The sequence below is a fragment of the Clostridium pacaense genome (genome assembly GCF_020709765.2).
In the GTDB taxonomy this organism is placed as follows: domain Bacteria; phylum Bacillota; class Clostridia; order Lachnospirales; family Lachnospiraceae; genus Enterocloster; species Enterocloster hominis.
Genome location: NZ_JAJFEB020000021.1, coordinates 1 through 56,386 on the forward strand (window position 1 = coordinate 1; position 56,386 = coordinate 56,386).

Sequence of the window (56,386 nt, forward strand, 5' to 3'; positions counted from 1 at the left end):
CCTCGATAGCTCAGTCGGTAGAGCACGCGGCTGTTAACCGCGCTGTCGTAGGTTCAAGTCCTACTCGGGGAGTTTTTCTATATATATATTTATTTGCAAGGCCCCATGGTCAAGCGGTTAAGACATCGCCCTTTCACGGCGGTAACAGGGGTCCGAATCCCCTTGGGGTCATTTAATATAATATGGCGACGTAGCCAAGTGGTAAGGCACGGGTCTGCAACACCCTCACCACCGGTCCGAATCCGGTCGTCGCCTCTCTGAAAACCTCGAAAAACATTGATTTTTCGAGGTTTTTAAATTTGCATTGAGTCGGCGTTGAAACATTTAGACCCTTGCCTCCAGTCCTTTTTCTTATTCATTTTGCTGATAATATGATTTTTTGATGTATCGTTTAAAACCGTTTAAAAACGGATAAAAGTGTTTCATAAGGTGGAGATAAGGTGGACACTATTTAGCTTGCCAATAAGTCTACCAGATTAAGTTTCCCATCTTCATCCGTATGAAGATAAGTTTTCACCACAACATTATAATCGTCACCCAACAATTCTGCTACAGCTTTTATTTCTTGATGGCTCTTTGTCTGGCGAAGTAGGCGGGTGGCAAATGTATGCCGAAGCGCATGTGTCCCATAATGCGGTAGTCCCTCTTTTGTAAGGATTCGGTCAAGGGTGGTCTGAATATTTCGGGCAGTAGGAAGAAGCCCGTTTTTTGTTGTGATTATTAGATCCTTACGAACCTTATTGGAAGCATAATGGCTAAGCATTAACTGAAGGCAGTCATCAGCTTCTTTATTTAGGGGAACCGTTCTTATGCTCCGTGGATACTTTGGGGCAGTCAGAACACGCTTTGTTTTTGTTGCGGCATTTTTATCACGATTTTTCACGGTGCTGACTGTTTCTGAAATGTGATAAGCATGCCTGTCTCCCAAATCTCTTATACCGGCGGTAGATATTGCAAGCAATTCTCCTTCCCGGAAGCCTGTATTGAGTCCAAAAACTAATAATGGACCGTAACGATAAGCCAAGGAACCATCAGGCTTTCTCTCCAACGCAGTTTTGATGAAAATAGGCAGATACTCATCTGGAATAATCTCAATTTCTTTTGTCTTCACTTCCAAAACAGATTCATCCGGCAGTTCAACAATTGATAACGGATCAAAATTTTTTGGCAAGTCCTTCATCTCCAGACCAAAACCAATCATTGCCTGTAAAAAAAGATATGCTTTCCGTATTGTGGATAAACTGTATTTGCATGCAAGGCTGTCAATAAAAGCTTGAATCTGCAGACCATCCAGATTACACATTAATATTTTGGCAAGTTCACTCCCTTCTATCTGATTTTGAAATGTTCTTTCAAGACGATCTAGGCTTGTATTTTTAAATTTACCACGTTTGTTTTGCTGTTCTTTATAGTAAAGGAATTTTTCGCCATACTGTTTAACAGTAAGCTTTCTGGTACAGGCTTCACCAGTTTGGACAAGAAGCTTATATTTATCCATTCTGGCTTTGACCTCACTTTTGACATCACCAGTAAATTCTTTGCCTTGATATCTGGCAACCCATTTCCCTTTACTATTTTTAAAGATAGTTCCATCGCCTTTGCTGCGCCTTGTTTTGGTCTTTTGTTCATTTGGCATTTCCTGCTCTCCTTTCGGAATAAGAAATCACCTTATAGGAAAGCTGCCAACCATTGTGACTCCATTATAGTATATAGGTATATGGTTGACAACTTCAAAAATAAAGTTCCTTTCCAACATTTTTCTTCAAAAATTCTTGTATGGCTTTGGGAGAGGTAAAATAGTCCCTTCCTACTTTGGTAACAGGAAGCAGTTTGCTCTGTAACATTTCTCTGGTTTTTGTTTTTCCGATTCCAAGCATTTCGGAGATTTCTGCTATACTGTATTTCTTAAAATCATCATATTCAAAGGGGGCAATTTTGTTTTTTGCTATGGGAATCACCTCAATTCCTAAAAACATATTAATAGAATACTCGCATACCTTCCCACATCGCTTCCTACGCCCTTCCCGGCCGCGTAGAGGCTGTACAGTGTACATTCAATCCCAGGGTACCAAGTTCGGTACCCTGTCCTAAAAGGCCAGGATATCCACAGGTATCCGGGGAACCCATATTCATGTGGGTGTATGCTATTAAATTGCCAAGGAACGATTATATTGCCGTTTCAGACCCTGCTGAAGAAGCAATCTGAAAATCAAGTAAAGGGAAGTTGCAATAAACTTGAAAAAATTTGTAAAAACTATATTTAGATATTTGCGTTGACAATCCACAATATATTGTGATAGGATAAAACCGTAATTGATTTTTGTGCATTCCCTATGAGGAAATATGCGGGCGCATATGATGTGTGAAATGGAATTTCACACGGCACACGTTGTTTAAGTTGGAATGAAGTGTCAGGAAATACCATCAGTTCAGATGGCATTTTTTTGGCACTTTTTTTAGTTGCTGGAAGTGGATAAACTGCTTCCTCTGAAAAATTTTTGTGGATTCACCCACACGTTGTTAGGAAAGATAAGTCGAAATGGACATCTTTCCTTTTTTTATTGCCAGAAAACCCGTCAGGGTTCCCGCAGAGTGCGGCTGGATAGAAATACCGGTAATTCCGGAAAAAGAAAGGTGGAATGAATAATGGATGAAGCAAGAGTGTATGCAGACAGTTTTCAGACAGTGTTTGCAAAGCAGGAAGAATTTCTGGACTTCCTGAAAAGGATGGGAAGGAATTCTTTCTGGGACAGGAAAAAGTCAAAGGAACTGCGCCTGGTGGCATTTGATAAAGACAGCCAGGTAGCAGAGAACCTGCGGCAGCAATATGCTGAGGACGGGCTGGATCCGGAAATCCTGGATGATACCCTGGAAAATACCGGACTGCTTTTAAAAGTTAAAAAGCAGTATTACCCGGTAAGGGACTGTGCGGTTAAGACAATCCTTGACCGCGCGGGAATCTCAGGCCCGGCGCTCAGAAAGCTGGACAGAACAGTATATGCCAGGATTTTGAACGACTGCCTAAGAGTGGCGCGGGGAGATGCCTTACTGCGTTTTTCCCAGGGGAAAGTTTCGGCCGTGCTGGGCGGTGACAGCCATGACTATGCGATATTGGATATGGAGCAGATATTTATGTGTTCTGTTGAGTATCTGCAGAAGACGTTTAAGGGCTGCAGATACATTGGTGGTTTTTACGAACATTCCATGGCATCTGCTGTCTGGGAACTGGACGGAGAGGACGGATTTTTAAAGGCTTATAAAGACGAACTCCTTATGAATGGAGTAAACCCGCAGGACATGGATTTAAAGCCGGTAATCCGCGTTGCAACTTCAAATACGGGGGACAGCGGTGCCAATATTTATCCTATGCTGTTTACAGGACCAGGTAGTAAAACAATACCGCTAGGGAATCCGTTGCGGTTAAAGCATAAGGGCGGAGCAACCATCCAGAAATTTGAAGAACAGCTGGGAATGATCTATGGGAAATATCAGTTTGCCATTGGCAATCTGACAAAACTTCTGTCGGTAGAGATTAAGAATCCCGCTAACTGTATGATCGGGGTTATGAAAAAGATTAATATCCCTCAGAAATACGGGATGGAGGCGGTTGAGCTTTTTAAAGCCCAATATGGAGAAGATCCATGCAGCGCCCACAATCTGTACTATGGGATATCAGAGGTCCTTTTCATGCTGGAGGTCAATGGCGAGGAAGGACGTTTGGTGCAGGAAGCGGAATTCTACTATGAAAAGGGCGCATTTTATTCGGCCCGTTTTTATGAATATGAGTGTGGCGCTGCAAAAGCTCTGGCCGGTTTACTGGTCCAGGAGGAAACAACCCTGGTAAATATTGATTTCCTGATAGCAGAAGCCCAAAGAGAATTAGGAATCAATCTCTCTGGGAAACAGATGGAAGGGGTAAAGAAAGCCTTTGCCTCTATGGTCAGCATCATCACCGGAGGCCCGGGAACAGGCAAGACTACGGTAGAGCAGATCATTCTGTACATCCGGGAGAAACTGGGCCTGGAAATGGTGCTGTTAGTAGCTCCTACGGGGCGGGCAAGCAGACGTATGGCTGAATGTACCGGATTTACAGGTGCCAGCACGATGCACAGTGCCTTGGGCCTGACTAATGAGGAATTGGATAAAGAACGGGAAGAAATGCGGAGGCACAGCTGATTCTGTCAGATGAGTTCTCGATGGTGGATATGAGGCTGGGCTATGAATTTTTCAGCCATATCAAAAAAGGAACCCGTCTGATTCTGATTGGCGATATAAACCAGCTCCCGAGTGTCGGTCCTGGAAATGTATTCCGGGAACTTATCCAGTGCGGTGTCATTCCCGTCACGGTTCTCGACATGGTATTCAGGCAGAAAGAAAACAGTCGGATTGCGTTAAATGCATACCGGATGCTGAAAAATGATGTGGCGCTGGAATATGGTGCAGATTTTGTGTTTATTCCGGTAAAAAGCGCAGCGGAAGCAGCAGATACGATTGAAAAACTTTATCTTGATGCTGTAACACGGCTGGATACAGACCAGGTACAGGTACTGACTCCATACCGAAAAAAAGGCGATGCCAGTGTAAATGCCCTGAATGAACGGCTGTGGAACCTTGTTAATCCACCAGCTGTTGATAAACGGGAAATAAAGTCAGGCAGCCAAGTATTCCGGGTTGGTGACAAGATCATCCATAACAAGAATAAAAATGGAATCAGCAATGGAGATACCGGGTTCATCTCGGACATCTATCTGGATGAAGATGGTGTAGAGCTTGCCAGGCTTGATTTTTCAGATGGGCGCTCAGTGGAGTATACCAGTGATGAACTGGAAATGGTTGAACACGCTTATGCCATAACTGTACATAAAAGCCAGGGAAGTGAATATCCGGTTATCATCCTTCCGTGGATCCCCATGTTCTATAAGATGCTGCGGAGGAACATTCTATACACGGCAATCACCCGGGCAAAAGCTCAGGTTTTCCTTGTTGGGGATAAACGGGCCATTTACAGGGCAATCCATAACACGGAAAGTGATAAGCGTAATACCATGCTGGGTGAACGGATTATCCGGGAATACAACATGCTTTTGGAGGATAGGAATGAAAACAATCCGATAAAAGCAAATCAAATTGAAGATTACGAGCAGCTGGCAATTAACTTCTAAACTGCCACAACAGTCAGGGCGCAGGCCGCAGATATCCTCTGGGCCTGTTGCCTTGAAACGGCTGTGTGGTGTGGAAAGGAATCAATATGTTTATTCAGGAGGATGATTTAAAACTCAATAGCTGGCAGTTCAGCCAGAGAAAATATCTGCCTTGGGACATGAAAATGAGGCTTACGGCAGTCAGAATCCGGGAATGGTATGACAACTGGGGAGGACAGGTTTATTTAAGCTACTCCGGTGGCTTAGACAGCACGGTCCTATTGGATTTTATACGCAAAGAATTAGGCGACTCAGTGCCGGCCGTGTTTTGCAATACAGGCTTAGAATTCCCAGAGATTGTAAGGTTTGCCAGAGGCGCCAGGGGAGAGTTCGTAGAAATTGCCCCCCGGGATCGGAGCGGCAACAGAGTTACCTATCAACAGGTTATCTCGACCTATGGTTATCCGCTGATCAGCAAGGAAACAGGGGAAAAAGTTTATAAACTGCGTCATGGTAATCTGTCAGAACGTTACAAGAGGTACCTCTTGAACGGTGATGAAAGGGGTAAGTTCGGAAAGCTTGCAGACAAATGGAAGTTCCTGGTGTCAGCACCTTTTGAAACCTCAAGTAAATGCTGTGAGATTATGAAAAAGAGGCCTTTTCACCGTTTTGTTAGGAGACGGGAAGGGTCCCGTATATTGCCACAACACAGGATGAAGGATTCCGGAGGGCGAATCAATATGCCCATACCGGCTGCAATGTGTATGATGGCAGGACGATTAAGAGCCAGCCAATTGGTTTCTGGACAAGGCAGGATATTCTCCGGTATGTGGTTGAGAATGACCTGGAGATATGTTCGGTATATGGCGATATCCTTCAATGTTCCGATGGGACTTATTATACTACCGGCGAACAACGTACCGACTGTATGTACTGTGCCATGGGGGCGCATTTGGAGGAGGAGCCTAACCGGTTCCAGAGGATGTCCTGGACGCATCCCAGGTGTTATGATTTCTGTATGCGTAACACAAAGGTAATCCGGAGGGCAGGCGGGGAGGAATTATACCAGCCTGCTGTGTCGAAGATCTGGAACTGGGAGATTGAACGGGATATCCAAAAAAAGATAAAAGAGTGTGGAGCTGTAGAGTTTTACCAGGAATATCAGGTGATACACGGCCTTGGAATGGCTCAAGTGCTGGATTATGTGGGTATCCCCTGGACAACCTGGGAAGCACAGGGGCAGATGACTTTTGCGGATTTCCCGGAAGTGCTGCCCAAGACTGCATAAAAATTTTCAAGCAAACGGAATCACAGCGGTACTTAATGATTAGGACTGCTTTCCGTAAAAAGAAAGGAGAAATGAAAAATGAGTGAAATGACAATGAACCAGGACTGTATGTATCAGAATGTGAAAGAAATCCAGGAACTGAACCGGGTAGAAGGATTTGACCCCAGAAAATATATGCGCCAGCTGGCTGGAGATGGCCAGGCTGCAAAGTATTACCTGGATGTGGTTTACCGCAAACTCTGGTTCCGGCTGAAGTATCCCAATGGAAAGATTGTTAAGACCTTAAAGAAATTAACCGACCAGGTAGCCATTGTGGAAGCAAAAGTATACCTTGACCGGAATGATTCGGAAGAAAGCTTTATTTCCAATGCGCTGGCTCAGAAGTATATGACTACGGACGACCAGTTTGGCAATAAATATGTGGAACTGGCGGAAACGGCCGCTGTTGGACGGGCCTTGGCAGATGCCGGTTTTGGCCTGCAGTTTGCCGACCTGGAAGGGGAGACAGATCCGAATATTGTAGACGCTGGCCTGGAACACATGTCAGGAGCGGCAACAGAGGAAAGCCTTCCGGATGGTACCTATATGGAAGAGGCCGGAGAGACGTATACTGCAACCGAGGAGCAGATTCCCGGTCAGTACGACATAAATACCTACATCGACAGTGAGGCACCTCAGCAGACGCCTGCTGGAAATATGGCAGGTGCTGAAATGAATCATATGCCGCAGGCGATGCAGAAGAATGTACCGCAGGCGATGCAGAACAGTGTGCCGCAGGCGATGCAGAACAATATGCCGCCGGCCATGCAGCCGCCGCAGTCAGGAACAGGATCCAGCCCGGTGCAGAACCGACAGACAATGCCACCGGCTCAGGCGCCTGCCCAGGGAAACCAGCCTTCTATCCAGGATACCTTATCCCGGATTCAGAGAAATCTTCCGGTGGAGCAGATTTATAAGATGTTAAACCGGGATATGGCGGCAGCCCTGGTAATCAGCGCCGGCTATTATAAGGATAAGCTTACGCTGGGACAGCTTGCGATTGAAAAGCCGCAGTCTTTAAACTGGTATGTCAATGACTATAAAGGTCCGGATAACCTGCTTAGAGCGGCTGCGCGCTTCCTGCTGGATGCGGCAAAACGTGCAGCATAACAATGCCATTATGGGGGGAAACAGATGAGTGTATTAACAGAAAATATTGATAGCCAGCCATATACCGGGAAGAAAACGGTAAAAGGCCGGCTCAGGCTCTCAGAGAAGCCATCACTGGATTATTCTTTGGTGGAAACCCCAACGTGATTCCGATAGCGGGCGTAACCAGAGGCAAGATTTATGAAGTAGTCTCTGTCGAAGGTTTTGGCGACGGGGAGGATGTCACATTTATAGATGATAACGGAAATCTGCAGTGCCTTGGTGATTTTTTCTTTGAAGAAGTAAGCTGATATCATTTTTTTGCTGGCTGTCCGGTCTTATCCGGATAGCCAGTATTAAGGAGAGGAGGCAGCAGAGATGTATGACGACCTGCCCTTTACAATGCGAGATGTGGTTGAACTGCTTCACGTAAAACCAGCCTGTAAAAAAAGGATGGAACCTGGGATTGCGACTGCCTCTTTTGCGGCGCAAAAGAGAAGATGAACATCAATTTTGATAAAAACGTATTTGGATGTTTTGTCTGTGGGGAAGGCGGAGGCATACTTGACTTCTATGGACATTTATTCCATGTGGACCGTGGAACAGCCTGCAAAGAAATCAAGGCCGCGCTTGGAAAGGGTAAGACGGATAAGAAATATGCGCCTCCTAAAAAAGAGCCTGAACTGCCAACACCGCCTCCGGTTGAGCAATCGGAAAGGACTTCCACAGAGAATATTGATCAAACCTTCACTATGCTGCTTCAAATGCTGCCATTAACGGCAACACATGAGCAGAAGCTGCTGGAAAGAGGTTTTACAAAGGAGCAGATTATAAAGAACGGTTATAAAAGTACACCTGCTTTTGGCCTGAAAAAAATGGCGGAAAAATTAATAAAAGCCGGATGCACCGTGCAGGGGGTACCAGGTTTCTACCTGGATGAAGATGGAAAGTGGACGATGAACTTCCATACAAAAAATTCTGGATTTCTGGTACCGGTCCGCAATATTGATGGACTGATTACTGGTATGCAGATTCGCGCCGACCGGCCATATAAGGACAGAAAGTATATCTGGCTCTCCAGTTCCAATTATTACATGGGGGTGACTTCAGGTAGCCCGGTCCATTTTGTAGGAAACGAGGGCGAGGAGACAGTCTTTGTAACGGAAGGGCCATTAAAAGCAGATCTTTCCCATGCTTTGTCCGGGAGAACATTTGTCGCTGTGGCCGGTGTTAATCTGTATAATAATCTGCCGCCTGTTATCGGGCGGCTGAAAAAAAGCGGAACCAATCTGTTTTATGAGGCTTATGATATGGACAAACTCATAAAATTAACCTGTCTCAGGGACTGCCAGGAGAAATGTGAGGTGTGTGAACTAAAGGAAAGTGGATACAAGACCGCATTATGCCCGAAAAAGAGCATCAAGAGGAGGAACATTCAGAATGGCTGCAAGAATCTTTACCGCATCTGCCGGGAAATAAAAGCCGATTGCAAGTCGCTTACCTGGGATCAGGATGAAGAAGGAGAATGGAAAGGAAATATAAAAGGTGTAGATGATTATCTCTGCGCATTAAGGCAGGAATAACAGGCCTCCATCTTATGAATTTCACATTTTGCAGTTGTTGCTATTGTTTTGAGATAGGACTTATATTAAAATGCATCTATGGAACAGATTACAAATGATAGATAAACTAAAAAGGTGATCTTATGCGCAATAGAGATAATGACAAGAGGAGGGTTCCTATCTCTGGCAATAGCCAGGCTGTTTTTCCGTATGGTAAATATGGTTTCCCGTGTGAACTTTATAATGATGATATAGATGAGTTTGATAATTGCATGGTGGAATGGCACTGGCAGCTGGAATTAGAATTCTCTGTTATTCAAAAAGGCTCCGTTGATTTATTTGTTCAAAACAATATTATCACGGTCCATGAGAATGAAGGCTACATTATATTCCCCAATAAACTGCATAAGGTTCAAAAAGATGGGGAAAACAATGGGATATATAGGACGATGATTGTCAGCCCTCAGCTGATATACGGCGATAACAAATCAATTTTGTTTCATAAATACTATTTGTCCGTTATTGATACAGTGACAAATGGCTTTATTATTTTTAATAATGGTATGTCCCGCAGTAATAATATATTGAGGGAGCTGGATGCTGCAATCAAATTAATGGCGGAGCCTTCCCCCAAATATGAATTAGAGATATATAAGCATTTTATCAATATCTGGGAGGATATTTATGACAGCGTACAGGATACTCTCTGCTGTAATTCAATGATTTCCGAAAAGGATGAGGAACTTACCAAGAAGATTCTGCTGTTTATCCATACGAATTATTCAAATGAGATCTCTTTAAATGATATAGCCAGGAGCGGTAATATAAGCAAGTCCGAATGCAGCAGACTTTTTCAGCGTGCTCTTTCCTGCACTCCATTTGATTATCTTATAAATTATAGAATTTCAAAAAGCCAGGAATATCTGGGTAATGAAAAGTATTCGATTACGGATATTGCTGGATTAGTTGGTTTTAATAGTGTGAATTACTACACAACTGTATTCAGAAAGCACCTGGGATATACTCCGAGCCAATACAAAAAACTGTTAAAACAATCGTTTACAAAATCATAAATAGTCATAAGAAAACGCTGACATTTTTAGTCTGCCAGCGTTTTCTTTTTTATAGTTTAGGTTCGTCACAAAATTGAATGGTATCAGATACTTTACCTTCAGTCTCAAATATGATCACAGTGTTTGCGCCGCGTTTTAATAAGGGAGCCGGGACATACAGCGTTTTTTGAGGACCCACTTCCCAGAAACGGCCGATATTGAAATGATTCACAAGGACAATACCTTTTCCCCAGCCGCTAATATCAAGAAACGTATCTGCAGGATCATCAATTTCAAATTGGAACTCATAAAAGCCGGGCAGGCCCTCCCCCGCCGGAAGCGAGAAATCAACTTTCGTCAAGTCTTCCATGGGTAAAGTATAGATGGTCCACCCGTAATGGATACAGCCATTCAGCTGTACTGGCCCATCAATTCCCTTTCTCTGCTCCTCCATGATTGGTGTGAAATTCACACGCCCCATGTTTTCCACTAAAATATCCAGCTTACCGGCAGCACATGTAACAGGTTCCAATTCATGTTCGCAAAGGAGCTCTCTGTCATAAAGCGTCAGTACCGGCCTTTCATTCAGGAAAATATTCGCCCTGTCATTTGCTTTCCAGAGCCGTATTTTTTCCAGGCAGTTTAATTCAGTCAGGCTGCTTTCATAGAGGATATATCCATATCCCTGATTCAGCTTTTCCATACAGACAGGATATGGAGTTTCCACAGGGACAGCCAGATTCGTAAGGTTATGGAACAGGTCCGCTGTTCTGGTGACTTCAAACTTCCCATATGCTTTTCTTTCTATGGTGCTGCCGGGGCTAACCTTTGGAAGCACTGTGTACTTACCGATAACTTTTTGAAATGCGCGGTATTTATCTGTTATCTGGCCATCCTCTGTCAGCAGTGCATCATAGTCATAGGAGGTGACGTCCGGTTCCAATTTTCCATAATAATTAGCTCCATTCATGAAGCCAAAATTTGTACCGCCTTCAAACATGTATATGTTTACGTGTCCTTCTGAAAGGAGTTCATCCAGGTCTTTTACATGTTCCTCCAGGTCACCGACATGATGTTCCCCGCCCCAGTAATCGAACCAGCCTACCCAGAATTCCATGCACATCAAAGGTTTATTCCCAATCTTTTTTCTCATGATGTCAAATTGTGCTTTTCCTTTAGAACCGAAATTTCCGGTCTGAAGGGCGCCCTCAACTTTTCCATATTTAAAAGATTCATCCCAGGGTCCGTCAGAAGTGACAAGAGGAACTTCACAGCCGTATTCTACCATTAAGTTTTTCAGAAATTCCATATAGGCGCCATCATCCCCATAATAGCCGTATTCGTTCTCTACCTGCATGAAGATTACCGGGCCGCCTTTTGTGACCTGCAGCGGCGATATAATTTCAAACAGGACCTTGTAATACTCGCGTATATGCTCAATATAAGGTTCATACATGCACCGCAGCTTCATGCCGTCTTCCTTTAAAAGCCAGTAGGGAAGTCCCCCGAACTCCCATTCCGCACAGATATAGGGAGAAGGTCTGAGAATCACCATAAGCTCAAGCTCCTGTGCCATTCTTACATATTTGGCGATATCCAGGATTCCGCTGAAATCGAATGATCCTTTATGCTTTTCATGCAGGTTCCAAGGGATATAGGTTTCTACTGTGTTGCAGCCAAGGGCCTTCAGCTTCTCCAGACGGTCACGCCAATACTCCGGTAAAATACGGAAATAGTGCATGCCTCCTGAAATGATTTTAATCCGTTTTCCATCCAAATAAAAATCATCCGTGATTTCAAACTTATTCATAATCCAATCCTTCTTTCATTTAGATTTACTTCTATTATTTCAAACAGCACCTTTAGCGATATTTTTCTTGATTATAACAATCCGCACACAAAATTGCCTTTAAATTATTTTCCAGATATTAAACTATATTCTCAATATGGATGCAGTGTAATCGTAAACTTCAAAATCTGTTTTTGCGCAGATTTGTTGTCTTTTGCGCATTGCAAACGTATAGATAAGAAAAGTAAAGGAGATGTATGATTATGTATGAGGAAAGAACCATTGGAATTGATCATGGGAACCGAAATATGAAGACAGAGAACCTTATTTTTACTTCTGGCCTGCAGGTCAGTGAGAAGCAGCCGCCATTTGGTGATTACATGATATACCGGGATCATTACTATGCGTTAACGGAACAGCGGATTCCTTATCAGAAGGATAAGACGCTGGATGAACGCTTCTTTCATCTTACCCTGTTTTCCATTGTTAAGGAGCTGGATTGGGAGAAAGGGATTCTGCAGAACCAGATTGTGCGTGTCAATCTGCCGGTAGGGCTTCCGCCTAAGCATTATGGCAGCCTTTACCAGAAGTTTGAGCAGTATCTGTACCGGGACGAGATTCAGGAGGTCATTTACCATGGACAGAGCTACTCCATCTGCATCAGCGATGTCATGGCATTTCCCCAGGACTACGCTGCCGCCATGACAATTTACGGAAAGCTGAAGGAGTTCGTAAAGGTCGTTGTGATTGATTTAGGTGGGTTCACGCTGGATTATCTGCTGATGCGGAGCGGACAGCCTGATTTGGGCGTATGTGATTCCCTGGATAATGGCGTCATTAAGTTATATAACAGCGTTTCCTCCAGAATCAGTTCGGAATATGATATCCTCCTGGACGAAACAGATATGGACCAGCTGATTCAGGACAAGCCGACGGATTACCCGCAAGAGGTTATCCTGACCGTTCAGGAAATGGCCAGACTGTTCACAGAAGATTTCCTGGGAAGCCTCAGAGAACGTGGAATCGATTTGAGATCCGGCGGCGTAGTCTTTGTAGGTGGTGGGGCGATTCTTTTAGAGAAATATATCCGGGAATCCGGAAAAGTAGGAAACTGCATTTTCATTCCGGATCTGCAGGCCAATGCGAAAGGATACCGGATACTCTACCAGCTGCAGAAAGGCAGGTAGCCTGTATGGGAAAGAAAAATGAGTTTGTGTTCAACATTGGTTTTAATCCGGATTTACCGGAGCATGTCAAAGTGGCTGGCATATTAAACAGGCTTGGGCATACGAAAGCGAGCTATCTTGCAAAAGCGGTGCTATTTTATGAGGAGCATGGAGAAGCTGCATTTGGTGGAGCTGCCGCCATTGACTATGAACAGTTGAAGCAGATGGTAAGGCAGATATTGGCAGAGCAGCGGAATGAAGGCAGGGGAAACAGCATGCCGCAGCCGCGGCCAGATAACGATAAAAGAGTGAAAGATAAAGAGTCTCCGGTACCGGAAATTGGAGATGATGATATGGCAGGAATTCTGCAGGCTCTGAACGGTTTTAGAAAATAGTATGGATTGGCCGGCAACAAGCCACCAGCGGAAGCGATGATGAGACTCACAAATTAAAAAAACATATATTTTCAATATAAACGGCTAACCAGAAAAATTCCTGTCTGGTTAGCCGTTTTTAATCTTCTATATTTTGCAACGCTGCTTCCAGCATGGCAATTACAAGTTGTTGTGTACTTGGAGTTGCTTTCTCCCACAAAAGTTCCAGTTCCTTAATTTTACGGCTCTGCTTTGTGTCTACCTCATCCTGTAAAAGATAATCCGGAGAAGTTTCCAGTGTATTGCAAAGTTGAATAAACAGTGGAAGACTTGGAATCTTTGAACCGCCTTCTATCTGGCGAAGGTATGTTGCGTTGATACTGCATAGCTCAGCCAGCTGTTCTGCAGTAATACCATGGTCTTTTCTGGTTATATTGATACGTTTTCCTAATGTTTTCTTTTCCATATGCACCTTCCTAGTATTAGCTTGTAGCTTTAGTTCTATTCACTTTAAGACTACAATAGTTTGTGTACTTGAAATAGCTGCTTACAGAATATATAATATTAGCTGATGGCTAATAAAGAAGGAAAATACATATGAATACGATTTGGAATAGACTAAAAAACGTATGGTTGCTTTTTTGGGAGAATGATGAATACGATGTATCAAAGAAACACCTTAGTAAAGCCGATAAACGCTCAATCTGGTATGGAATTTTTATTATAACGGCCCTTACTATAGCTGCCTCTGCTCTGGTTTTAAACCTAACCTATGCAAAGGCTGCAAAAGAGAATGCGGAAGATGTGGAAGCATTCGAGAAAATGATAGCCGCATACATTGCTTCAGCTACGGAGGACGAATATGAAGAAGTGGCGCGAACCTTGCGGCGGGATTTAGTATTTGGTGATTTCAGCAAAAATAAAAAAGAGTATATTCAATACATTCCCAACACCGCTGATCCATGTAGGCTTTACCTGAATACATTTCCTTCCCAGGTGTATCTGCTTTGTAATAATACAGGTATGTTATATTCCCTGGATATCTTTGAAGACGGAAATAGACAGGACAGTAACGAAAACAGAGGGACTTCTGTAAATTTTGGTTATGATGAGGTGAGTGAAAGCAGTCTTATCATTACAAAGTCATTTGCCGATAAAAGCGGCGAGGCCCGTTTGGAACGGAAACGGGGAATTATCAGCATACAGCGGATGAAGGGGCTGTTTTGCAATGATTGCATTGAGAGCATTTTAGATGTTGTAGATTATGGACTTATGCCGGAATTTGTGATCATGGATGGAAAAAACAAAACATTTTATCCGATAGAAGAAGGAACACTGCAAATTGGGGATTACAGCTTGGAGATTCATTATAAAAATGATGAGTATCACATTTTTGTAAATTATGTGGAGGAGTAAACGGAACAGATCCAGCAGTATGCTAAAATAAAAATATAATGTCACGAAAGAGGCCTATGTGGTGTGTACTATTATAGAGGTGCAGGTGCTGATGGACAGAGAAGAATTGTTTTTGAAATATATGGATCAGATATACCGGATGGCTTTTTTTATGCTGTCGAATACTCATGATGCCGAGGATGCGGTACAGGAAACCTATGTGCGTATGCTTGTAAAAAAGCCAAAGTTTGTTGATGAAGAACATGGAAAGGCATGGCTGTTGAGGGTATGTATCAATATTTGTAAGAATCAGATACGTTTTTGGAAGCGACATCCGCAGTATGAGCTTGAGGAGATTCCTATTAAGATTGATTCATTCAAAGAATGGGAACTGTTACATGAGATTTCCCGGCTGCGAGGCAAATCAAAGGAAGTTTTGATATTATTTGCTGTCGAGGGATATTCCATAAAAGAGATATCAGCAATGCTAAAAATATCGGAGTCAGCAATCAAAAAGAGGCTTCAGAGAGGCCGTGAGGAATTAAGTAGGCAGTTAGGAGTGAGACAATGAGGAAACTATCTGATTTACCAGAGGAAATGGTTTTAGATGACCAGGTGAAACAAAGAATTCTTAGGAACGGCAAGGCGATTGCACAAAAGAGAAGAAAACAGGCGCGACTGAGGAATGGAATTCTTGTGGGTGCTGTTGTAATCGCCAGTATTGTCTTCCCATTAAGCAACGATTCCCACATATCCAATGAGAGGGGGCTGCTTCCTTTGACGGTGTATGCGAAAGATGTTTCTGGAAAAGAGGTATTGGACATAGGTTCAGAGAGAGTATTCTCGTTGACTAGAACGGAGACACCATTGGGGGAAGGCTATACTTTGCAGATGGTTGCGAAAGAAGGCTACCATTATGATCTGAATATTGAGGATATGGGAACTGGTCTTGAAACAATTTTCATCAGAGATAATGATGTATATTGGATTCCGGATTACTGGAAGGATAGAAGCGGGAAACTCTACGATACAGATGGCAATGAGCTTATGATATCAAATGCGTTATCATCACCTGTTTTGAATTATTGTGTTTATAACCAGGAAAATAGGTTATGTACAGAACTATCGATACAACTGCATGAAGAAGAAACGGGGAGTGCTGAACTGATTCGTCTGGTATGTTATCCAGAGGAGAATAGGGTAGAGCTGCAAAATAGATAAATATCTCTGACAGATATCGCTAATTTGTTCCATTAAAGTATATTTACTGGCGCCCTTTCAATAATATTAATTTTGCCGGATACCTTCTAAAAAGGAGATACCTGGCTTGTTTATTACCTGAACATATTCCATTGTCCAATATAGAAATGAAGCTATAAAATCTGCTGACTCTTTAATGAAAGTATGTGAAGAATTTTTGGAAAATTTCACAAAAATAAAGTATTTGTAAGAAAAAACTTGCTTTTCTAAAAACCCGGTGTTATACTTTGCCCAACATACAAAAAAAGTGATGCAGGGCATCAGAACAGAATAATTCTGAGAGAACAAAGAGGTCTCAATTGCTGGATAAGCAGTTGCGGCCTCTTTTCTGTTATTGAGGAGAACGAGGAGGTTTTCCCTGTCAATGGACGGGAAGCCTCCTTTATTGCATCCTGTATGGAAACAAAGAAAGAGGAGGAACCAAATTATGAAAAAGAGATTGTTATCCTTTGTACTAACCACGGCCATGGCTGCCAGCCTGCTTGCAGGATGTGGGTCATCCGCCCAGCAGGGAGCGGCGGCCGGCAACACTGCCGGGACAGAAGCAGCTTCTTCCGGCGACACGGCTGCTGCCGATGGCGGGGCGCAGGCGGCTAATCAGGATACGGCGGCGGATGGAAGCAACGGCGAGATGACGGGCAGCAGCGGTGAAGTGGGCGGCAATGATGGAAAGACCGTAAGGATTGGCGTCATCTGCTCCCTGACAGGCGGTTCCGCCATATATGGGGAAGGCGCACAGAATGCGGTTGACATGGCTGTGGAAGAAATTAATTCCAGTGATTCAGAATATAAGGTGGAAATTATAAACGGAGGAAAAGGCGTGGATGATGCCAGCGATGCAAAACAGGCTATCAATGCGTACAACAGCCTGATGAAGGAAAGCCCCGACGCTGTTGTGGGATGCTTTTTCTCCTCAGTCACATTACCTATTGCAGAGCAGGCATCCAAGGACAACATGCTTCTCCTTGCCACAGGGGCTACCAATAAGGATGTAACCTTAAAAGGCCCCAGTATCTTCCGGGACTGCTTTATCGATCCATACCAGGGCAAGATGGCTGCCCAGTTTGCAAAAGAAAAAGGATGGGCCAAGGCCGCAGTCATCTATGCCAAGGATGATGACTATTCCAATGGTCTAAAGGATGCTTTTATTGAAAATGCAGAAGCAAATGGTATTGAGGTGGTTTATACAGGAGAGTGTACGACCAAGGACGCGGATTTTTCCTCCCAGGCTTCCCAAGTAGTTGCCAAAGGCGCTGATTTCCTGTTCTATCCCTGCTTCCTGGACACGGTTCCCCTTTTGGTGGGGGCTGCAAGGGATGCCGGATTTGAGGGCGCAATCATGGGCGGCGACGGCTGGGATGGTTCTGACACAACAGGAATTGAAGACAAATTTGAAAACTGCTACTTTACCAATCATTATTCTTCTGAGGATACGGCGCCTGCAGTTGCCAACTTTGTTACCAAATACACGGAAAAATATGGTACAGAAAGCCTGAATGCATGTGCCGCCCTCTATTATGATGCCATTTACATGCTTGCAGAGGCTGCAAAGAACGGCGGAGGATGTGACACAGCTTCCCTTGTCAAGGGAATGACAGGCATGACATTTACAGGCGTGGGCGGGACCTTTACATTGGACGGGAATGGTGATCCGCAAAAATCAGTTGCAATCAATACATATGAAGGCGGCAAGGTGAAGTGGCTGATGACGCTTTCACCAGAGGGTGCCAAGGAATAAATATAGATAAATGTGCATGAAGGCATGATGAAACTCGCTGGATTGCACATTTTCCATTAGAAGCTGAAATACCTGATATGGGAAAAGAATGGAGAAAGAGGAAAACGCTTATGACATTTTCGCTGTTTATTCAAAGTCTCATAAATGGTCTGAACCAGGGAGCCATCTATGCGCTGATAGCTCTAGGCTATACCATGGTTTATGGAATCATACGCATGATTAATTTCGCACATGGTGATTTTATCATGATTGGTTCCTATACATTGTTTTATACCATCCCATTGATGATCCACACCGGCATGCCAGCATGGATGTCCGTGTTTCTGGCGGTTGTGGTCTGTGCGGCGGTTGGGGTGATTGTGGAGGTGGTTGCCTACAAACCAGTCCGCAGAGCCGGCTCCATGTCGGCGCTGATTACGGCCATGGCTATGAGCCTGCTACTGGAGAATCTGGCGATGCTGCTTTTTGGCGCCAAACCCCATAATGTACAGAAGATATTTTCACTTCCGTCCGTGAATTTTATGGGAGTATCATTGCCCCTCAATGTGATATTGACTATACTCATTGGCATTGTCATGATGACCGGGCTTCAGATATTTATTAAGAAAACCAGGATGGGAAAGGCCATGCGTGCAGTACCACAGGACAGGGATGCGTCCATCTTGGCTGGCATTAACGTGGATCGTGTTATCACGGTTACGTTTGCCATCGGTTCCGCCCTGGCGGCAGTTGCCGCCCTTATGTATTGTGCCAAATATCCACGAGTCACCAATGACATGGGGTCTATGATGGGGCTTAAGGCGTTTATTGCGGCTGTACTGGGAGGAATCGGGGTGATTCCTGGCGCCATGTTGGGCGGTGTGCTGGTGGGGCTGGTGGAAATTTTTGTGAAGCTCTTTGCGCCTGGATGGTATGAGGCCATTACATACGCGATTTTGATTGTAATCCTGTTGGTGAAGCCTGCCGGCATTCTGGGTAAGAATGTGGGCGAGAAAGTTTGATGGAGGTAGGGAAATGCAGAAAAATCACAAGGTATCGTACTTCATCAATTTTCTTGGAATTCTGGTGGTATTTGGAATATTTGCACTGCTTTTTGAGGGAAAGGCATTTGGCACATCTACCCAATATATTAAGGGAATCTGTACCACGGCCTGCTATACCATCATTATGGTAGCTTCATTGAACTTGGTAGTGGGCTGCATGGGGGAATTTTCCCTGGGCCATGCCGGATTTGTATCGGTGGGGGCTTATGCGTCGGCAATTGTCTCCCATGCACTTGCTGGCAGGGGACTGCCGGATATTGTGCTGTTTATTGTAGCCCTTCTGGCAGGCGGGCTGGCGGCAGGGTTTACCGGAGTGCTGGTGGGTATCCCGGCTTTGAGGCTGCGGGGAGATTATCTGGCTATCGTGACGGTTGCATTCGCGGAAATCATCCGGGTGTGTTTCTGTAATTTTCCTATTACAGGTGGTGGAAAGACCATGAGCGGTATCTTGAAGCTTTCGGGGTTTTACTGGTGTTTCTGGATCATGGTGGTCTGCGTTGCCATCATGTATATGTATGTACGCAGCCGGTACGGCCGGACTGTAAAGGCCATCCGGGAAGACTACATAGCTGCAGCGGCTTCCGGTATTAATGTAACTTATTATAAGGTGCTTACATTTACGGTAGCAGCTTTTTTCGCGGGAATCGGAGGGGGTATCTATGCCCACTATATGACAGCCATGATACCGACAAATTTTAATTTCATGTACTCTGCGGAACTGCTTTCAGAAGTCATCATTGGGGGCACAGGATCCTTTACCGGCTCCATCATCGGCGCAGCCTTCCTGTCATCCCTGCCGGAAATGATGCGCCAGTTTTCGCAATACCGTATGCTGGCCTATTCTGTCATCCTGGTCTTGGTGATGGTATTTAAACCGGGAGGGATTTTCGGGCAGTGGGAATTTTCGTTGTGCCGGGTCTTGGATAAACTGGCAGGCTGCAGAAGGCTTCTTCGTAAGACAGTGAAAGGAGGTGCCTGACATGGCGGGAATGGAACAATATCCGGTTTTAAGGGCTAAGAATCTGGGCATCCAGTTTGGCGGCCTTAAAGCGGTGGATAATTTTAACCTGGAGATAGGGGAATCTGAGCTGGTGGGTCTCATTGGCCCCAATGGAGCTGGCAAGACAACGGTCTTCAATCTGCTTACAGGCGTATATAAACCTACGGAGGGCTCCTTCTATCTGAACGGGCAGAGGATGAACGGCAGGCGTATCCATCAGATCGTGGAAGCAGGCATTGCCCGTACCTTCCAAAATATCCGGCTGTTTAAGAAGATGACAGTCATTGATAATGTCAAGGCGGCCATGAACCGGGAACTGATGTATCAGCTGCCCCAGGCAATACTGCGCACCCCATCCTACTGGCGTGAGGAAGCACGGATTACGGAACGGGCCAGGGAGCTGTTAAGGATTGTGCATCTGGAGGGAAAAGAGGAGTATGAGGCGGATAACCTCCCTTACGGGGAACAGCGCCGCCTGGAGATTGCCAGGGCCCTGGCCACGGATATGAAACTCCTGCTGTTAGATGAACCGGCGGCAGGTATGAATCCTACGGAAACAGAGGAGCTGCTGGATATCATCCATTTCATCAGAAACCGGTTTAAGATTTCGGTCCTACTAATCGAGCATGATATGAGCCTGGTCATGAGGATATGCGGACGGATACAGGTGCTGGATTTCGGTACCACCATTGCTTCGGGTACCCCGGAGGAAATTGCCAACCATCCCAAGGTAATAGAGGCATATCTGGGCAGGGATGAGGATGATGGCGGGGAAGGACAGGAGCGCGGCAGGGACGGGAACCAGGAATGCAGGGAGGTGGGGAAGGATGCTTGAGGTAAAGGATTTGAATGTTTCCTATGGGGCGGTCCACGCCATACATGGAATTTCCCTGGAGGTCCATGAGGGGGAGATAGTGTCCCTGATCGGGGCCAATGGGGCTGGCAAGACCACTGTCCTGAGAACCATATCAGGGCTTAAGAGGGCGGACTCCGGCGAGATACGGTTTGATGATTGTGACCTAAGGAAGACGGAACCCAGCAGGATCATTAACCTGAAGCTGGCCCATGTACCGGAGGGCAGGCATATTTTCCCCCAGATGACTGTGGAGGAGAACCTGGAAATGGGGGCTTATGCGGACGGAAAAGGAAAAGAGGAAAATATGGCCGATGTGTATGGGCGCTTTCCACGTCTTAATGAACGCCGCAGGCAGCTGGCAGGTACCCTGTCAGGAGGGGAACAACAGATGCTGGCAGTGGGCCGGGCGCTGATGGCAAAACCGAAGATGATCCTGATGGATGAGCCGTCCATGGGCCTGTCGCCTCTCCTGGTAAAGGAGATATTTTCCATTATTAAAGAGGTGAATAAGCAGGGTATCACCATACTCTTAGTAGAGCAGAACGCCAAAATGGCCCTTTCCATAGCCAACCGGGCGTATGTGCTGGAGACAGGGAAGATAATCATCCAAGGGGATGCCAGGGAACTGTTAAATGATGCCAGGGTGAAAAAGGCTTATCTGGGACAATAGGAGGTAAATAACATGGCAAATCAGGAAATACATTTTGCAATTGCGATTACCCGGACCTGCGGCAGCGGAGGCGGCAGCTATATTGGAAAAAAGCTGGCGCAGGATTATGGGATTGATGTATATGACCGCAGGCTCCTGCGCCTGGCTTCAGAGGACAGCGGCATTAACGAATCCGTGTTCGCAGGCGCGGATGAAACTACGAAAAAAACCCTTTTGTACCGTGTATCCCAGCATATCTACAACGGTGAGGTAATTCCTCCGGAAAGCGGAAATTTTGTGTCGGACCAGAACCTGTTCAACTACCAGGCCAAGGTGCTCAGGGAACTGCTGGACCGGGAATCCTATGTCTGCATCGGCAGGGCGGCTGATTTTGTCCTAAGGGATAAGCCCAATGTGGTTTCCGTATATCTGGATGCACCCTATGAATGCCGTGTGGCCAGGGAAATGGAACGCCAGGGTATTGGCAGGGCGGCTGCGGTCCGATATATCAATCACCTGGATAAATATAGAAATGCGTATTACGTATATCACACAGGCCGGCAGTGGAAGAATCCTGCTAACTACGACCTTTGCCTGGACACGTCCGCTCTGGGTCTGGATAACTGTGTGGAACTTATCAAGGAATATATCAGACTGAAATTCGGTGCGGAGGTGAGGTCATGAAAGAACTTGCTTATTATGATGGGACAATAGGGATGCCGGAAGAGGTGACGGTGCCGTTTAATGACAGGGTCCATTTTTTCGGTGACGGTGTTTACGATGCCACGGTGGGGGGAAACCACAGGGTTTACCTCCTGGATGACCATCTGGACCGTTTCTACTCCAGTGCAAAGGCGCTGGATATCAGGATACCCATGGATAAGAAGGAGTTAGGTACCCTGCTGACGGAATTGCTTTCCAGGGTGGAGGGGGATACACATTTTGTATACTGGCAGGTCACAAGGGGAGCTGCTTCCAGGAATCATGTGTATGACCCGAATATGAAAGGGAAACTGTGGGTCATGATCCGGCCGAACACGCTCCGGGACCCGGATTCCCCTATACAGCTGATTACGAAAGAAGATACCAGGTTTTATCACTGTAATATCAAGACACTGAACCTTCTGCCTTCCGTAGTGGCTTCACAGGAGGCCAGCGAAAAGGGAGCAGACGAGACCATATTCCACCGGGGCGGGACAGTGACGGAATGTGCCCACAGCAATGTGTCCATCCTGAAGGACGGGGTATTCATATCACACCCCAATGATAATCTCATACTGAGGGGAATCTCCAAGACCCATATGATACAGGCCTGTTACCGTCTGGGAATCCAGGTAATGGAACGTGCGTTTACCCTGGGCGAACTGATGGAAGCAGATGAAGTGATTGTTACATCCTCATCTAATTTCTGTCTGCATGCAGAATGTGTGGATGGTGTCAGGGTGGGAGGAAAGGACCGGGATACCCTGCAGATGATTCAGGATGCGGTGATTGAGGAATATCTGGATTATACGGGTAAGGCCGGTATCATGGACTGAATGATTAGGGAGGCGGGAAGATGGATAGGGAAGAACTGGAACAGAGGAATGTGGGCGAAAACCTGGATGCATTGATGAACCTGGATCCTAGGGGATACGGCGTGTGCCGTATCCTCTATGAGGGAAGCAGGAAAAAGACGGGCGGGCCCCTGACCATGAATGCGGCCCAGGCCCTGTGCGGGACGGTCCGGGCAAATGCCCCGGTGTTTATCATAACCGGTTTTGTACTTCTGCCCCACAAGGTACCGGAGATGGACGGCATGGTAAGTTCCATGCTGCTGGCCCGGGCCATGGTCCTGGCGTTTGGGGCAAAACCCATCATCATATGCCCGGAGGACAGTAAAAAAGCAGTCAGGCGGTGTGCCAGTGTGGTTGGCCTGCATATTTATGAAGATATGGAATCCGTATTGGGCCTGCCGCTCAGTATGGGAATCATCACCTTTACCAAAGATACCGCTTCGGCCAGGGCACAGGCAGAGGGAATCCTTAAAAAGGTAACCCCGTCAGCAGTGATATCCGTGGAAGCGCCGGGAGCCAACTTAAATGGTGTATATCACAATGCTGTAGGGGACGATGTATCGGAACTGGAGGCTAAGACGGATGTGCTGTGGGACCTGCTGAGGGAAAGGGGAATCCTGAATATTGCAATCGGAGACCTGGGAAATGAAATAGGGATGGGTGCGATTGCAGACCATATAAGGCGTTTTGTCCCTTTTACCGGGCCGGGTGAATGCAGGTGCGGGTGCAAGGGAGGAACCCTGGCAGCCAGCGGCGCTGACCATATTATTACAGCCACCTGCTCTGACTGGGGCTGTTATGGGATGATAGCGGCCTTGTCCTACCTGAAGAGAGATATGGAAATATTACACAGGGAGGATCTGGAAGCAGAGCTGATGCGGGTGGCGTCCCGCAATGGAATGATTGATATGACCGGTTCCCTGATGCCTGGCATTGATGGATTCAATACCAGGATGAACACGGGCATTGTCAGTCTCATGAGGCAGTGTACGGCCTATGCGGTGCGCTATTCCCATAACTCCGACCATTGGTTCGGACCCGTGCTCGAAAAAGGATTCTTTTCAGAAGGATGTGACGGGCAGAAGGCGGGGTGAGGGCATGGCAGAGGGCTTTGTGCTGAAAGCGGTGGGGGACCAGGCAATCCTGGTAGGGTTGGGGGATTCCATCAGTGAGGACACAAGCAGACGAGTCATGTCCCTAAATGCCAAGGTCCGCATGACCGTGTGGGAAGAAAACGGAATCCTGGAAACCGTGCCTGCATTTAATTCACTTCTAATCCGCTATAATCCCCTTGTCATAGGATACAGCAGCGTGTGTCACCTAATCCGGTCATTTATGAAGCAGGGAGGACAGGATACGGGGACCGATGGCAGACTGGTGGAGATTCCGGTCTGTTATGGTGGGGAATATGGTGGGGACCTGGCTTTTGTAGCCAATCATGCCGGACTTTTGGAGCAGGAAGTGGTGGACATCCACTGTGGCAGGGATTACCGGATATATATGTTGGGATTCCTTCCAGGATTCCCATATCTGGGGGGACTGGATGAACGGCTCTTTACACCCCGGCTTCCAACCCCCAGGGTATGTATCCCGGCCGGTTCCGTGGGAATCGGAGGAGAGCAGACAGGGATTTATCCCTTGGATTCCCCTGGGGGGTGGAGGCTCATCGGGAGAACCCCACTCAAGCTTTTTGACCCACGAAAGGGCGGAGAACTTCCATATGCGGCCGGGGATTCCATCCGTTTTATCCCCATTGGGGAGGAGGAATTCAAAGCTGTGCAGCTACAGCAGGAAACGAGGTGACGCCATATGGCTATGGAAATCATTGAGCCGGGTCTGCTGACTACGGTACAGGATATGGGAAGGACTGGCTGCGGTGCATTGGGATATTCCACAAATGGCGCCTGCGATAAATATTCCATGAAACTGGCTAATCTTCTGGTAGGAAATACAGACAAGATGGAACAGGCTGCCGTACTGGAGTTTACCATGAAGGGAGGAGTCATACGATTTACTTCATCTTATGTCCTGGCGCTGGCAGGAGCTGATATGGCGCCGGTTATGAATGGGAACCCGGTTCCTATGTATGCGCCGGTTCCTGTAAAGGCTGGGGACATACTCATCCTGGGAATGGCCTTGTCGGGAATGCGCTGCTATCTGGCTGTCCGGGGAGGTATCGGTGTGCCTTTGATTATGGGAAGCCGCTCCACCGATTTAAAATGCCATCTGGGTGGATATGGCGGCCGTGCCTTGAAGAAGGGAGATGTACTGGAGGCAGGCCCGGAACAGGGAGATGCGGCGGGATGGGATTTGTTACCCGGTGAAAATGGGTTAAGATTCCTGGCCGGAGAGGATGAGCCATGGTTCAGGATTCCTTCCAGCCATTATAGCTACAGGGGAATGGAGCGGCGCCTGGTGCTGCGCACCGTGCCAGGACCTCAGGAGGAAGCGTTCACACCGTATGGCATTGAAACATTTACCCATAGCAACTATTGCCTGTCCCATCAATGCGACAGGATGGCATGCAGACTGACAGGACCAGCTGTTGAAACAAAGGGCGGTTCTGATATGATTTCAGATGGGATTGTGGAGGGTTCTGTCCAGATATCTTCGGATGGTATGCCCATGATCATGATGGCGGACCACCAGACGACCGGCGGGTATGCAAAGATAGGAACGGTTGTTTCCACGGATATTCCGGCCCTGGCCCAACTGAGGCCGGGAGACGGAGTGGTATTCCGCTTTATTTCAGTGGAGGAAGGGATAGAGGCATGCAGGAAGGAATACAGAAAAATACAATGGCTGAAGGAAAGGATGTGCATGGAATGAGAAGCAGATACGAGGACTGGGAGCCACGGCGTGTACGGGAACAGATCCGGTCGGGGGCAATCGGCTCCCCCACTGCCGGTATGTGTGCCGGCTATGCCCAGGGTAACCTGGTAGTTCTTGAGAGGGAACTGGCTTGGGATTTTTTGCTGTTTTGCCAGAGGAATCCAAAATCATGTCCGCTTTTAGAGGTGGCTGATGCCGGAAGCCGGACTTTTCCCATATTTGCCCCGGACAGCGACATAGCCACGGATGTCCCAAAGTACCGTGTATACGAAAATGGAATATGTACAGGGGAATACGCAGAGGTTGTATCCATGTTTGAATCCCAAGGCAGGGAGCTTGTCAGCTTTCTTATAGGATGCAGTTTCTCTTTTGAAGCAGAGCTTATGGATGTCGGAATACCGGTGCGTCATATTGAGGAAGGGAGGAACGTACCCATGTATGACACAGGCATCCCCTGTATTCCTGCCGGCAGATTTACAGGCAATATGGTAGTCAGCATGAGACCGATACCCCATGAGCTGGTCCCGGCGGCAGCAGCCATCACAGCCTCCATGCCAAGGGTGCACGGCGCCCCTGTGCAGATTGGATATCCTGAGGCAATAGGGATTAAGGATATAAGCAGGCCGGACTACGGGGATGCAGTAACCATTATGGAGGGTGAGGTTCCGGTGTTCTGGCCCTGCGGTGTGACCCCACAGGCAGTGGTGATGAACTCCAAGCCTGAATTTGCGATTACACATGCGCCGGGACATATGTTCATTACAGATGTGAAGAATGTCTGCTTAAAGCTGTGAACGGGGGATGGGACTGCGGGCAGGTGACTGAGGATTTGAACGGATGCCTGGATCTGTGGGGAGGTGCCCGGGCCTTTGAGAGAAAGGTGGAGGATATATGGCAACAATTGATTTAAACTGTGATTTGGGAGAAAGCTTCGGTATATATAAAATCGGGATGGACCAGGAGGTCATACCCTATATAACCTCCGCTAATATCGCCTGCGGTTATCATGCAGGGGATCCTCTTGTAATGGAGAAAACCGTGTCTTTGTGCAGGATGTACGGGGTCCGCGTAGGAGCCCATCCGGGATTTCCGGACAGGATGGGATTTGGCAGACGGGATATGAGTATCACACCAGAGGAGGCAAAGGCGTATGTACTCTATCAGGTTGGGGCCCTGAAGGAATTCTGTAAAGCCCAGGGTATTCCCCTTCATCATATAAAACTCCATGGCGCCCTCTATAACATGGCGGCAAGGGACTATGGACTAGCCAGCGCGGTATGCCGTGCCTTGGCTGACGCAGAGCCTTCCGTAATACTTTTTGCCCTTTGCGGCAGTCAGATGATACGGGCCGCAGAGGAGTCTGGAATCAGATACGCAGGCGAGGTGTTTGCCGACAGGGCATATCGTGTAGACGGTACCCTGGTACCAAGAAATCGACCGGGGGCGATGATAGAGGATAAGAAGCTGGCGGTCAGTCGAGTTATCCGCATGGTCAGGGAAGGCATGGTGGATAGCGTGGAGGGGGTGGATATCCCTATCCGGGCGGATTCTGTATGTGTCCATGGAGATGGGGAGCAGGCTTTAGAATTTGTGAGAGAATTGCGCAAGGGATTGGAAAGCGGCGGAATTGACGTGCGTCCCTTTGGGGAATGATCGCAGTTAGCGGAAATACCCATCAAAGCGTATTCATTAAAAGTAACACTACACAGAGGTTGGTTACAGAAATATAAGAATATAGAATGATGTATAATCTAGAATTTATCAGTGGATTCCATATAAATACCAAGTTATTCTAATCCATGCCTTTAATAATCTGGGCATGTACGTGATGGCAGAGGGCGCAGAGACAGAAGCGCAGAAGCAGATGGTCATTGACCTGGTGTAGAACAGATTCAGGGGTATCACTATTCAAAGCCGCTTCCCGGGGATGAGATGGAGGGATTCCTGGAAGCCAAGATGCACCGTCCATAATATTTTACAGTTTTTCCGTGGGATTTTCCATGTATGGAGGAGAAAGCCAATGCTATGCTATTGGGAACAGGATGAGAACCAATATGGATACACAGGAGGTAAGGCCAAGAGACACAATGCGAAAAGCCAGAAAAGACTTGACATTTTAAAAGAATGCTTTTATAATATGCACCATTAACAAATAGTTGGTAAACAGAAAAGCGAAGGCGCTTAAGAATTTTAATTCTTAAGCGCCTTTTATGCTTTAATCAGAGAGGTGGTAGGACAGATGCCGGATATGTTGAAAGTAGAAAAACTTAAAAAAAATTTCGGGGACCTGGAGGTACTTAAAGATATCAGCCTGACCGTAAAAGAAGGGGAGAAGCTGGTTATTATCGGTCCTTCGGGCTCCGGCAAATCGACATTTATTCGCTGTATCAATTTCCTGGAGGAGCCTACCAGCGGAAAGGTAATCATTGAAGGGACAGAGGTGACCAGGAAGAATCATCTGGACATGGCGAAAAAGTATTCCTCCATGGTATTCCAGCAGTTTAACCTGTATCCGCACCTGACTGTGCTGGATAACCTGACTCTGGCCCCAGTTAAGCTTCAGCATGTTCCAAAGGCAGAGGCTCGGGAAAGTGCCATGAAGTGTCTCGAACGGGTGGGGCTAAAGGAAAAGGCGGGTAACTATCCATCCCAGCTCTCAGGAGGCCAGCAGCAGAGGGTGGCTATCGCCAGGGCATTGTGCACCAAACAGCCATTAATTCTATTTGACGAGCCTACATCAGCCCTGGATCCGGAAATGGTGCAGGAGGTATTGAATGTCATGGTGGAACTGGCCCATGAGAATATCACCATGATTTGTGTGACACATGAGATGGGATTTGCACGCCAGGTGGCCGACAGGGTCATATTCATGGATGGCGGCTATATCCTGGAAGAGGGGACGCCGGAACATTTCTTTGACAACCCGGAACAAGAGAGAACCAAAGCGTTTTTAAGCAAGATACTTCATTAGGATGATGCTTGTTTGGAATAATGATAAAGAGGAGGAAACAATTTATGAAAAAGAAATTATTTGCAACTGTAATGGCAATGGTAATGGCAGCTTCCCTGACGGCCTGTGGGTCATCCTCAGCCGGTACTACTGAGGCAGCGGATACACAGGCGAAGACAGATACTACGGTCAGCATGGATACGGCAACGGCAGATGCAGGCAGTACGACAGACGCCGGAAGCGCGGCAGATGACGGCAGCACTGTGGATACCGGAAGTTTAACAGCAGACAAGATGACGGCGGATGTACAGAAGATTATCGACAGGGGAGTTCTAAAGGTGGGCTGTAAGTCTGATATCCCCAAGTTCAGCCTTCAGAACACGGCTACAGGTGAATATGAAGGATTTGAGGATGACCTGGCCTTTGAAATTGCCGGTGAAATCTTCGGATGCACCATGGATGAGGCAAAGGAGAAGAAGCTGGTGGAATTCCAGGGTGTTACAGCCAAGACCAGGGGTCCGCTTCTGGAAAATGGTGAGATTGACCTGGTCATTGCCACATTTACCATTACAGATGATAGAAAGGAAACCTATAATTTCTCCACCCCATATTATACGGACGCAGTGGGACTTCTGGTAAATAAGGATTCCGGTATTACGTCCATAGAGGATTTGGACGGTAAGGTTATCGGAGTGGCTCAGGCTTCCACCAGTAAGGACGGATTCATGGCATATGTGGATGAAAAGGGCCTGTCCGTGAAGCCTGAATTCCAGGAGTTTGACGGTTATCCCGCCCTGGCCCAGGCTCTGGCTACCAAGCAGATTGACTGCTTCAGCGTGGATCGTGCTATCCTGGCCGGATATGTCAATGACACCAATATGATTCTGGATGACCGTTTTGCAGAGCAGGATTATGGAGTTGCTTCCGCAAAGGAGAATACAGGATTGGCGGAACTGGTGGAGTCCAAGGTTACATCCATGTTGTCAGACGGTTCCATGAAGGCACTTCAGGACCAGTGGGGACTGCAGTAGTTATGAAACAGAGTAGGGGTAGATTTGTATGATAAAAGGTCTTTTAGATGGGAAAAGGTGGAGTGCGCTGTTAAAGGCATTTCCTGAATATTATGTACCAGGATTTTTGATGACCTTAAAAATAGCACTTGTAGGGCTGGCCGTAGCGCTGGCCCTTGGCGTAATATTCGGGACCCTTTCAACATCCAGGTTTAAACCATTCCGGTTTATTTCCAGGATATATGTGGAGTTCATCCAGAATACGCCTCTGGCGCTGCAGGTCATGTTTTATTATTCAGTGCTGCCCATGGTGTTCTCAGGCTCAGGGTTCAGGATTCCTAAGTTCGCACTTGGGGTTATCGGGGTGGGTATCTATCATGGTGCGTACATATCGGAGGTAATAAGGACAGGAATAGAGGCAATCCCCAGGGGACAATCGGAGGCAGCGGCTTCCCAGGGATTCTCCTATATCCAGACCATGTATCATATCATACTTCCGCAGACCATTAAGATCATCATGCCGCCTCTTGCCAACCAGGCCCTTAACCTGGTGAAGAATACTTCCATCCTGGCCATGGTGGCGGGTATGGACCTGATGTATTTTACGGATTCCTGGGGAGCGGAGAGAGGATATTTTGCCCAGGCGTATCTTACAAGCGCTCTGTTATACTTTATCATCTGCTTTCCGCTGGCCCGTCTGGCGCGGTATCTGGAAATACGCGCTCTCAGGCTTCCCACTGCAAAGCATAATAACATAGAGGAGGGCGTATGTTAGGATTATTCAACCAGATTTTTACTCCGGCTAATGTGGTGTTTATGATGAACGGCCTGAAAATGACGGTTATCATTGCTGTATTGTCAACAGCCATCAGCATTGTATTTGGTATCCTTCTGGCACTGATAAGGACCTATGGCCGTGGTGGATGGAAATGGGCCGGAACCCTGGTGGCCGTGTACACCGAATTCTTCCGGTGTACCCCAAACCTGCTGTGGATATTATGGATATATTTTACGGTAAGGGGAAACAAAATCGGCGTGTGTGTATTTGCCATCATCCTCTTTACCTCGGCCGTAATGGCGGAAATATTCAGGGGCGGCCTGAACGCGGTTCCCAAGGGTCAGTTTGAGGCAGCACGGTCCCAGGGATTCAGTTTCTGCGGTACCTTGTGGTATATTGTGCTTCCTCAGATGTTCAGGAAGGTAATCCCGGCCCTGCTGAGCCAGGTTATTACCGTGATTAAGGATACATCTTTCCTCAAAATGGTGGATGTAGCTGAATTCATGAGAAACTGTGGCGTGGTCCTGGGGAGCATATACGATGTACGCGGGATGCTGATGCTTTTTTGCTTTGAAGCTGCATGTTATTTTTCCATCTGTTTTGCGCTGAGCTGTGTTGTGAGGACATATCAGAAGACCATCGCTACGGCATAGGAGGGAGGATTTATGGAAACATTCACAGTGACGATTACGAGGCAATTTGGAAGCCTGGGCCGATCCATAGCAAAGGAATTGTCCCGGGAGCTGGGCGTGGAATTTTACGACAGGGATATTGTGGAGGAGGTTGCCAAAAGGCTGGATATGCCTGTATCCGATATAAGCAATCAGGAGGAGCAGGCAAAGCACAGTTTCCTGCCCCGGATGTTCCCGCTGGGGACAGATGAGGAATATATACAGGATATAATATTTGATGTGCAGAAGGATATCATACTGGACCTGGCGGCCAGATCGAACTGCATCATGGTGGGCAGGTGTTCTGATTACCTATTGGAAAACAGGAAGAACAACATTAACATTTTCATCTACGCACCCTATGCCAGGCGTCTGGAAAACTGTATACACATTCTGGATATGGACAGGGATGAGGCGGAGCATATGATTGTATCCGTGGACAAGGCGCGAAATGCGTATCACAAAAAATATGCCGGCTATATGCCCGATGACCCCAGGCATAAACACTTGATGATTGATTCTTCCCTTTTGGGGGTGGAAGGAACGGCCGGACTGATTGCCGATATGGTCCGCAAATTGTATAATCAGATCATAATATAAAATTGGGTAATGCAGTTCCGGCCCAGAATTCCATAATAGGGCAGATCCTAAGCCCTAATAAAGCCGCTAAACAAAGTTACCCTGCCCTGATTGTTTTATTCTTTTTCTACGCAAAATAAAATGTATAAGCATGAAAATATAGATTTTGAAGAAAGAAGAGGACGTTTTTATTCGTTCCCCGCTTCAGCTCAATATCCGGTTTCGTGTACATATGATTACACATTCCTCATCCTGGATATTAAGTACCCTGTGGTTCCGGTTAGAGAGCACCCGGATGGTATCCCCTTCCTCCAGCGGGATTACCTCGCCATCAAATTCAAAAACTGCGTTCCCTTTTAAGATGAAGGAAGCTTCCTCCTCGGGATGGCGGCTTAGACGGCTGTCAACCTCGCTGTGGGGAGGCAGGACAATTAGGATCATATCAAAATTACCCCGTACAACCTTGTCTGATAAGAGACCATACATGGCGGTCTCTTTCTGCCCTTCATATATTCTCTTGCGTTCCCTATGACGTACCACAAGGTCGCTGTTCTTTACATCCTCGGCTAAAAGGTCGGCAACGCTGCAGTCCATGACATGTGAGACTGCCTCCAGCACACTTATGGTGGGGTTGCCGATGCCCCGCTCCATCTGGCTGAGCAGGGAACTGCTGACACCGGATTGTTCTGCCATTTCCTGGATGGTCATGCCATACCGGTTTCGGAATGTCTTGATTTTTCTGCCTATGTTTTCTATCATTATCCCACCTCTGGCCTGTTTATTGTATCTTTGACCTGCCCGCTACATTCCATGGCCGGTCCTGTTAAGCAACATAAATATGTGTCACTATACATTCTGAAAAACAAGTTTGTCAAGATATTTCCATAATTTTTTTGTTATTAAAGTTAATATAATAAAAATAATTCATTAAAATGAATAAATGATTTGACAAATATAGAATGAAGATGCTATAACTCAATACATCAAAATCACGGCGCGCAGGTTTGATTAAAATGGTGACACAGGAGGAACATATATGGGCGAGATAAAGAACATACCGGTAATATCAGATGAAAAGGTGGATATAAACCGTGCAGCCATCAGCCACAGGGCAACCTGGATGGCCCTTACCTACGAGGCGGCGAAAGAGGAAGGCGCGGACGGTGAGGCATTTGCCAGGAAAGCCATTGCAAAAACAGGGCAGCTTCAGGGGGCATCCATTAAGGCGGGCTGCAATCCGGATGATGTTGCAACTTTCAGAGCTGCATTCCTCTCAGATGTGGTGGAAAAGACATTTGAGATGGAGGTTAAAACAGCAGATGAGGATTGTCTGGAGATTGACTTCCATTACTGCCCGCTGGTGGCCGGATGGCTGAAGGCAGGAGTACCTGCAAAGGATATCCCCGCGTTATGCGATATGGCAATGGACGGGGACAGGAATATCGCGGCGGTCATGGGATATGAGTTCCATCTGGGAAAAACCATTGCAGGCGGTGATGATATCTGTGAGGTCTGTTTTTGTAAAAGGAAGTAAGGATAATCACATAGAGCCGGTTATACAAGGAAAGCGAAGATGCTGAACGAAAAACAGTGTCTGCGCTTTTTTATTATTCCAGTCGTATGAGGAGGAAATGATCATGAGAAAACATATGAAGAAAAAGGCAACGGCAGTCCTGCTGGCCGCAGCCGTGGCATTTGGCCTTGCCGGATGTGGCGCGGCAGCGGCAGGTACATCCGAAGGTTCAGGAAACACACAGGCAGGAAGCGCGGCGCCAGAAGGAAGCGGGAAATCCAAGGGTACCATAAAGCTGGGCCTGGTTGCCCCTGTTACAGGGGTTCACGCGGAATACGGACAAGGTTTTCAGGCTGCCACCCAAATCGCGGTTGATGAACTGAACGGCGCCGGGGGTGTGAACGGTTACCAGCTGGTAATCGAGGTAAAGGATTCTGCTGCGGACCCCAAGACCAGCGCGGATATGGTGACACAGTTCTGTGAGGATGATGATATCAAGGCTGTGATTGGGGATTTCACCAGCGGCGCCTGTATGGCGGATGCCCCAATCGTGGATGAGTATGGCTGTGTCCTGATATCCCCAACCGCCTCCAATCCTGATTATGCCCCCATGAGTGAATATTGCTTCTCGACCATGTACAACCAGGCTGACAAGGCGCCGTGGGTTGCCAAATCAGTGATTGGAAAGTTCATGGGACTGGATAAGATAGCTGTCATGTACCTGAATACGGACTGGGGCATCAGTACGAACCAGCATCTGGTGGATGCGTTGAAGGAAGCAGGGATTGAGGTCATGGCAGATGAGTCCTACGAGGAAATGGAGACTGACTTCAGTTCTGTGATTGCCAAGCTGAAGGCCTCCGGTGCAGAGGCGGTATGCATCCTGGACCAGGGCAATGTGCCCTCCATCATCAACCAGATTAAGGCATCAGGCTGGAATCCTAAGATGGTAACGGAGGGACCAGGCGCTTCCCAACAGCTGTTGGACCTGTGCGGCGCTAATGCAGAGGGGCTGATTGTTTCCGATTCTTCCTATATTACCCCGGACAACCCGGTTACGAAGGATTTTTATGAGAAGTTTTTTGCCATGAATAAGACCGCCCCGACAGACCATGCGCTTTGTGCCTACAATGCTGTGCAGATGCTGGCAATCGCCATAGAGAAAACCGGCGATGGTGAGATTACAAGGGAGGCCATCAAGGATAACCTGAAGGACGCAGCCTATGACGGGATGGCAGGCAGGCTTACCTTTGATGAAAATGGTGGAGGTGTCCGTCAGTTCCTGCTCCTGGGGGTAGAGGGCGGCAAGTATGTGATTGAAGAGGATTATGGGTTTGAGTAAACTGATTTTAAAAATAATCATCAGGGAGGAACGCATATGGCATCACAATACATTATCAGTCAGTTGGTAAACGGACTGTGCCAGGGATTTATCTATGCCTTGATTGCCCTGGGCTTTGCTGTTATTGTCGGAGTGGTGGGGCTGGCTACATTTACCCATGGAGAGGTCCTTATGATTGGCGCATATGCGTCCTTCTACCTGTTCCTGTTCTGCGGAAATAATATAATACTGGGACTTTTCGCCAGCTTTGCCGCTGCCTGGGTAGTGGGTATCATCATCTACAAGCTCTGTTATGAGCATTTTGTCAATGCCCCGGAACATATCTCACTGATATGTACCATCGGATTCAGTATGTTATTAAAGAACCTGGCCCAGATTCTGTTCGGCACAGAGAGGAAACCTATGCTGAACATTGTGCAGAACCGGATTTTCCATCTGGGACCAGTGGACATCAGCAGCGTGCAGCTCATCATCATTGCCACGGTCATCATACTCAGCACGGCCATGATGATGATTTTTAACAGGAGCAGGTGGGGGATTGCCCTCAGATGCGTGAGCCAGAACCGGGAAGCGGCAGCCCTGGTGGGAATCAATGTAAGGCGGACGGCCATGATAGGAAACTGTATCGGATGCGCCATGGCAGGTGTTGCAGGTACGCTGATTGGGATTTACTACCAGTCCATCAGCCCTACCATGGGCACTACGCTGAGCATGAAAGCATTTGCGGCAGCCACCCTTGGCGGACTTACCAGCGTACCGCTGTCTTCCTTTGGCGGTGTAATCCTGGGAATGATTGAAAACATGGGAATAGCCATATCCTCGGCAAGCTTCAGGGATGTGTTTTCCTTTGGCTTTCTTATCATCATGCTGGTATTCAGACCGACTGGTTTTGTTAAAAGGAAAGGAGTAAGGCCATGACAGAGAAAATAAGCCACTTATACAATAGGTACAGGACAGCTGTATGGATTGCCTGCCTGGCTGTGATGCTGGCTCTGCCCCTGTTTGTGAAAACAGGCAATATGAGGATTGTGTGCAGGATCATGCTTTATATCATCCTGGCAGGCGGCCTGAATATAATCAATGGATACTGCGGGCAGCTGTGTTTCGGGATAGCGGGATTTTACTGTGTGGGGGCTTATGTGCAGGCCATTCTTATGAAGACCTTTGGAGTCAGTTTCTGGGCGGCCCTTCTTCCGGCCGGCATCATGGCAGCTTTAATCGGGGCGGTGGTGGCACTTCCGGCCCTGCGCATGAAGGGAATCTTCCTGGCCATGATTACCATTGGGTTTTCAGAACTCATGCGTCTTATTGCGCTTAACTGGACGCCTGTAACGGGCGGCGCCATGGGATTCAAGGGGATCATGGCGCCGCGTTTCCTTGGCATCAAGATGGGCGGCGCTTCTAAATACTATTATATTTTCCTGGCCGCCGTGCTGCTTTATATGTTCTGTACCAGCCGTGTCATCAAATCGAGGGTAGGGAGGGCGTGGATGTCCATCCGGGAGGATGAACTGGCAGCCAGGTCCCTGGGCGTGGACGCCAGACGGTACAAGGTGCTTAACTTCATGTACGGCGCTTTCTGGGCAGGAATCGGAGGGGCTGTGTATTCCGCCTATGCCTCCTATGTGGATTCCACCTATTTTACCCTGGACGAGGGGTTCAACATCCTGGCCATGCTGATTATCGGAGGACAGGGAACCCTGGCAGGTCCTGTGGTTGGTTCGGTTGTGGCCCAGGGACTGACAGAGGCGCTTCGCGGCATTGAGGAATGGCGTTATGTGGTATACGCCTCCCTTATCATACTGATGATGTGGGTACGTCCCCAGGGGCTTGCAGGCGCATCAGGCAGCATGCTCGCGGGAACCAGGACAAAGAAAAAGAAACACACACAGCATGCTGCAGTAAAAATACCAAAGGAGGCGTAGTGATGGGAGCTTTGCTTGAGGCAAAACATGTTTCAAAGATATTCGGCGGCCTGGTGGCGGTGGACGATGTGGATATGACCATTGAGAAGGGGGATATTTATGGGATCATCGGACCGAACGGCGCCGGAAAGACAACATTTTTTAATATCTGTTCCGGTTTTTACACCCCGACTTCCGGCTCCATTTACCTGGAGGAATCCAGGATATCCGGGCTTCCCTGTGACAGGATTGCCCGGATGGGCATTGCCCGGACCTTTCAGAACATACAGCTGTTCCGGTATATGACGGTCCTGGAAAACATTAAAATAGGTTTCCACATCAATACAAGGACAAACCTGTTTGATGCCATCCTTCAATCCAGGAGGTATAGGGAGGATGAGGCGATGATAGAGGAGAAAGGGGCGCAGATACTGAAGGAGGTAGGACTTAGCGGATATGCATATACCATGGCGGGAAATCTTCCCTACGGTGTACAGCGGAAGGTGGAAATAGCCCGTGCCCTGGCCCTGGAACCTAGAATCGTGCTTCTGGATGAACCTGCGGCGGGCATGAATCCCCGGGAAACGGATTCCCTTATGGAATTCATGGTCATGCTGAAGGAAAAGGGATACACCATAGCGGTCATTGAACATGATATGAAATTCGTGATGAATTCGTGTAACCATATCCTGGTCCTGAATTTCGGACGTAAAATCTGTGAGGGTACCCCGGAGCATGTGAAGGATGACAAGGGGGTACAGGAAGCTTATTTTGGCAAGGGACTCATTGCGGAAAGAGGGGTTGCGTATGCTTAAGGTTGAAAATCTGGTAGTCAGCTACGGACATATCAATGCCCTGCGGGGTATAAGCTTTGAAGTAAACCAGGGGGAAATCATTTCCCTTATCGGGGCCAACGGTGCAGGCAAGACCACGGCCCTGATGGCGGTTTCAAACCTTGCGGGGAAGGAGTCGGGCCGGATTTCTTTCATGGACCGGGATATTACTGCGATGCCTCCCCATAAGATTGTGAAGATGGGTATATGCCACGTGCCGGAGGGCAGGAAGATCTTCCCGGAACTGACCGTGTATGAGAATATGATATCCGGTTCCTTTGGCAATCCCAATCTGGGCCGGGAACGGATGGATGAACTGGTGGAGGAACAGTTTACGATGTTCCCAAGGCTAAGGGAGAGAAGGAATCAGGCAGGAGGCACCCTGTCCGGAGGGGAACAGCAGATGCTTGCCATTGCCAGGGGGCTGATGATGGATCCCAAAATCATCATGCTGGATGAGCCGTCCCTTGGCCTGGCGCCCATAGTTGTGGAAGAGATATTTGAGTTAATCCAGAAAATCAGGGATTACGGGAAAACCATCCTTCTGATTGAGCAGAATGCATCCATGGCGCTGAGTATCGCCAACCGGGGATATGTGCTGGAAAACGGTACAGTCACTTTAACCGGATCAGGCAGGGACCTGCTGTCGGACAGGGAGGTACAGAGGGCTTATCTGGGGGCGTAGGGGAGTTAGAAGAGGCCCTGATCTGGGTCCTGGATTATGAAAAACACAAGGAAAAGGGGATGAGGAAACATGCTCACAGGAAAGACTGCGCTGATTACAGGGGCCGGGAGCGGCATAGGAAGACGGATTGCCATCTGTATGGCGGGACAGAATGCCAGGGTATTCCTGGTGGGGAGGAGGAAAGAAGCGCTGGAAGAAACGGTCCGCTTATGCGGGAGCGGCAAGGGAGAGGCTGCATATATGCCCTGTGACATATCCAGGGAGGAAGATGTAAAGGCGGCTGTGGCAGAGGCGGTACATATATTTGGTACCATTGATACAGTGGTGAATAATGCGGCCCTGTTCCTGGAAACCGATATATTGAAGCCGCATCTGGAGGATTCATGGATGAAGATGCTGGATGTAAATGTCATGGGTATAATCCGGGTCATCCATGAAGCCATACCTTACCTTATCCGGCATGAAAAGAGTTCGGTTATCAATCTGTCTTCCATAGACGCGTTCAGTGGCTGTAAAGGATATGCAGGCTATTCTGCTGCAAAAGGGGCGGTGGTCAGTCTTACCCGGGGCCTGGCAGTGGATTTGGGGGTGTATGGGGTCAGGGTCAATGCCATTGCGCCAGGAATCACAAAGACACCAATGACACAGGCGCGGATTAAGGCAGACAGGGATAATTATATTGCAAGGACGCTGCTTAAGCGGATTGGGACAGATAAGGATATTGCAGATGCAGCCCTGTTCCTCGCCTCGGATATGGCTGATTATATCACAGGCGAGGTGCTGCAGGTAAACGGGGGGATGCAGATGATTTGAAGAAAATAAAAAGCCATATAAAAGCACCGAAAAAGGCCAGGACATATCCCTCCACCAACAGGTATCCCAAAGAGGTGCCAAGGGACTGTGAGCCCACCTTTAAGCCCCAAGCAATCCCCAAACACACCCATGGTGTCAGCGGCGTTGAGGATAAAGTACTGGCCATGTATGCACGGGGCATGAGCCAACGGGATATCCCGGTTACTACCGAAGATATCTATGGCTTTAAGGTATCCCATGAAACAATCCCAACCGTCACGGACAGGGTGGTTGAAACAGCCGATGAATTGCAGAACCGGCCATTAAAAATTCTATACGTTCGTCTTTGTAGACTGCCTGTATGTCTCAATCTGGAAGGAGATGGAAACAAAAAATTGTGCCGTTTGCGTAATCCTTGGGTATGTTTACACAGTTTACTTTTATTAATTTTGCCAGATACCTTCTAAAAGGAGTTACCCAGCTTGTTTATTACCTGAATATATTCCATTGATCTACAGTTACAATTTCCGCAAATTTATTGCTTAGGGAAGCCATAAATACGGCTTGGACAACAGGTGCGGGTACGGATATATGATTCCATTCCAGTTCCTTCGTTGCACATGCGTCTTCCAAAAGAGTGATCTCATAGCCCAGGTTCTTAGCAGCCCTTACCGTAGTATCGACGCACATATGTGTCATCATGCCGCAGACCACTAAATGACGGATATCTTTTTTATCAAGTTCCGATTTTAAAATGGTCTGATAAAAGCTGTCCGGTGTATGCTTCTCAATTACTAATTCCCCAGTTTGAGGGTAAACACTTTTATGGATGCGCACTCCCTCTGTATTTGGTACAAAAAATGCTGCGTCTGGAGATGGATTAATATGCTGGACATGGAAAACAGGAAGCCCATGTTCCCGGAATATCTGTAATACGTTCTTTGCCTGATTTGCTGCTGATTCCGGCCGATACAATTCATATTTCCCATTTGGGAAATAGTCATTCTGTATATCAATCAAAAGCAGTCCTATACTCATTTCAATTACCTCCATATGTTTTTAGGTCTATTATAATTGAAATGAGGATATAGTAAATTACTTACTTTTTGGTAGGTAAGCTCTGGCTATACGAAATTCCTTTTTGCTCAAGAATGTCGGCGCCTCCATGTTCCAGCATGTATTCGATGCCGAGTTCCTGCATAATTTCTACGGCTTGAAGCAGCTTTCGTCCTCGTCCTGTCAGAAAGTATTCCACATGTAGTGGATAGCCTTCCGTGCTTATCTTATCAATCAAATCATATTCACGCAGTTCTTTCAGCTGTTGCAATAACATTTTTTCTGATATGCCCTCTATCGTATGTTGTAATTCTGAAAATGTCCGATTGCCTTTTCTTAATTGAAAAATGATGATGGTTTTCCATTTCCCTTTCACAATGTCATGTACAATTTCCAGGGGGCAGGTATATTCCTGACGCATTTTCATATATAGTACCTCATATATTCTAGTCTTTATCCCATCATTCCTCATTTAAGCCTGTGTAATCACATGCCTGAGCTGATAGACTTCGTTTTTCTGTGAATTACAGGCTGTTATCATTCCATAGGTTATTCTACCAATTCTCCGTTCCGATATATAACTGTAACGTCAGAAAAATCGATAATAATTTCACTGACAAAATCAGTATTTTCTTTCCAGTATTCAGGGATTCCTATTTCCTGTGAATGGCCTGATATGAGGTTTCTAATAGGACTTGTCCAAACTACTTTATAGTGCAGCGTACTTTTTTCACTGCTAAATGATCCGTTGTCAACTTCTATTATACCAATACCGCTCCCTTTTACCTGGAGAAAAAAACCATCTATATCATGTAATGGTTCTTCTGTTACGGTTATTTTCCCATCGGAATACTTCACTGGTAACTCAACAAAATAAAGCGAGATTAAACATGTAAAAAGCAAAATTAAACTTACTGATGTAATAATGGCAATACGAAGTTTCCCTCTGTTCCATAATTTTTTTAATGCTTTTAATTCATTCATATCTTTATCCGCACTTAATTTAACAGGCTGCTGCATTTTTTGTAATTTAGCCTGACATTCTGTACAGCTTTTTAAATGTTCTTCTACTAGAACTTTGCTCTCATTACTGACAATGTTTTCGACGTACAGTGGTAAAAGGTCTTTTATTATGTTACAGCTAATTTTCATGTTCTAATTCCTCCAATGCCTCTACGATTTTTATTTTTGCGCGATAAAATGTTACTCTGGCCCAGCTTGAATTTTTACCAAATATCGCACCTATTTTTTCAAAAGGCAATTCACCTAAAATACGCAGAGAAAAAACTTCCTTATAGGGTTCGTCCAGATGATGTAAACATTGATAAATTGTAAATGCTGAATTTTCATCAATCAGAAGTTCTAATACATCGCTTTTATTATCCTCTATATCTTTTGTGTCTTCTACTAGGTTACAACGCTTTGCTTTTTTGTAGTACGAATAATACGTGTTTCGAGCAATCGTATATAACCATGCGCGAATATCCTGTGAAGCATCATATTGGTTTAAGTGCTTTAATGCTTTAAAAAATGTTTCCTGTGTTATTTCTTCCGCAATCGCTTCAGAAGATGATAGCCCTTTAAGAAAAAAATAAATATCTTTGAAATATAGCTGGTATATTTTTTCAAAGTCCATTATATATCCTCCTACCTGTACTACTTCCGAAATCACACAACGTTACAAAATTTTTTAGTAATAATTTCTTTTGGGGAGTAAATGGAATCAGCAATTTAAAATCCACATAAATTGACATCTATAAGTCATCTTTAATGGAGCCAGATAAATACTACTTTGCAATCTTGGCGCTTTATAGCACCTCATATATTTCCGGCTTTATCCCATCATTCATCATTCAAGGCTGGATAATTACATCTCTGAATTGATAGACTTCTTTTTTCTGTGAATTGCAGGTTGTCACCATATGGATTGTCAGTTCATCAATCCCAGGCACCTGAAATGTGCTTAATTTACGATTCCCGGCAGTTACGGCTGTGGGAAGGAGGGAGATACCGGTTCCCAGAGCGACTGCATGGGATATTGCCTCTACGGTATCGAGTTCGATTAGAGCAGGAATGGAATGTATTTGGGAAAACACCCAGTTTTGGAGCATTCTTCTATAGGGACAGGTTTCTAGCGTGTTTACAATAAGAGGGTACCTGCATATGTCTTCCAGCATGCTGCCGGCCGGCGCAAGGATGCTTATCATTTCTTTAAATGAATAGATGGATTTTAAGTGTGGCTTAAAATACTGAGGTTCTACAAAGACACAATCGGCTTCCCCCTTTTCCAGTAAAGAAATAAGATGGTCCTGCCGATCCGTAACGCATGAGCAGGCCACATCAGGGTGTTGTTTTTGATAATCAGCGATCCACTGGGGTAATCGGGTGGCGGCCAGCGTCTGGGTGGTTCCGATTTTCAGTTTTGGGGAATCCACCCTGAACTCGGAAACTGCACGTTCCAGCAGTTCCAGGACTGCATCGGCATAGTACAATAATTTTTTTCCATCTTCTGTCAGAGTTACCCCTTTTCCATGACGCACAAATAGCGTGGTTCCCAGTTCCTCTTCCAGCCTTTTTATATGGGCTGTCACATTTGATTGCACATAGTTTAAATTTGCAGCAGCTCCGGTGATAGAGCCTGTATATGCGACTTCTTTAAAAATCCTTAATTCAAGACTTTCCAATTTACCCACCTATCATTCTGTGTGATTGCATGTATCATTACCGGTTATTATACAATATCTGAATCAGAAAGTATAATAAATCCAAAAGAAAAGGAGGCATTCTATGATAACATTCAAAAATAAAGTGGCCCTTGTCACCGGAGGCGGAACGGGAGTTGGACGGGCCGCATGCATGAAATTGGCGGAATATGGGGCTTCTGTCATCGTTAATTACGCTCACTCCCATGAGGAGGCGCAGGAAACAGTTCAGATGATAGTAAAGAACGGAGGTAATGCGACTGCAATCAGAGCGGATATTTCTAAAGATTCAGAGGTTCGTAAAATGATTTTGGAGGTGCAGAATCAATTTGGAGGAGTTCACTACCTGGTTAATAACGCCGGTATAACAGAACAGCTGGATTTGGCTGACTTAGAGGGCGTTACGGATGCGATGTGGGAGAAACTGTTTTCTGTCAATGTAAAGGGCGCATTTTATTGCACCCGTGCCGTGGTCCCATTCATGAAAACACAGACAGGGTGTTCGATTCTTAATATGGGGAGTATTGCCGGTATAACAGGCTCCGGATCCTCGCTGCCATATGCTGCTTCAAAAGCTGCTGTCCATTGCCTGACGAAATCGCTGGCCCGCGCCCTGGCGCCTGATATCCGGGTAAACTGCATAGCGCCGGCGGCTATTTCCACAAGATGGTGGTCCGGTGAGGAAGAAAAAATGTACCGGCTCAGCGGCAATCTCCCGTTACAGCGGATTTCAACAGCGGAAGACATTGCGGAATTAATCTGTGCGGTTCTGGCCCAGGATTCCATGACAGGACAGATCATAAGCCCTAATAATGGGATGCTGATCTGATTTACAATGCTGTTAATGATTTTGCTTGTTGGAAGTTTCCCAAACCCTCTATTTGCAGCGCCCTCTGTTCATTTTTAAATCTTTATGGTATGATAAACTCGAAAATAAAGTGTGGAGGCGAATATAGTGATACGTCATTTGCAAAGCAAGGATATAGAGGACGTATGTAACATAGTGAATAGTGACTGGAAAACAGTATATGCCGACTATGTGAATCCCGAACTATTAACAGAACGGGGTTGTTTAGAAAGAAGCAATCAACTGAAATCCGATTTTATATCCAGCAGATTGTCGGAATATGTTTGGGAAGAAGATGGGAAAATCCTTGCACTACTATCTGTCGGCAAAACCGCAGATATGGATAAGGCAGGAGCCTTTGAGGTGTGGCGTATCTATGTTTCTAAAGAGGCACAGGGCAAAGGAATCGGTAACAGCCTTTTATCTTTTGCAGAGCAGCAGGCTGAAGAATCCGCTTTTCATGAAATTGTAATATGGGCCTTTCGGGATAACATTCACGCTATTTCGTTTTATCAGAAGCACGGATATGTAATAGAAAAAGAGGAATACTTAGGCGAGCCATATCTGACTTATGGGATTCGATTGAATAAGTTACTGTTGTAAATGATTGATTTTTAAAAATTGGAAGAGCGAGAAGTATAGAGGTAATCAGAAAATGTGATTGCCTCTATTTTTACTCATTTTTAGGAAAGGAGCCAATACATGAGCGAAGTATTTTCTATCCAAATCCATAACCGCAATTTCTTTGAACAGGGCGAGTGGATAGAGCTTCCTACCATCTCTGAAAATTTACAGGGAGCCATGTGGCAGGCTGGACTTGCCAACCACAACCCGCAGGACTTTTTTATCAACGGGTATTCCTCCCCGGAGGAAAAGCCGCTTGCCCTGCCCTATGGTATGGTGCTTGCTGCCGACGTGGACGAATTGAATTTTCTAGCCGCCCGGCTGGAACCGTTAGACGCCGCCGGGATTGCAGAGCTGAACGACGCCCTGACAAGGCCAATCGAAGAATTTGACAGTATCGGACAGATCATTGACTATCTGGATAATATGGATTACTTTGTCTATATGTCGGACATAGAAACCCTGTCCGCGTTGGGCGACTACTACCTGCATAAATCCGGCATGATCCGAATGCCGGAGGAATGGAAAGGAGGGATTGACCCGCACCAGTTAGATTCGGACGACTTGGAGGGTGTTACGGATGAGGTTTGAGAGAAGCTGTTTTCTGTCAATGTAAAGGGCGCATTTTATTGCATCCGTGCCGTAGTAAAGCCCTAATAATGGGATGCTGATCTGATTTACAAAGTCACCAATGGCATTGAGAAAAAATAGAATTTGAGGTAAGATAGGGGGCAAAGGATGTGATGGCAATATGAAAATGCGGGAAGAATTTACATGCCCCCTGGAACTGGTACATGATATGATAAAAGGCAAATGGAAGCCAATCATTATATGGTGGCTGCGCCTGGGACCGACCTCTCTTGCCAAGCTGGAAAAGGATATTGATGGGATTACACAGAAGATGCTGCTGGAGCAGCTAAAGGAGCTGATAGACTACGGTTTTGTAGAGAAGAAATCCTTCGAGGGCTATCCGTTGCATGTAGAGTATTCCTTAACGGAAGGACAGGGGCGGGAGCTTTTGCAGGCGCTGAAAATCATGCAGCATATCGGGATTGAATATCTGAAAGCACAGGGAAAAGAGGCCCTGCTGATTGAAAAGGGAGTTGTCCCGGAATAATACCTACGAAAAAGTGGGTAATTTACTCTGGGAATTCATGTGGTTATGATGGTATAGAATAAATCGCATGGAGGTGGAATTATGATTGTGACGAGTACAGGAATCATCGGCGGAAAGATCCAGGACCAATATGGAGGGCGCGGGACCCAGTTTAATGAAAACGGGATTCCAACGTATTCCCTGCCATTTAAAATTGAGGAGGCTCCAGAGGGGACCGTTTCTTTTGCGGTCCTCCTGGAAGACAAAGACTCTTATCCGGTTACGGGTGGATTTGTATGGGTTCACTGGCTGGCCGCGAACATCACGCGCAATGAGCTACAAGGTAATGAGAGCCAGACGGCCAGTGACTTTATCCAGGGCTGCAATAGCTGGACGAGTATCCAGGGCAGCCAGCAAAGCAGGGAACTGTCCAGCTTCTATGGAGGGATGACACCACCCGATCAGGCGCATACTTATGAGCTGCATGTTTTTGCACTGGATGGCCTGTTGAATCTGCAGACGGGATTTTACTTAAATGAGCTGTATCACAAGATGGAAGGGCATATTTTAGATCAGTATACATTAAAGGGTATATACGACAAGATGTAAACAATAATCGGGACATGGAAGCCGCTAAACAAAGCTTCCCTGCCCCGATTGTTTTATTCTTTTTCTACGCATTTAGACTTCCGTGTTCCTGCGATATTTCATCATTCTTCCGTCCGCTGACTGTCTCTAAAAGTCCTTAATTTTCGGATACTGTTAATGTCCTAAATGCATAGACAGCGGGCACTTTTTCGGAGGCGCTGCAGTTTAGCACATGAGCAATATTTCATAAGTTGCACTATCTAATGATATTGAACAGGTATTTTCCATTTCCGCTTTCTCCTGTTAGGCAGAGGCTTCTGTGGATAACCAAGTACCATGCCTGCTAATGGCCGAAAGTTATCTGGCAAGTTTAGCTGCTCTAACAAATTGTTATCTAACGTGAATGCGTATAAAGCCCCCGTGATACAAACACTGCCAATCCCCATATCAGTAGCAACTAAAGTCATATTCTCGATTATACAGCCAGCATTAATGTACTCTAAATTTAGCTGCGGTATTTTATTGCCTTCACCTAATTGAAAAGGTTGATACTCTTTTCCTGAGATTATTACGCAGGCAGGGGCTTTATATAAAGGATCTATGAAAGATTTTCCCAGATAAATGCCTACTGTCTTACCAATTTTTCTAAGCAGCGTTGTATCCTGAATTACTGTAATCATCATGCTGTCGTAATTTTTAGAAGCAATCGGAGCCATTTCACCTGCTTCCAATATTTTATTCAACTCATCAGTCTTTATTTGTTCTGGACAAAACCGACGGATTGAGCCTCTTTTTATAATTGTATCAAATATATCCATCTCTGCTATCCTCCTGAATGGAAGAATGCCGGGTGCCGTAACCCTTCCCGGCACTCTTTACTATAAATTGATTAAACCGTTTAGTGCCTCGAAAATACCAGATTGAATATGAGGCCAGATTTCATTTCCAAACATATCCGCCATATTGTCATCTATTTCAGCAACCATTCTATATAAAATGTATGAGACTGGAAATGAAAATATAGACCTGTAATTATAGATTTTGCAAAAGGTATTTTACTTAAATGATCTGCATCACAGGATGGAAGGGCATATTTTAGCCTAGAATACGTTAAGAGGCATATATGACAAAATATAAATATCAGCAGGGGCATGGGAGCCAATAGACTGGTCTCATGCCCTGGCTTTTTGCATATAGGGGACAGGATTTTACTGGTAAAAGTAGTTTTATTGATTTAGGATTGCATGTAATGCCTCGATAAATCTTTCATTTTCCTCATGTGTCCTGACGGCTATGCGGCAATATTCTGACCCTAAGCCATAGAAGCATGAGCAGTCCCGCGTTTTGATTCCCCTATCTAAAAGTCTTTTTCGTAAGTTTTTATAGGTTGACCGAAATAGCAGGTAATTTCCATAGGATGGCCATACGGTAATGTCCAGTGCAAGCAATCGTGAAAACAGCCAATCTCGTTCATCGGACAAAAACCTATAAGTCTTTTGCATATAGCATTTATCCATAAGCGCACATAACCCTGCGAATTGAGCCGGAACTGAAACACTGTAACTCTGTCCCTGTGTTTTCATTTTTTCAAGTAATGCATGATTACCGGAAATACAAAATCCAAGCCGGAATCCTGCTAAAGAATAAGTTTTAGTGAAAGCATCAATCACAATAATATTCGAGGACAGTGCTGCCTTTTGTTTTAGGGTATATTGCTCCCATTCCCGCACGAACTCTAAAAAACATTCATCTATAACCAGAAGTATATTTTCTTTCCAGCATTTTTCGATAATTTCCCCCATAAGCGGTTCACAGACAAGATTACCAGTAGGATTATTCGGATTGCAAAGGAACAGGATATCCAAATCGTTGGTTATTACTGACAAAACATTTTGGTCCAGCTTAAATTGATTGATAGGACTTAATTGGTAATGGTACACGCTGCAGCCGATTAACTCCAGTGCGCGGCTGTACTCCTCAAAAGTGGGTTCTATAATAAGTGCCTTATGGGGGTTCAGGGCAAAGACCAGGCGATAAAGTAACTCATCCGCCCCATTTCCACAAAGAAGGCAGTTAGAGGATATTTTATATTTTTCTGCCAAAGCGGCAGACAGTGTACTGCAATCGGAATCCGGGTAGAAACCAACAGCATTAATTACGTTTGATATATTTTGGCGGATGGTGTCTGGTATGCCCAATGCATTTGTATTCACTGAGAAATCGAGATAATTGTTATCTATATGTTCAGTAATAGAAAACCATGAATTTTCTTCTTGCTTCATCGTACACTTCCTGTCTTTATTTTTCTATAAGAGAAATACGGTTTACTGGTTAAATGATAAATTCCTCCCGTTGAATAACCGTCTGGTTTTCCTTTATAAGCGTTTGAATGATCTGCATGCCGCTTTCCAGCTCTGTCATGGTCCGGGGGGAACAGGTAGCCAGCCGGATGGCAGAAAACTGTGAGGTATTCCCCACCGCGAACCGGTCTGAACACAATACCTTAACGCCGTGGTTTCTTGCCTGGACTTCAAAATTATAGCCGTTGCAGCCTGCGGGGAGAGGAAGCCACTGAAAGAAGCTGTACGGATTCACTGGCGGCTGATCGGGGAAGTATCTGGCGTACAGGCGGTTGCGTTCCTCTGACAGCATACATTTCTTGTTGATGATCTCCCTTGCGGCCCCGCCCGCAATCAGCTCACTTGCTATCTCTGCATTGAGCAGCGGGATTTTCAGGTTGATATTATTGGCTGTATTCAAAAAGGTTTTCTGAAACCGGTGCGGGAACACCAGATAAGCAATCCGCAGTCCGGCGGACAGGGATTTTGAAATTCCGTGCAGATAAATGGTGTGCGCCGGTATCATCGCAGCCATAGGGGAAACCTGATCGTCCGCAATAAAACCGTAGGTATCATCTTCAATCAGAACCATATCCTGACTGCTGATAATCTGGCTGATTGCTTTCCGGCGCTCTAACGGCATTGTGATCCCTGTGGGGTTGGTACATGATGGCATTAAATAAATTCCTTTTATCTCATGCAGCTTCCTTTGTTTTTCAAGCGCGTCTGGCAGCATACCCTGTCCGTCGGCTTCAATCGGTATCAATTGGATATTAAGCTGCTTTGCAAGGGTTATGAAATTGGAATAAGTATAAGTGTCGGTTGCAATTTTATCCCCGGCCCGAAACAGGGAGAGAAGTGCAATCGCCAGCGCGTTCTGTGTCCCGGAAGTTAAGATAATATCCTCCATAGCGGCGGTAATCTGAAATTCTGTAAGCCATTTCTGCGCAATCTGTTTATGATGATGTGTCCCAAGGGTAAAACTGAACTCAAACAGCTTATCCGACTTCGGGCCTTGCAGGATTGCCCGTGCGGTATCGGCCACAATGGAATTGAACTGATAATAGGGCTTGATGGCGCCAAGGTCTATATACTCCGCTTCCTCCTGCGTATCTGGACTCGGCAGAGCCGCATTGGGAGAAACATACGTCCCGCTCCCGACCGCCGCATAAATTAACCCTTTTGTTTCACACAGCTTAAAGGCGCGGGTAATGGTACTTAAATTCACGTCCAGAAAATCCGCTAATTCCCGCTGCGGCGGCAGCTTTGTGTTGGGCGGAAGCCTCCCGCTCAATATGTCCTGTTCCAAAAGCTCCGAAAGGGAAATATACATCGGAAACTTTAACAGGGCCTTGCTCGGCTTCCATGTCAGCGGATAATCTTCAAATGAGTTTACAGGCATGTCGCACCTCCTTAAAACATTGTCTTGCATACAATTCTATTCTTGAAACCGTACAAAGTCAATGCTACTGTTATAATTGTTATGATTATATGCAGTACAGGAGGTAAGTACATGGAAAAAGCAATCAGGGAACAGCTTCTTTATCTATTGGAGAACAACAGTAAACTTACGGAACATGAAATTGCAATTATGCTGGAAATTCCAAAAGAAGAAGTCCACAGGGAAATAGCTAGTTTGGAAAAAGCGCATGTGATCTGCGGCTACCATACACTGATTGACTGGAACAAAATCAATGACGATGATGTGACAGCCTTAGTGGAACTGCGTGTTACGCCCCAGGGCGGTGAGGGCTACCAAAAGCTGGCTGAAAAAATCAACGGCTATCCGCAGGTGGTGACGCTGTACTTAATGTCCGGGGCCTATGATTTTCTTGTCATGGTAAGGGGAAAAACCTTGAAAGAAATATCCCTTTTCGTATCGGGGAAGCTGGCCTCCATTGAGGAAGTGCAGAGTACCACAACCCATTTCACACTGACGAAATATAAAGAGCTGGGTGTGAGCTTTGAGGTAAAGCAGACGGACGGAAGAATGGTGGTGACACCATGAGGGAAAAGCTGTCACAAAAAGTATTGAACCTGAAATCTTCCGGCATACGGGCTTTTTTTGATATGGCGAATGAAATTCCCGATGTGATTTCGCTGGGTGTTGGGGAACCGGATTTTGATACGCCGTGGCATATCCGCGAGGCCGGTATCCAGGCGTTGCAGTCCGGCAAGACCTTTTACACGTCCAATGCCGGGCTGCAGGAGCTTAGAAAAGCAATCAGTGGTTATACACAGCGAAAAACAGGAATTACCTATAATCCTGAAAATCAGATTATTGTGACCGTTGGCGGCAGCGAGGCGATTGATCTTGCTCTGCGGGCGCTGCTTAATGCCGGTGATGAAGTGATTTATCTCGAACCCGGTTTTGTATCATACAATCCATGTATCAAATTGGCCGATGGTGTTCCTGTCCCAATCCGGCTTACGGAAGAAAACAGATTCCGTCTGAAGCCGGAGCAGTTGGAAGCGGCGGTTACTCCCAAAAGCAAGGTGCTGATCCTGTCATACCCCAACAATCCAACCGGCGCCGTGATGGAAAAAGAGGATTTGGAAGCTCTGTTGCCCATCATTCAGAAACATGATTTGATTATCCTGTCCGATGAAATATACGGCGGGCTTATCTATGGTGTGAAACATTGCAGTATCGCAGGACTGCCCGGCATGGAAGAACGAACCGTGATCATCAATGGTTTTTCCAAGAGCTTTGCCATGACCGGCTGGCGGCTGGGGTATGCGCTGGGAAATAAAGAGATTATTGAGCAGATGGTAAAAATCCATCAGTTTGCGGTAATGTGCGCGCCCACCATCAGCCAGTATGCGGCCATCGAAGCGATGGAACAGGGGGACGAGGATATAGAGGCCATGCGTGAATCCTATGATCAGAGAAGAAAATTTCTCTACCATGAGCTTAGGCGTCTGGGCCTGCCCTGCTTTGAACCACAGGGAGCATTTTATATGTTCCCCAATATCCGGGGATTTGGTCTGTCCAGCGGGGAATTTGCGTTGAAGCTACTGAAAGAGGAAAAAGTGGCCGTTGTCCCCGGAGATTCGTTCGGTGACTGTGGGGAGGGCTTTGTACGGATTTCCTATGCCGCTTCCCTGCCAGACTTAAAAGAAGCCATTATCCGGATTTCCTGTTTCCTGTCCCGTCACAGGGCATAGAAAGGCGGCAGCTTATGAAGCTATGGGAAAAGAACATTCGCAGGGTGCTTCCCTATATACCGGGCGAGCAGCCACGCCACGCGGACATCATCAAGCTAAACACGAACGAAAATCCATACCCGCCCTCTCCCCGCGTAGGTGAAGCAATGGAACAATTCCAGACAGGGGAACTCCGTCTATATCCCGATCCGGATTCTGGAATACTGGTGGAAGCCCTTGCGGATTTTTATGGAATAGACCGAAGCCGGGTATTTGTCGGCGTAGGCTCTGACGATGTGCTGGCCGTGTCATTCCTGACCTTTTTCAATTCCAGGAAACCGGTGTTGTTCCCGGATATTACTTATTCCTTTTATGACGTGTGGGCGCGTCTGTTTCAGATACCATTCCTGCAGATACCGTTAGATGGTGAATTTCAGATTAGAAAAGACGATTATTTCCGGGAAAATGGAGGCGTGATTTTTCCCAATCCCAACTCCCCTACCGGCATATTGATGGGGCTATCGGAGATAGAGGATATCATACGGCACAATCAGGACGTGGTGGTAATCGTGGACGAAGCCTATATAGATTTCGGCGGCATATCTGCGTTTCCGTTGTTAGACAAATACGATAACCTGTTGATTATCCAGACCTTTTCAAAATCCCGCGCCCTTGCTGGCCTGCGTGTCGGCTATGCGTTCGGAAGCCCGCTGCTTATAAAGTATCTGAATGATGTCAGGAACTCATTCAATTCTTATACCATGAACCGCCTGACGCAGATACTCGGCGCTGCGGCAGTCCGGGACAGAGCATACTTTGAACAGACAAATGCCTTGATTATCGCAACCAGAGAGCGCATGAAACAGGAGTTGAAACAGTTGGGATTTCGCTTTCAGGATTCCAAGAGCAATTTCCTGTTCATAACACACCCTGTCATAAAGGCCGATGTGATTTATGAAAATCTGCGGGCCGCTGGAATTTATGTACGCCACTTTTCCAAGCCGGAGCGGATTTCTGATTATCTCCGTGTTGCGATAGGGACGGATCGGGAAATGGACTGCCTGATCATACAGTTAAAGAGAATTTTAAAACAACATAGTGACTTACACGGAAATACAGGAGAATGCCGATGAAAGATTTAACACAGGGAAGCGAGCTGAAAACCATTTTTTACTTTTCCCTGCCAATACTGGTGGGGAACTTGTTTCAGCAGCTTTATAACGTGGCCGACAGCGTGATTGTCGGAAACTTTTTAGGGAAAGAAAGCCTTGCCGCGGTGGGGTTCAGCTATCAGATTAATTTTCTGCTGATTGCACTGTCCACGGGAATTTCACTGGGAGCAAGCGTCCTAATCTCCCGTTACTTTGGGGCCAGAGATATGCGGCAGGTGAAAAAGGTGGTTGATACCGGATTCCTGTTTTCGGCGGTGCTATCTCTAATCATAGCGGTTGCCGGAGCCTGCTTCTCCTATCAGATATTGGTGCTGTTCCGGGTTCCTGAAAATCTGCTGACGATTGCAGATACTTACTTAAAAATTATATTTATCGGCGTGGTTCCCACGTTCGCATACAATTCCCTGACGAATATCCTAAGAGGGGTCGGGGATTCCAAAACGCCGACATATATTTTGATTGCGGCAACGCTTATCAATATCGTGCTGGATATTTTCTTTATTACCGCCCTGAAATGGGGCGTGGCCGGGGCCGCGATTGCAACCGTGGCCGCACAGACGTTTTCATTCATTACCTGTATGCTCTACATGCGGCGGCGCTATCCTGATTTGTTTATCCGCCTTTGGGATTTACAGTTAGACCGCCGCGAACTCAAAAAAAGTTTGGTAATCGGGACACCCGCCATGCTGCAGCAGGTATTTGTAAGCGTTGGCTTTATGTCCATACAGTTTTTAATCAATGGCTTTGGAACGGACTGTATGGCCGCGTATGCCGCAGCCTCTAAGGTGGATTCCTTTGCGGAAATGCCCGCTCTGAATCTGGGGCAGGCCATGACGAATTTCACCGCGCAGAATTACGGGGCCGGTAAGATTGACCGGGTAATTAAAGGCGGTAAATCGGCGCTGGTTATGGGAATCAGCATTTCCGTCCTTATTTCTGTTGTGATTTGTCTGTTCCCGTCCATCTTCATATCCCTGTTCAACCGCGATCCCGGTGTTGTCCAGATCGGGAACGGCTACCTGCGGACGGTTTCTGTATTTTACCTGATTTTTGCAGCTATGCAGATATTGAACGGCTTGCTGCTGGGCTATGGCAAAGCGCTGGTTCCTATGATTGCTTCGATTGGCTCCCTTTGTCTGTTACAGGTTCCCACGGCGATTGTGTTGTCCGGCACAGCGTTAGCCTATCGCGGTATCTGGATTGCCGCCCCCGTGGGCTGGATCGGCGGCCTGCTGATCCGGTTCCTGTATTTCAGGCATATTGCAAGGAAGCAGGCGGCAGCTCAAACGGAATGATAAGATTATATACAAATGGAGGTTCCGAAATGGAAAAGAGAATCACATTGAAACAAATTGCTATGGTTGGCGTTATGGCTGCGGCGGTCTATGTGGCTTCCGCGTTTCTGCAAATACCAATTCCCACCGCCATTGATAACACGCGCCTGCACATGGGAAATGTCATGTGCCTGCTGTCCGGCCTGCTCTTAGGGCCGATACAGGGCGGACTTGCGGCGGGGACCGGCTCCATGTTCTTTGACCTGACGAATCCGGCCTATATCACGTCTGCGCCGTTCACCTTTGCCTTCAAGTTTCTTATGGCATGGATTTGCGGTATGTTTGCATTTCGTAAAAAAAGCGGGTTAAGCTCACACAAACGGTATATCATTGGTTCCGTATTGGGCGCGTTTGCTTATGTTCTTCTATACCTCTCCAAGAGTTATATTGAACACCGTTTTGTTTTGGGCCTGCCGTTGGAGGCCGTGATGATAACTCTCACACAGAAAGCCGTTGTGTCCAGCGTCAACGCGGTTATATCGGTTGTCGTGGCTGTTCCGCTGGGGATTGCCCTGCGGCCTGCCATAAGAAAATATTTGCAGTAAGCCTATGGAACTAGATATGACTTCGGGGAAGCCCCTGGACACACTGTTAAAATTCTCCCTACCGCTGCTGGCGGGGAGTGTCATACAAAACCTTTACAATATTTTTGATACGGCCATTGTCGGGCATGTGCTGGGGAAATACGCGCTGGCGGCTGTGGGAAATTCCTATGTTCCGACGCTTATCATCAACAGTATCATTTTAGGGATTGCCTCCGGCATTTCTATCCTTACCGCACAGCTATATGGTTCCAAGGATAAAGAGCAGATTCAGAACTGTTACGGTTCCGTACAAATGTTGATTGTGGCCGTAGGCGTGGGGCTGGCCGTGCTGTTTTTTGCGCTGGCCGATTGGATTTTTACCGCTATGCGGATTCCTGCGGAAATCATTGGTTCAGCGGCCCTTCATTTACGGATTGCAGCGGCTGGGATTCCGTTTCTGGCAATCTACAATTTTTATTCGGCTCTGCTCAAGGCAAAAGGGGATTCCAGAACACCGATTAAGTGTATCGGTTTGTCCTGCGTCCTTAATATCCTGCTCGACTAGTTGTTTGTAGCCTGCTTCGGCTGGGGAATTGCCGGGGCCGCGTCAGCGACTGTTCTTTCACAGGCTCTGGCTGCTTCCCTGACCGTCCTGTATCTGTATCGGCAGGAACGCCCCGTTCTAAGGGCCGTCCCAAACACGGAACGGGTTTTTCAGATATTACAGCTTAGTATCACGGGGATCGTCCAGAACGGAGCTTCCGCCATCAGTATGTTTTTTATACAGGGCATTATCAATACCTTTGGCGTAAATGAAATATCGGCCTATACGTCGGCTTATAAAATCGAAAGTATCCTGACAATCCCTGCTGTGAATTTAGGCGTGGCGTTGAGTGTATACGTCGGGCAGAATGTAGGGGCCGGAGAATATGGGCGCACCCGGCAAGGGCTAAAGGACAGCTTTAAGATTGCGGCGGTGTTTACCGCGCTTACCATTGTTATTCTTTGGTTCGCCTCGCCGTTACTCATGCTTCTGGTGGTGGGAAATGAAACGGCAGTCATACCGATAGGGGTCCAGTACCTGCGTATTATCTCCCTGACGTTTCCCCTGTGCGTAAGCCTCTATCTGCTGACAAATTTTCTGCGTGGAGCTGGGGAGATTGCTTATCCGCTGTTCAATACGCTGCTGGAACTCTGTTTCCGCACAATTTCAGCTTTTGTATTGGCGCAGTATTTTGGCTTTGTGGGGGTTCTGCTGTGCAGGCCGCTGAGCTTTGTGGTGAGTACCATAAGCCTTACAAAACGATATCTGGCTGGAAAGTGGCGTCCTTAAAATCTCAAAACCAGGAGGTGTTTAGGTTGAAAGAAAAAAATTAAAAAAGCCGTAACTTAACAAAAGCACCAGTAAATTGCCGCCAAAAAGGAACTATGGAACAAAGGGTATCAGGCCATAGCAGGAGGTGTGATTATATAGCCTCGTTTCTCTAAACGTTTGATTGCATTTCTGTCATACTGTTCCTGAAATTTCTGGTACATTTCTTCAGGAATAGCTGAATAATCCATATCAGCAGGATTAAATACTTCCTGCTTTTGGAACATGTGGTAAATGCAGGTCAGCACCATGCGTGCAATGGCGATGATTGCTCGTTTGTGACCACGACGTTTTTTAATACGGTCATATTTGTATTTGAAGTAAGGATTGTTACTTTTGATGGCAGCATTTGCACATTGAACCAGCAAAGGCTTTAAGTAGACCCCGGCTCTTGAAACATGAACGCTTTTCTTTTTACCGGCGCTCTCGTTATTCTCAGGAGTCAGCCCAGCCCATGAGCATAAACGCTTTGAGGATTTGAATACCGCCATGTCCACCCCGATTTCAGCGATGATAAAGGTTGCAGACTGCTCTGTAATGCCAGGAATTGTAGTAGCCAATTCGATAAAATTATGGTAAGGTTTAGCCAGGTCGGAAATCGTTTCTTCAAGAGTGGAGACGCACTCATTGATTTCATCGAAATGCTTTCTGCAGACCTTAATCTTAACGGATTGGTCACGGCGCAGTTCATAACCGATT

Annotated in this window: 63 protein-coding genes, 3 tRNA genes and 1 pseudogene (1 of these 67 cut by a window edge); 53 read left to right on the forward strand and 14 right to left on the reverse strand. The window is 46.5% G+C overall.

The genetic code is table 11. The annotated features are described in order from the left end of the window. The 3 genes from LK536_RS53090 to LK536_RS53100 all read left to right on the forward strand — a co-directional run bounded on the left by LK536_RS53090 (window position 1) and on the right by LK536_RS53100 (window position 255). Window positions 1-72, forward strand: a tRNA-Asn gene (locus tag LK536_RS53090). A 27-nt stretch (window positions 73-99) separates the two neighbouring features. Continuing rightward, window positions 100-171 (forward strand) — tRNA-Glu (locus LK536_RS53095). Between the two features lie 13 nt (window positions 172-184). Further along, window positions 185-255: transfer RNA gene (locus LK536_RS53100), tRNA-Cys, on the forward strand. A 196-nt stretch (window positions 256-451) separates the two neighbouring features. Here the strand turns inward: LK536_RS53100 and LK536_RS53105 are convergent. Next, window positions 452-1,636, reverse strand: coding sequence for a tyrosine-type recombinase/integrase (locus LK536_RS53105; protein WP_227797017.1), 1,185 nt, complete (start codon window positions 1,634-1,636; stop codon window positions 452-454). Between the two features lie 94 nt (window positions 1,637-1,730). Then, window positions 1,731-1,976, reverse strand: coding sequence for a helix-turn-helix domain-containing protein (locus LK536_RS53110; protein WP_227797016.1), 246 nt, complete (start codon window positions 1,974-1,976; stop codon window positions 1,731-1,733). 670 nt (window positions 1,977-2,646) lie between these two features. Between LK536_RS53110 and LK536_RS53115 the strand changes: the two genes are divergently transcribed. The 8 genes from LK536_RS53115 (at window position 2,647) to LK536_RS53150 (ending at window position 10,192) form a co-directional block, all read left to right on the forward strand. Next, window positions 2,647-4,176 (forward strand): AAA family ATPase, encoded by a 1,530-nt coding sequence (locus LK536_RS53115; protein WP_268886875.1) that lies wholly within the window; start codon window positions 2,647-2,649, stop codon window positions 4,174-4,176. Window positions 4,177-4,196: 20 nt separating this feature from the next. Then, window positions 4,197-5,162: an ATP-dependent DNA helicase gene (locus tag LK536_RS53120; RefSeq protein WP_268886874.1), complete on the forward strand. Its 966-nt coding sequence runs from the start codon at window positions 4,197-4,199 to the stop codon at window positions 5,160-5,162. Between the two features lie 86 nt (window positions 5,163-5,248). Then, window positions 5,249-6,178, forward strand: coding sequence for a phosphoadenosine phosphosulfate reductase domain-containing protein (locus LK536_RS53125; protein ID WP_227797015.1), 930 nt, complete (start codon window positions 5,249-5,251; stop codon window positions 6,176-6,178). Further along, window positions 6,160-6,429: a hypothetical protein gene (locus tag LK536_RS53130; RefSeq protein WP_227797014.1), complete on the forward strand. Its 270-nt coding sequence runs from the start codon at window positions 6,160-6,162 to the stop codon at window positions 6,427-6,429. Before LK536_RS53125 ends, LK536_RS53130 begins: the two co-directional genes overlap by 19 nt. 78 nt (window positions 6,430-6,507) lie before the next feature. After that, window positions 6,508-7,578: a hypothetical protein gene (locus LK536_RS53135; protein ID WP_227797013.1), complete on the forward strand. Its 1,071-nt coding sequence runs from the start codon at window positions 6,508-6,510 to the stop codon at window positions 7,576-7,578. A gap of 24 nt (window positions 7,579-7,602) precedes the next feature. Then, window positions 7,603-7,725, forward strand: a complete 123-nt coding sequence (locus LK536_RS53140) for a hypothetical protein (protein ID WP_268886873.1) — start codon at window positions 7,603-7,605, stop codon at window positions 7,723-7,725. A gap of 332 nt (window positions 7,726-8,057) precedes the next feature. Then, the gene (locus tag LK536_RS53145) at window positions 8,058-9,140 is read left to right on the forward strand and encodes a hypothetical protein (RefSeq protein ID WP_506092231.1); all 1,083 of its coding nucleotides are present in this window, start codon (window positions 8,058-8,060) and stop codon (window positions 9,138-9,140) included. Window positions 9,141-9,262: 122 nt separating this feature from the next. Further along, entirely contained in the window at window positions 9,263-10,192 is a 930-nt protein-coding gene (locus LK536_RS53150) for an AraC family transcriptional regulator (protein ID WP_227797011.1), read from the forward strand. Between the two features lie 49 nt (window positions 10,193-10,241). Here the strand turns inward: LK536_RS53150 and LK536_RS53155 are convergent, their stop codons facing one another. Next, window positions 10,242-11,981, reverse strand: a complete 1,740-nt coding sequence (locus LK536_RS53155) for a glycoside hydrolase family 35 protein (protein ID WP_227797010.1) — start codon at window positions 11,979-11,981, stop codon at window positions 10,242-10,244. Between the two features lie 242 nt (window positions 11,982-12,223). Here LK536_RS53155 and LK536_RS53160 point away from each other — a divergent pair, with 242 nt between their 5' ends. Both LK536_RS53160 and LK536_RS53165 read left to right on the forward strand, forming a co-directional pair. After that, the gene (locus LK536_RS53160; protein ID WP_227797009.1) at window positions 12,224-13,147 is read left to right on the forward strand and encodes a ParM/StbA family protein; all 924 of its coding nucleotides are present in this window, start codon (window positions 12,224-12,226) and stop codon (window positions 13,145-13,147) included. Between the two features lie 5 nt (window positions 13,148-13,152). Further along, a complete protein-coding gene (locus LK536_RS53165) occupies window positions 13,153-13,521 on the forward strand; it encodes a hypothetical protein (RefSeq protein ID WP_227797008.1) in 369 nt (122 codons plus the stop codon). Window positions 13,522-13,639: 118 nt separating this feature from the next. On the opposite strand, the gene LK536_RS53170 is transcribed toward LK536_RS53165, so the two are convergent. Continuing rightward, window positions 13,640-13,966 carry a helix-turn-helix domain-containing protein gene (locus LK536_RS53170; protein ID WP_227797007.1) on the reverse strand — a complete coding sequence of 109 codons (327 nt, stop codon included), beginning with the start codon at window positions 13,964-13,966 and terminating at the stop codon, window positions 13,640-13,642. A gap of 131 nt (window positions 13,967-14,097) precedes the next feature. Here LK536_RS53170 and LK536_RS53175 point away from each other — a divergent pair, with 131 nt between their 5' ends. From LK536_RS53175 to LK536_RS53270, 20 genes are all read left to right on the forward strand, one after another. Further along, window positions 14,098-14,916 (forward strand): hypothetical protein, encoded by an 819-nt coding sequence (locus tag LK536_RS53175; RefSeq protein WP_227797006.1) that lies wholly within the window; start codon window positions 14,098-14,100, stop codon window positions 14,914-14,916. Window positions 14,917-15,007: 91 nt separating this feature from the next. Further along, window positions 15,008-15,466: an RNA polymerase sigma factor gene (locus LK536_RS53180; RefSeq protein WP_227797005.1), complete on the forward strand. Its 459-nt coding sequence runs from the start codon at window positions 15,008-15,010 to the stop codon at window positions 15,464-15,466. Continuing rightward, window positions 15,463-16,116, forward strand: coding sequence for a hypothetical protein (locus tag LK536_RS53185; protein WP_227797004.1), 654 nt, complete (start codon window positions 15,463-15,465; stop codon window positions 16,114-16,116). The genes LK536_RS53180 and LK536_RS53185 overlap by 4 nt, the downstream gene beginning before the upstream one ends. Before the next feature lie 466 nt (window positions 16,117-16,582). Beyond that, the gene (locus LK536_RS53190; protein WP_227797003.1) at window positions 16,583-17,893 is read left to right on the forward strand and encodes an ABC transporter substrate-binding protein; all 1,311 of its coding nucleotides are present in this window, start codon (window positions 16,583-16,585) and stop codon (window positions 17,891-17,893) included. A 110-nt stretch (window positions 17,894-18,003) separates the two neighbouring features. Further along, complete coding sequence (locus LK536_RS53195) at window positions 18,004-18,894, forward strand: branched-chain amino acid ABC transporter permease (protein WP_227797002.1); 891 nt, start codon at window positions 18,004-18,006, stop codon at window positions 18,892-18,894. A 13-nt stretch (window positions 18,895-18,907) separates the two neighbouring features. Further along, window positions 18,908-19,915, forward strand: a complete 1,008-nt coding sequence (locus LK536_RS53200; RefSeq protein WP_227797001.1) for a branched-chain amino acid ABC transporter permease — start codon at window positions 18,908-18,910, stop codon at window positions 19,913-19,915. 10 nt (window positions 19,916-19,925) lie between these two features. Further along, complete coding sequence (locus LK536_RS53205) at window positions 19,926-20,771, forward strand: ABC transporter ATP-binding protein (RefSeq protein ID WP_227797022.1); 846 nt, start codon at window positions 19,926-19,928, stop codon at window positions 20,769-20,771. Further along, on the forward strand, window positions 20,764-21,462 hold the full coding sequence (locus LK536_RS53210; protein WP_227797000.1) for an ABC transporter ATP-binding protein: 699 nt from the start codon (window positions 20,764-20,766) through the stop codon (window positions 21,460-21,462). The genes LK536_RS53205 and LK536_RS53210 overlap by 8 nt, the downstream gene beginning before the upstream one ends. A gap of 12 nt (window positions 21,463-21,474) precedes the next feature. After that, window positions 21,475-22,125 carry a cytidylate kinase-like family protein gene (locus LK536_RS53215; protein ID WP_227796999.1) on the forward strand — a complete coding sequence of 217 codons (651 nt, stop codon included), beginning with the start codon at window positions 21,475-21,477 and terminating at the stop codon, window positions 22,123-22,125. Then, a complete protein-coding gene (locus tag LK536_RS53220; protein WP_227796998.1) occupies window positions 22,122-22,979 on the forward strand; it encodes an aminotransferase class IV in 858 nt (285 codons plus the stop codon). Before LK536_RS53215 ends, LK536_RS53220 begins: the two co-directional genes overlap by 4 nt. A gap of 20 nt (window positions 22,980-22,999) precedes the next feature. Further along, window positions 23,000-24,091 (forward strand): DUF4392 domain-containing protein, encoded by a 1,092-nt coding sequence (locus tag LK536_RS53225; RefSeq protein WP_227796997.1) that lies wholly within the window; start codon window positions 23,000-23,002, stop codon window positions 24,089-24,091. 4 nt (window positions 24,092-24,095) lie between these two features. Next, window positions 24,096-24,800, forward strand: coding sequence for a 5-oxoprolinase subunit PxpB (gene pxpB, locus LK536_RS53230; RefSeq protein WP_227796996.1), 705 nt, complete (start codon window positions 24,096-24,098; stop codon window positions 24,798-24,800). Window positions 24,801-24,806: 6 nt separating this feature from the next. Further along, the gene (locus tag LK536_RS53235; RefSeq protein WP_227796995.1) at window positions 24,807-25,826 is read left to right on the forward strand and encodes a 5-oxoprolinase subunit C family protein; all 1,020 of its coding nucleotides are present in this window, start codon (window positions 24,807-24,809) and stop codon (window positions 25,824-25,826) included. Next, the gene (locus LK536_RS53240; RefSeq protein ID WP_227796994.1) at window positions 25,823-26,623 is read left to right on the forward strand and encodes a putative hydro-lyase; all 801 of its coding nucleotides are present in this window, start codon (window positions 25,823-25,825) and stop codon (window positions 26,621-26,623) included. Before LK536_RS53235 ends, LK536_RS53240 begins: the two co-directional genes overlap by 4 nt. A 97-nt stretch (window positions 26,624-26,720) precedes the next feature. After that, the gene (locus LK536_RS53245; protein ID WP_227796993.1) at window positions 26,721-27,482 is read left to right on the forward strand and encodes a LamB/YcsF family protein; all 762 of its coding nucleotides are present in this window, start codon (window positions 26,721-26,723) and stop codon (window positions 27,480-27,482) included. Window positions 27,483-28,077: 595 nt separating this feature from the next. After that, window positions 28,078-28,800 carry an amino acid ABC transporter ATP-binding protein gene (locus LK536_RS53250; RefSeq protein ID WP_227797020.1) on the forward strand — a complete coding sequence of 241 codons (723 nt, stop codon included), beginning with the start codon at window positions 28,078-28,080 and terminating at the stop codon, window positions 28,798-28,800. Window positions 28,801-28,844: 44 nt separating this feature from the next. Beyond that, window positions 28,845-29,810: a transporter substrate-binding domain-containing protein gene (locus tag LK536_RS53255; protein WP_227796992.1), complete on the forward strand. Its 966-nt coding sequence runs from the start codon at window positions 28,845-28,847 to the stop codon at window positions 29,808-29,810. Window positions 29,811-29,838: 28 nt separating this feature from the next. Continuing rightward, a complete protein-coding gene (locus LK536_RS53260; protein WP_025484800.1) occupies window positions 29,839-30,564 on the forward strand; it encodes an amino acid ABC transporter permease in 726 nt (241 codons plus the stop codon). Further along, window positions 30,558-31,220, forward strand: a complete 663-nt coding sequence (locus tag LK536_RS53265) for an amino acid ABC transporter permease (RefSeq protein ID WP_227796991.1) — start codon at window positions 30,558-30,560, stop codon at window positions 31,218-31,220. The genes LK536_RS53260 and LK536_RS53265 overlap by 7 nt, the downstream gene beginning before the upstream one ends. 12 nt (window positions 31,221-31,232) lie before the next feature. Next, window positions 31,233-31,838 (forward strand): cytidylate kinase-like family protein, encoded by a 606-nt coding sequence (locus LK536_RS53270; RefSeq protein WP_227796990.1) that lies wholly within the window; start codon window positions 31,233-31,235, stop codon window positions 31,836-31,838. 183 nt (window positions 31,839-32,021) lie between these two features. Here LK536_RS53270 and LK536_RS53275 read toward each other — a convergent pair whose 3' ends face one another. Continuing rightward, a complete protein-coding gene (locus tag LK536_RS53275; protein WP_025484804.1) occupies window positions 32,022-32,576 on the reverse strand; it encodes a helix-turn-helix domain-containing protein in 555 nt (184 codons plus the stop codon). Window positions 32,577-32,853: 277 nt separating this feature from the next. Here LK536_RS53275 and LK536_RS53280 point away from each other — a divergent pair, with 277 nt between their 5' ends. The 8 genes and pseudogenes from LK536_RS53280 to LK536_RS53315 all read left to right on the forward strand — a co-directional run. Next, a complete protein-coding gene (locus tag LK536_RS53280; RefSeq protein WP_025484805.1) occupies window positions 32,854-33,351 on the forward strand; it encodes an L-2-amino-thiazoline-4-carboxylic acid hydrolase in 498 nt (165 codons plus the stop codon). 103 nt (window positions 33,352-33,454) lie between these two features. Then, entirely contained in the window at window positions 33,455-34,672 is a 1,218-nt protein-coding gene (locus LK536_RS53285) for an ABC transporter substrate-binding protein (RefSeq protein WP_025484806.1), read from the forward strand. 36 nt (window positions 34,673-34,708) lie between these two features. Then, window positions 34,709-35,590 (forward strand): branched-chain amino acid ABC transporter permease, encoded by an 882-nt coding sequence (locus LK536_RS53290; protein WP_227796989.1) that lies wholly within the window; start codon window positions 34,709-34,711, stop codon window positions 35,588-35,590. After that, window positions 35,587-36,597: a branched-chain amino acid ABC transporter permease gene (locus LK536_RS53295; protein ID WP_025484808.1), complete on the forward strand. Its 1,011-nt coding sequence runs from the start codon at window positions 35,587-35,589 to the stop codon at window positions 36,595-36,597. The genes LK536_RS53290 and LK536_RS53295 overlap by 4 nt, the downstream gene beginning before the upstream one ends. A 2-nt stretch (window positions 36,598-36,599) precedes the next feature. Beyond that, on the forward strand, window positions 36,600-37,391 hold the full coding sequence (locus tag LK536_RS53300; protein WP_227796988.1) for an ABC transporter ATP-binding protein: 792 nt from the start codon (window positions 36,600-36,602) through the stop codon (window positions 37,389-37,391). Continuing rightward, a complete protein-coding gene (locus LK536_RS53305; RefSeq protein WP_025484810.1) occupies window positions 37,384-38,094 on the forward strand; it encodes an ABC transporter ATP-binding protein in 711 nt (236 codons plus the stop codon). The genes LK536_RS53300 and LK536_RS53305 overlap by 8 nt, the downstream gene beginning before the upstream one ends. A gap of 69 nt (window positions 38,095-38,163) precedes the next feature. Next, entirely contained in the window at window positions 38,164-38,907 is a 744-nt protein-coding gene (locus LK536_RS53310) for an SDR family NAD(P)-dependent oxidoreductase (RefSeq protein WP_025484811.1), read from the forward strand. A gap of 74 nt (window positions 38,908-38,981) precedes the next feature. Then, window positions 38,982-39,309 (forward strand): annotated as a pseudogene (locus tag LK536_RS53315) (transposase); the annotation flags it as partial. A 66-nt stretch (window positions 39,310-39,375) separates the two neighbouring features. Here LK536_RS53315 and LK536_RS53320 read toward each other — a convergent pair. The 5 genes from LK536_RS53320 to LK536_RS53340 all read right to left on the reverse strand — a co-directional run bounded on the left by LK536_RS53320 (window position 39,376) and on the right by LK536_RS53340 (window position 42,626). Continuing rightward, window positions 39,376-39,924 (reverse strand): cysteine hydrolase family protein, encoded by a 549-nt coding sequence (locus LK536_RS53320; protein ID WP_025484815.1) that lies wholly within the window; start codon window positions 39,922-39,924, stop codon window positions 39,376-39,378. 61 nt (window positions 39,925-39,985) lie between these two features. Further along, entirely contained in the window at window positions 39,986-40,369 is a 384-nt protein-coding gene (locus tag LK536_RS53325) for a winged helix-turn-helix transcriptional regulator (RefSeq protein ID WP_227796987.1), read from the reverse strand. Window positions 40,370-40,491: 122 nt separating this feature from the next. Beyond that, window positions 40,492-41,094, reverse strand: coding sequence for a zf-HC2 domain-containing protein (locus LK536_RS53330; RefSeq protein ID WP_227796986.1), 603 nt, complete (start codon window positions 41,092-41,094; stop codon window positions 40,492-40,494). Then, the gene (locus LK536_RS53335) at window positions 41,084-41,578 is read right to left on the reverse strand and encodes an RNA polymerase sigma factor (RefSeq protein WP_227796985.1); all 495 of its coding nucleotides are present in this window, start codon (window positions 41,576-41,578) and stop codon (window positions 41,084-41,086) included. The genes LK536_RS53330 and LK536_RS53335 overlap by 11 nt, the downstream gene beginning before the upstream one ends. 217 nt (window positions 41,579-41,795) lie before the next feature. Further along, a complete protein-coding gene (locus LK536_RS53340; RefSeq protein ID WP_227796984.1) occupies window positions 41,796-42,626 on the reverse strand; it encodes a LysR family transcriptional regulator in 831 nt (276 codons plus the stop codon). Window positions 42,627-42,729: 103 nt separating this feature from the next. On the opposite strand from LK536_RS53340, the gene LK536_RS53345 reads away from it, so the two are divergent. The 5 genes from LK536_RS53345 (at window position 42,730) to LK536_RS53365 (ending at window position 45,820) form a co-directional block, all read left to right on the forward strand. Further along, entirely contained in the window at window positions 42,730-43,473 is a 744-nt protein-coding gene (locus LK536_RS53345) for an SDR family NAD(P)-dependent oxidoreductase (RefSeq protein WP_227796983.1), read from the forward strand. Between the two features lie 126 nt (window positions 43,474-43,599). Then, on the forward strand, window positions 43,600-44,094 hold the full coding sequence (locus LK536_RS53350) for a GNAT family N-acetyltransferase (protein WP_506092232.1): 495 nt from the start codon (window positions 43,600-43,602) through the stop codon (window positions 44,092-44,094). Window positions 44,095-44,193: 99 nt separating this feature from the next. Beyond that, entirely contained in the window at window positions 44,194-44,706 is a 513-nt protein-coding gene (locus LK536_RS53355) for an antirestriction protein ArdA (RefSeq protein ID WP_227796981.1), read from the forward strand. 160 nt (window positions 44,707-44,866) lie between these two features. Then, entirely contained in the window at window positions 44,867-45,232 is a 366-nt protein-coding gene (locus tag LK536_RS53360) for a winged helix-turn-helix transcriptional regulator (protein WP_227796980.1), read from the forward strand. An 81-nt stretch (window positions 45,233-45,313) separates the two neighbouring features. Continuing rightward, the gene (locus LK536_RS53365) at window positions 45,314-45,820 is read left to right on the forward strand and encodes a YbhB/YbcL family Raf kinase inhibitor-like protein (protein WP_227796979.1); all 507 of its coding nucleotides are present in this window, start codon (window positions 45,314-45,316) and stop codon (window positions 45,818-45,820) included. 239 nt (window positions 45,821-46,059) lie between these two features. On the opposite strand, the gene LK536_RS53370 is transcribed toward LK536_RS53365, so the two are convergent. The 3 genes from LK536_RS53370 to LK536_RS53380 form a co-directional block, all read right to left on the reverse strand. Further along, entirely contained in the window at window positions 46,060-46,617 is a 558-nt protein-coding gene (locus LK536_RS53370) for a nitroreductase family protein (RefSeq protein WP_227796978.1), read from the reverse strand. A gap of 408 nt (window positions 46,618-47,025) precedes the next feature. Then, window positions 47,026-48,081: a pyridoxal phosphate-dependent aminotransferase gene (locus LK536_RS53375; RefSeq protein ID WP_227796977.1), complete on the reverse strand. Its 1,056-nt coding sequence runs from the start codon at window positions 48,079-48,081 to the stop codon at window positions 47,026-47,028. Window positions 48,082-48,130: 49 nt separating this feature from the next. Beyond that, complete coding sequence (locus LK536_RS53380; RefSeq protein WP_227796976.1) at window positions 48,131-49,540, reverse strand: aminotransferase-like domain-containing protein; 1,410 nt, start codon at window positions 49,538-49,540, stop codon at window positions 48,131-48,133. A 111-nt stretch (window positions 49,541-49,651) separates the two neighbouring features. Between LK536_RS53380 and LK536_RS53385 the strand changes: the two genes are divergently transcribed. Genes LK536_RS53385 through LK536_RS53415 form a run of 7 tightly spaced genes read left to right on the forward strand, consistent with a single transcriptional unit; the run spans window position 49,652 to window position 55,648 of the window. Next, window positions 49,652-50,146, forward strand: a complete 495-nt coding sequence (locus tag LK536_RS53385; protein WP_227796975.1) for an Lrp/AsnC family transcriptional regulator — start codon at window positions 49,652-49,654, stop codon at window positions 50,144-50,146. Then, the gene (locus tag LK536_RS53390; protein WP_227796974.1) at window positions 50,143-51,306 is read left to right on the forward strand and encodes a pyridoxal phosphate-dependent aminotransferase; all 1,164 of its coding nucleotides are present in this window, start codon (window positions 50,143-50,145) and stop codon (window positions 51,304-51,306) included. The genes LK536_RS53385 and LK536_RS53390 overlap by 4 nt, the downstream gene beginning before the upstream one ends. Before the next feature lie 14 nt (window positions 51,307-51,320). Next, on the forward strand, window positions 51,321-52,418 hold the full coding sequence (hisC, locus tag LK536_RS53395) for a histidinol-phosphate transaminase (RefSeq protein WP_227796973.1): 1,098 nt from the start codon (window positions 51,321-51,323) through the stop codon (window positions 52,416-52,418). Beyond that, complete coding sequence (locus tag LK536_RS53400) at window positions 52,415-53,752, forward strand: MATE family efflux transporter (RefSeq protein ID WP_227796972.1); 1,338 nt, start codon at window positions 52,415-52,417, stop codon at window positions 53,750-53,752. Before hisC ends, LK536_RS53400 begins: the two co-directional genes overlap by 4 nt. Before the next feature lie 29 nt (window positions 53,753-53,781). Further along, on the forward strand, window positions 53,782-54,336 hold the full coding sequence (locus LK536_RS53405) for an ECF transporter S component (protein ID WP_227796971.1): 555 nt from the start codon (window positions 53,782-53,784) through the stop codon (window positions 54,334-54,336). 4 nt (window positions 54,337-54,340) lie between these two features. Continuing rightward, a complete protein-coding gene (locus LK536_RS53410) occupies window positions 54,341-54,880 on the forward strand; it encodes an MATE family efflux transporter (protein ID WP_227796970.1) in 540 nt (179 codons plus the stop codon). Further along, on the forward strand, window positions 54,881-55,648 hold the full coding sequence (locus tag LK536_RS53415) for an MATE family efflux transporter (RefSeq protein WP_227796969.1): 768 nt from the start codon (window positions 54,881-54,883) through the stop codon (window positions 55,646-55,648). A gap of 110 nt (window positions 55,649-55,758) precedes the next feature. Here LK536_RS53415 and LK536_RS53420 read toward each other — a convergent pair whose 3' ends face one another. Beyond that, on the reverse strand, window positions 55,759-56,386 hold the final stretch of the coding sequence (locus tag LK536_RS53420; protein ID WP_227796968.1) for an IS110 family RNA-guided transposase. The gene runs 629 nt beyond the window's last position; 628 of the gene's 1,257 nt are visible here — the last part of the coding sequence; its start codon lies beyond the right edge, outside the window; it ends in the stop codon at window positions 55,759-55,761.

Bases quoted from the DNA above. Each gene is read 5' to 3' on its own strand.
- LK536_RS53305 (WP_025484810.1), top strand. From the start codon at position 37,384: ATGCTTAAGGTTGAAAATCTGGTAGTCAGCTACGGACATATCAATGCC.
- hisC (WP_227796973.1), top strand. From the start codon at position 51,321: ATGAAGCTATGGGAAAAGAACATTCGCAGGGTGCTTCCCTATATACCG.
- LK536_RS53385 (WP_227796975.1), top strand. From the start codon at position 49,652: ATGGAAAAAGCAATCAGGGAACAGCTTCTTTATCTATTGGAGAACAAC.
- LK536_RS53320 (WP_025484815.1), bottom strand. From the start codon at position 39,924: ATGAGTATAGGACTGCTTTTGATTGATATACAGAATGACTATTTCCCA.
- LK536_RS53170 (WP_227797007.1), bottom strand. From the start codon at position 13,966: ATGGAAAAGAAAACATTAGGAAAACGTATCAATATAACCAGAAAAGAC.
- LK536_RS53285 (WP_025484806.1), top strand. From the start codon at position 33,455: ATGAGAAAACATATGAAGAAAAAGGCAACGGCAGTCCTGCTGGCCGCA.
- LK536_RS53215 (WP_227796999.1), top strand. From the start codon at position 21,475: ATGGCAAATCAGGAAATACATTTTGCAATTGCGATTACCCGGACCTGC.
- LK536_RS53210 (WP_227797000.1), top strand. From the start codon at position 20,764: ATGCTTGAGGTAAAGGATTTGAATGTTTCCTATGGGGCGGTCCACGCC.
- LK536_RS53370 (WP_227796978.1), bottom strand. From the start codon at position 46,617: ATGGATATATTTGATACAATTATAAAAAGAGGCTCAATCCGTCGGTTT.
- LK536_RS53165 (WP_227797008.1), top strand. From the start codon at position 13,153: ATGGGAAAGAAAAATGAGTTTGTGTTCAACATTGGTTTTAATCCGGAT.
- LK536_RS53300 (WP_227796988.1), top strand. From the start codon at position 36,600: ATGGGAGCTTTGCTTGAGGCAAAACATGTTTCAAAGATATTCGGCGGC.
- LK536_RS53335 (WP_227796985.1), bottom strand. From the start codon at position 41,578: ATGGACTTTGAAAAAATATACCAGCTATATTTCAAAGATATTTATTTT.
- LK536_RS53260 (WP_025484800.1), top strand. From the start codon at position 29,839: ATGATAAAAGGTCTTTTAGATGGGAAAAGGTGGAGTGCGCTGTTAAAG.
- LK536_RS53250 (WP_227797020.1), top strand. From the start codon at position 28,078: ATGTTGAAAGTAGAAAAACTTAAAAAAAATTTCGGGGACCTGGAGGTA.
- LK536_RS53115 (WP_268886875.1), top strand. From the start codon at position 2,647: ATGGATGAAGCAAGAGTGTATGCAGACAGTTTTCAGACAGTGTTTGCA.
- LK536_RS53120 (WP_268886874.1), top strand. From the start codon at position 4,197: ATGGTGGATATGAGGCTGGGCTATGAATTTTTCAGCCATATCAAAAAA.
- LK536_RS53355 (WP_227796981.1), top strand. From the start codon at position 44,194: ATGAGCGAAGTATTTTCTATCCAAATCCATAACCGCAATTTCTTTGAA.
- LK536_RS53135 (WP_227797013.1), top strand. From the start codon at position 6,508: ATGAGTGAAATGACAATGAACCAGGACTGTATGTATCAGAATGTGAAA.
- LK536_RS53195 (WP_227797002.1), top strand. From the start codon at position 18,004: ATGACATTTTCGCTGTTTATTCAAAGTCTCATAAATGGTCTGAACCAG.
- LK536_RS53160 (WP_227797009.1), top strand. From the start codon at position 12,224: ATGTATGAGGAAAGAACCATTGGAATTGATCATGGGAACCGAAATATG.
- LK536_RS53310 (WP_025484811.1), top strand. From the start codon at position 38,164: ATGCTCACAGGAAAGACTGCGCTGATTACAGGGGCCGGGAGCGGCATA.
- LK536_RS53380 (WP_227796976.1), bottom strand. From the start codon at position 49,540: ATGCCTGTAAACTCATTTGAAGATTATCCGCTGACATGGAAGCCGAGC.
- LK536_RS53405 (WP_227796971.1), top strand. From the start codon at position 53,782: ATGGAAAAGAGAATCACATTGAAACAAATTGCTATGGTTGGCGTTATG.
- LK536_RS53125 (WP_227797015.1), top strand. From the start codon at position 5,249: ATGTTTATTCAGGAGGATGATTTAAAACTCAATAGCTGGCAGTTCAGC.
- LK536_RS53345 (WP_227796983.1), top strand. From the start codon at position 42,730: ATGATAACATTCAAAAATAAAGTGGCCCTTGTCACCGGAGGCGGAACG.
- LK536_RS53255 (WP_227796992.1), top strand. From the start codon at position 28,845: ATGAAAAAGAAATTATTTGCAACTGTAATGGCAATGGTAATGGCAGCT.
- LK536_RS53175 (WP_227797006.1), top strand. From the start codon at position 14,098: ATGAATACGATTTGGAATAGACTAAAAAACGTATGGTTGCTTTTTTGG.
- LK536_RS53410 (WP_227796970.1), top strand. From the start codon at position 54,341: ATGGAACTAGATATGACTTCGGGGAAGCCCCTGGACACACTGTTAAAA.
- LK536_RS53205 (WP_227797022.1), top strand. From the start codon at position 19,926: ATGGAACAATATCCGGTTTTAAGGGCTAAGAATCTGGGCATCCAGTTT.
- LK536_RS53190 (WP_227797003.1), top strand. From the start codon at position 16,583: ATGAAAAAGAGATTGTTATCCTTTGTACTAACCACGGCCATGGCTGCC.
- LK536_RS53110 (WP_227797016.1), bottom strand. From the start codon at position 1,976: ATGTTTTTAGGAATTGAGGTGATTCCCATAGCAAAAAACAAAATTGCC.
- LK536_RS53325 (WP_227796987.1), bottom strand. From the start codon at position 40,369: ATGAAAATGCGTCAGGAATATACCTGCCCCCTGGAAATTGTACATGAC.
- LK536_RS53265 (WP_227796991.1), top strand. From the start codon at position 30,558: ATGTTAGGATTATTCAACCAGATTTTTACTCCGGCTAATGTGGTGTTT.
- LK536_RS53365 (WP_227796979.1), top strand. From the start codon at position 45,314: ATGATTGTGACGAGTACAGGAATCATCGGCGGAAAGATCCAGGACCAA.
- pxpB (WP_227796996.1), top strand. From the start codon at position 24,096: ATGGCAGAGGGCTTTGTGCTGAAAGCGGTGGGGGACCAGGCAATCCTG.
- LK536_RS53155 (WP_227797010.1), bottom strand. From the start codon at position 11,981: ATGAATAAGTTTGAAATCACGGATGATTTTTATTTGGATGGAAAACGG.
- LK536_RS53185 (WP_227797004.1), top strand. From the start codon at position 15,463: ATGAGGAAACTATCTGATTTACCAGAGGAAATGGTTTTAGATGACCAG.
- LK536_RS53140 (WP_268886873.1), top strand. From the start codon at position 7,603: ATGAGTGTATTAACAGAAAATATTGATAGCCAGCCATATACCGGGAAG.
- LK536_RS53360 (WP_227796980.1), top strand. From the start codon at position 44,867: ATGAAAATGCGGGAAGAATTTACATGCCCCCTGGAACTGGTACATGAT.
- LK536_RS53270 (WP_227796990.1), top strand. From the start codon at position 31,233: ATGGAAACATTCACAGTGACGATTACGAGGCAATTTGGAAGCCTGGGC.
- LK536_RS53280 (WP_025484805.1), top strand. From the start codon at position 32,854: ATGGGCGAGATAAAGAACATACCGGTAATATCAGATGAAAAGGTGGAT.
- LK536_RS53220 (WP_227796998.1), top strand. From the start codon at position 22,122: ATGAAAGAACTTGCTTATTATGATGGGACAATAGGGATGCCGGAAGAG.
- LK536_RS53200 (WP_227797001.1), top strand. From the start codon at position 18,908: ATGCAGAAAAATCACAAGGTATCGTACTTCATCAATTTTCTTGGAATT.
- LK536_RS53235 (WP_227796995.1), top strand. From the start codon at position 24,807: ATGGCTATGGAAATCATTGAGCCGGGTCTGCTGACTACGGTACAGGAT.
- LK536_RS53180 (WP_227797005.1), top strand. From the start codon at position 15,008: ATGGACAGAGAAGAATTGTTTTTGAAATATATGGATCAGATATACCGG.
- LK536_RS53105 (WP_227797017.1), bottom strand. From the start codon at position 1,636: ATGCCAAATGAACAAAAGACCAAAACAAGGCGCAGCAAAGGCGATGGA.
- LK536_RS53245 (WP_227796993.1), top strand. From the start codon at position 26,721: ATGGCAACAATTGATTTAAACTGTGATTTGGGAGAAAGCTTCGGTATA.
- LK536_RS53400 (WP_227796972.1), top strand. From the start codon at position 52,415: ATGAAAGATTTAACACAGGGAAGCGAGCTGAAAACCATTTTTTACTTT.
- LK536_RS53290 (WP_227796989.1), top strand. From the start codon at position 34,709: ATGGCATCACAATACATTATCAGTCAGTTGGTAAACGGACTGTGCCAG.
- LK536_RS53390 (WP_227796974.1), top strand. From the start codon at position 50,143: ATGAGGGAAAAGCTGTCACAAAAAGTATTGAACCTGAAATCTTCCGGC.
- LK536_RS53240 (WP_227796994.1), top strand. From the start codon at position 25,823: ATGAGAAGCAGATACGAGGACTGGGAGCCACGGCGTGTACGGGAACAG.
- LK536_RS53145 (WP_506092231.1), top strand. From the start codon at position 8,058: ATGAACATCAATTTTGATAAAAACGTATTTGGATGTTTTGTCTGTGGG.
- LK536_RS53375 (WP_227796977.1), bottom strand. From the start codon at position 48,081: ATGAAGCAAGAAGAAAATTCATGGTTTTCTATTACTGAACATATAGAT.
- LK536_RS53330 (WP_227796986.1), bottom strand. From the start codon at position 41,094: ATGAAAATTAGCTGTAACATAATAAAAGACCTTTTACCACTGTACGTC.
- LK536_RS53275 (WP_025484804.1), bottom strand. From the start codon at position 32,576: ATGATAGAAAACATAGGCAGAAAAATCAAGACATTCCGAAACCGGTAT.
- LK536_RS53150 (WP_227797011.1), top strand. From the start codon at position 9,263: ATGCGCAATAGAGATAATGACAAGAGGAGGGTTCCTATCTCTGGCAAT.
- LK536_RS53130 (WP_227797014.1), top strand. From the start codon at position 6,160: ATGCGTAACACAAAGGTAATCCGGAGGGCAGGCGGGGAGGAATTATAC.
- LK536_RS53225 (WP_227796997.1), top strand. From the start codon at position 23,000: ATGGATAGGGAAGAACTGGAACAGAGGAATGTGGGCGAAAACCTGGAT.
- LK536_RS53295 (WP_025484808.1), top strand. From the start codon at position 35,587: ATGACAGAGAAAATAAGCCACTTATACAATAGGTACAGGACAGCTGTA.